Source organism: Streptomyces sediminimaris (assembly GCF_047049295.1).
In the GTDB taxonomy this organism is placed as follows: domain Bacteria; phylum Actinomycetota; class Actinomycetes; order Streptomycetales; family Streptomycetaceae; genus Streptomyces; species Streptomyces sediminimaris.
In genome coordinates this window covers 4,320,801-4,377,242 of sequence record NZ_JBJWOT010000001.1, presented here as the reverse complement: position 1 = coordinate 4,377,242, position 56,442 = coordinate 4,320,801, and the positions used below count along the sequence as shown (strand labels likewise).

The window sequence follows — 56,442 nt, the reverse complement described above, 5'->3', positions numbered from 1 at the left end:
CCGCCCGCTGCACGAAGGTCTTGGCCTCCGTGTTGCCCAGCTTGGTCTTCGTCTGGCCCTCGAACTGCGGCTCGCTCAGCTTGACCGAGATGATCGCGGTCAGACCCTCGCGGATGTCGTCACCGGTGAGGTTGTCGTCCTTCTCGCGCAGCAGCTTCTTGTCGCGCGCGTACTTGTTGATCAGGCTCGTGAGGGCCGCGCGGAAGCCCTCCTCGTGCGTACCGCCCTCGTGCGTGTGGATGATGTTGGCGAAGGAGTACACACCCTCGCTGTAACCGCTGTTCCACTGCATCGCGACCTCGAGGGACAGGCTCTTGTCCTTGTCCTCGGCCTCGAGGTCGATGACGGTGTTGTGCACCACCTCTCCCTTACGGGAGTTGAGGTACCTCACGAAGTCGACGATGCCGCCCTCGTAGTGGTACGTGACGGTCTTGACCTCGTCCTTCTCGTCCGCACCCGCCTCGTCCGCACCGGTCGTGGCCTTCGCCGACTCACGCTCGTCCGTGAGCCTGATCGTCAAACCCTTGTTGAGGAACGCCATCTCCTGGAAGCGCCGCGACAGCGTCTCGAAGGAGTACTCGGTGGTCTCGAAGATGTCCGGGTCCGCCCAGAAGGTGACCGTCGTGCCGGTCTTCTCGATCGCCTCGTGCTTGGCCAGCGGTGCCGTCGGGACGCCCATCTTGTAGTCCTGCGTCCAGCGGTGGCCGTCGGTCCTGACCTCGACGGCGACCTTCGCCGAGAGGGCGTTGACGACGGAGACGCCCACGCCGTGCAGACCGCCGGAGACCGCGTAGCCGCCGCCGCCGAACTTGCCGCCCGCGTGCAGCACGGTCAGCACGACCTCCACGGCCGGCTTGTTCTCGGAGGGCACGATGCCCACCGGGATGCCACGGCCGTTGTCGACGACGCGCACGCCGCCGTCGGCGAGGATCGTCACGTCGATGGTGTCCGCGTAGCCGGCCAGCGCCTCGTCGACGGAGTTGTCGACCACCTCGTACACGAGGTGGTGCAGCCCTCGCTCACCGGTGGAGCCGATGTACATACCGGGGCGCTTGCGAACCGCGTCCAGGCCTTCGAGCACAGTGATGGCGCTGGCGTCGTACGAGGCGGTGACCTCGCCGTTCGACGAGGTCACCGCGCCGTTCTCGCCGGCGTCGGTGGACGGGATGTTCTCGTTGGGGTTGCCGGAATCGGCCACGAAGCGCCCTTTCTGGCACAGCACGAGCCAGGCTCTGGGGTCCCCCTGCGGGGGAGGGTTGCCGGAGCGGCTGCGGCATGTTGCGTTGGTAAGCCTTGTTCAGCGTTGCTCAGCTTTTCCCGGACGGTCCCCACGAGTGGGGCGGGATTGTCTTCCAGTCTACCGGTAGCGCCGACAGTGATGGGGGTTTGCCGGTACCTGAGTCCTCATGTGCCGCCCTCAACCGGCGTCTTCCGGGTCCCCATATACGGAGCGGGGCTCCAAGAGGCTCACAGCGGCACTCAGCGCTTCCGACTGTCAACCCATGGCTACTTGGGAGTCAGGTAGGTGTTCGCACCCGCACGCGGGGGTGCAACGAAGCGGCCGCCGGCGCTTCGGGAGGGGCGCCGACGGCCTGCGGATGTGAGGTCTGTCACCCGTACGTGTCACCGGGTCCGGTGCTGCCGGGAGCGCGCAGGGGGCCGTAGCGACGGGCGGGGCCGCCGGGGCCGTTCACCTTGATCACGCTGACCGCGCCGTGCCCGAGATCCTCGTTGAGGCGGGCGACCAGCGTCGGGGCGAGCAGGCGCAGATTCGTCGCCCAGGCCGTGGAGTCGCAGCGCACGACCAGCACCCGCTCGTCCTCGTCGTACCTCTCGGGCTCACAGTGCTTGGCCACGTCCCCGCCGACGATCTGCGGCCAGCGGCCCATCACTCCGCCCACCGCCGCCGGGGTTTCCCAGCCGCGCTCGGTGATGAGCCGGTTGATCGCGGCGCCGAGCGCCATGGGGTCCCGCCCGTCGGCGCGCGCGCCGGAGCGCAGGCCGCCGCGCCGTGCCTGCTTCTTCTGCCGCGCCGCGTCCCCACGCGCGCGTGCCTGTTCCTTCGCCGCCCTGAGCGCCACGCGCGCGAGGTCGACGCCGGACGGCTCGGTGGCCTTCTCGGCAGCGGGCTCCTCGTTCGTCATCCGCGGTACACCGTCCCCTCCGACACGGTGTACCGCCTCCCGGCCAGCACATGCGGTACGTCGTCGTCGACCGCGGCCGTCACCAGCACCTGCTCACCGGGGGCGACCAGCTCCGCCAGGCGCTCACGGCGGCGGGTGTCCAGCTCGGCGAAGACGTCGTCGAGGACCAGCACCGGCTCGTTGCCCTCGGCGCGCAGCAGATCGTAGGAGGCCAGCCGCAACGCCAGCGCGTACGACCAGGACTCGCCGTGCGACGCGTACCCCTTGGCGGGCAGCTGACCGAGCCTGAGCACCAGATCGTCGCGGTGCGGCCCCACCAGGGTGACGCCTCGCTCGATCTCCTGCTTGCGGGCCTCGGCGAGCGCGGCCGTCACCTGCTGGTACAGGTCCTCGCGCGTGTGCGCCTCACCGGGGGCGGACGGCTTGTACTCCAGGGTCACCGGGCCTCCGCCAGGGGCCAGTTGCTCGTACGCCTTGTCGGCCAGCGGCTGGATCGCGGCGATCAGGTCCAGGCGCTGGGCGAGCAGCTCGGCACCCGCGCGCGCGAGGTGCTGGTCCCAGACGTCGAGCGTGGACAGGTCCATGGAGCGGCCCCCGTGACGGCGGGCCAGCGCGGCCGACTTCAGCAGTGTGTTGCGCTGCTTGAGGACCCGCTCGTAGTCGGAGCGCACACCGGCCATGCGCGGCGAACGAGCGGTGATCAGCTCGTCGAGGAAGCGGCGCCGCTCGCCCGGGTCCCCCTTGACCAGGGCCAGGTCCTCGGGCGCGAACAGCACGGTCCGTACGATGCCCAGCACGTCCCGCGGCCTGACCTGCGAGGACCTGTTGATACGGGCCCGGTTGGCCTTCCCGGGGTTCAGCTCCAGCTCGACGAGCTGCTGCCGGTCGCCCTGTCTGACCTGCGCCCGGATGACGGCACGGTCGGCGCCCATGCGCACCAGCGGGGCGTCGGAGGCCACCCGGTGGCTGCCGAGCGTGGCCAGGTAGCCGACGGCCTCGACGAGGTTGGTCTTGCCCTGGCCGTTGGGGCCGACGAACGCGGTGACGCCCGGGTCGAGCGGGACGTCGACCCGGGCGTACGAGCGGAAGTCGGCCAGCGACAGATGCGTGACGTGCATGGTCGTTCGCCGCCCTCCTCAGGCTCTGGATCCGCGGCCGGGCGGCCGGCGCATCCGTGGACTTCTCGGCGTCCTGTGGACTACTTCTGCTCGACCGCGTGGCCGCCGAACTGGTTGCGCAGCGCCGCGATCATCTTCATCTGCGGCGAGTCCTCCTGCCGCGAGGAGAACCGCGCGAAGAGCGAGGCCGTGATCGCCGGCAGCGGCACGGCGTTGTCGACGGCGGCTTCCACGGTCCAGCGTCCCTCACCGGAGTCCTGTGCAGAACCCTTCAGCCTGTCGAGGTGCTCGTCCTCGTCGAGGGCGTTCACCGCCAGGTCCAGCAGCCACGAGCGGATGACGGTGCCCTCCTGCCAGGAGCGGAAGACCTCGCGCACGTCCGTGACCGAGTCGACCTTCTCCAGCAGCTCCCAGCCCTCGGCGTAGGCCTGCATCATCGCGTACTCGATGCCGTTGTGGACCATCTTCGCGAAGTGGCCCGCGCCCACCTTGCCCGCGTGCACCGCGCCGAACGCCCCCTCGGGCTTCAGCGCGTCGAACACCGGCTGCACCTTGGCGACGTCCTCCGCGTCGCCGCCGTACATCAGCGCATAGCCGTTCTCAAGGCCCCAGACACCGCCCGAGACGCCGCAGTCGACGAAGCCGATGCCCTTGGCCGCCAGCTCCTCCGCGTGCTTCTCGTCGTCCGTCCAGCGCGAGTTGCCGCCGTCCACGACGACGTCGCCGGGCTGAAGGAGCTCGGCCAGCTCGTCGATCGTGGACTGCGTGGGGGCGCCGGCCGGGACCATCACCCAGACGACGCGGGGGCCGCTGAGCTTGCCCACAAGGTCGGCGAGGCTGTGGACATCGGCAAGGTCCGGGTTGCGGTCGTATCCGATCACGGTGTGGCCCGCGCGGCGGATCCGCTCGCGCATGTTGCCGCCCATCTTGCCGAGGCCGACGAGACCGAGCTCCATCAGTTGTTCCTTAGGTTGCTGTGTGGCGTGTGGGGCACGTTCGTACCTGTGTCCGACCCTAAACCCGGACGCTCGCGCACAGCTGTGGGCATACGCGCTCATACGTACAGCCCCACCTGCGGGTTTCCCCAGGGCCGCGGGATTCCTCCACGGCCTGTGGACCGTCCCGCCGCCTCAGCCGCTCAGCCGCACCGGCATGATCAGGTACTTGTAGGCCTCGTCCGCCTCCGCGTCCAGGGCAGGCTTGCCGCTCAGCAGCGCGGGCTTGGTGGACGTCGTGAACGACAGCTGCGCCACCGGGGAGTCGATCGCGCTCAGCCCGTCCAGCAGGAACGTCGGGTTGAAGGCGATGGAGATGTCGTCGCCCTCCAGCTGGGCGTCCACCCTTTCCACAGCCTGTGCGTCGTCACTGGAACCGGCCTCCAGGATGAGCACACCCTGCTCGAAGCTGAGCCGCACCGGAGTGTTGCGCTCGGCGACCAGGGCGACACGCTTGACGGCCTCCACGAAGGGGGCGGTCTCGATCACGGCGACGGAGTTGAACTCCGTGGGGAACAGCGTGCGGTACTTCGGGAGGTCGCCCTCCAGCAGGCGGGTCGTCGTACGGCGGCCCGCGCCCTCGAAGCCGATCAGGCCCTCACCCGCGCCCGAGCCGGACAGCGCCAGGATCACGCTGTCGCCGCTGGTCAGCGCCTTCGCGGTGTCCAGGAGCGTCTTGGCGGGCACCAGGGCGACCGCGGAGGCCTCCGGGTTCTCCGGCTTCCACAGGAACTCACGGACCGCGAAGCGGTAACGGTCGGTGGAGGCCAGGGTGACCGTGTCGCCCTCGATCTCGATGCGCACACCGGTCAGGACGGGAAGCGTGTCGTCACGGCCCGCCGCGATGGCCACCTGGGCCGCCGCGGAGGCGAAGACCTCGCCGGGGACCGTACCGGTCGCGTTCGGCATCTGCGGCAGCGCCGGGTACTCCTCCACAGGCAGGGTGTGGAGTGTGAACCGCGAGGAGCCGCACACCACGGTCGCCCGTACACCGTCTGTGGAAATCTCCACCGGGCGGTTGGGCAGGGCGCGGCAGATGTCGGCGAGCAGCCGGCCGGAGACGAGGACGGTGCCCTCCTCCTCGACCTCCGCCTCCACGGACACCCGCGCGGAGACCTCGTAGTCGAAGCTGGAGAGGCTCAGAGCGCCGTCCTCGGCCTTCAGCAGGAGGCCGGCGAGGACAGGCGCCGGCGGACGGGCCGGGAGGCTGCGCGCCGCCCAGGCCACTGCCTCCGCGAGTACGTCGCGTTCCACCCGGATCTTCACTGTTGCCGCCTCCTGCTGTTGCCGGCGCTGCTCGCCCTGCCTGGCTTCGTCGTCTGTCTCGGTGTCGCCGGTCCCTGTGAAGGGAAGGACTCCGGGGACCAGTCTGACGCACGGCACTGACAGTAGGTGCCTCTCGGGGTCAAGTCGTGACGAGGGGCAGCCGGGAGCCGGACAGCGAGTTGTGCACAGGACCCCCTTCTGAACGAACTTCTCGCTCTCTCTGGTTGGGAGTAGTAGTAGGGGCTGTGGAAACCGTGGATAACTCCGTTTTCGCAGCTCAGAGGCGAGATTTTGTCCACGGGCCCTGTGGGCGGAAGCGGTGGACAACTCCGGGGTTCTGTGGAGAACGGGAAGTTCTGCACACCCCGTGCACAGGCTGAGGCGAGTTCTCCCCAGCGCCGTCCCCAGCTTTACCCGTCTTTCCCACAGCCCAACCCGGCACCTTCATGTGACGCCTTTCACTCGACACGGTGATCAGGCGCGTCGCGTTGCCGAACAGTGGACAGCGATGTGGAGAAACCACTGATCTCTGGGGACAACGGGCCTTTGCCTGTGGGCGGCCGGTGGACAACTCCGTGCACAGCTTGTGGATCACCCGGCTGTCCACAGTCTGTGGAGATCCTTCGTCCACCGATCCACAGCCATGTGACCTCGGATGACGGGTTCCGGACGGGATGTCTGTGGACCGTGATCTGGACAACTTCGCAGTCCCCAGCATGTGGACGGAAAAAAGTACCGTGATCTGTGGAGAGAGGCCGTAACCCGGCAGGTAATCGAACAGCGCGTCCCGCGGACCGTGCGGACACGGCGCGGGCTGCGGACACCGCGGACGCGGCGGACACAGCGGCGGACCGGCGCCGGCACGAAGAAGGGCGCCCTCCGGATGTCCTCCGGAGGGCGCCCTGACGGCGTCCGCGGAACAGGTCCCGGCTGTGCGGAACGGGTCCCGGGGCGCTCTCAGCCGTTCTTGATGCGGTTCGTCAGCTCCGTCACCTGGTTGTAGATGGAGCGCCGCTCGGCCATCAGATTGCGGATCTTGCGGTCCGCGTGCATCACCGTGGTGTGGTCGCGGCCGCCGAACAGCGCGCCGATCTTCGGCAGCGAGAGGTCCGTCAGCTCCCGGCACAGATACATGGCGATCTGGCGGGCCGTGACCAGGGCGCGGCCGCGCGAGGTGCCGCAGAGGTCCTCGACCGTGAGGCCGAAGTAGTCGGCGGTCGCGCTCATGATGGCGGTCGAGGTGATCTCGGGGGCGGAGTCCTCCCCGCCGGGGATCAGGTCCTTGAGGACGATCTCCGTCAGGCCGAGGTCCACCGGCTGCCGGTTGAGGGAGGCGAACGCCGTCACCCGGATCAGCGCGCCCTCCAGCTCGCGGATGTTGCGCGAGATGCGGGAGGCGATGAACTCCAGTACCTCGGGCGGGGCGTTGAGCTGCTCCTGCACCGCCTTCTTGCGCAGGATCGCGATGCGCGTCTCCAGCTCGGGTGGCTGGACGTCGGTGATCAGGCCCCACTCGAAGCGGTTGCGCAGCCGGTCCTCCAGGGTCACCAGCTGCTTGGGCGGCCGGTCGCTGGAGAGCACGATCTGTTTGTTGGCGTTGTGCAGGGTGTTGAAGGTGTGGAAGAACTCCTCCTGCGTCGACTCCTTGTCCGCGAGGAACTGGATGTCGTCGACGAGCAGGATGTCCATCTCGCGGTAGCGCTTGCGGAAGCTGTCGCCCTTGCCGTCGCGGATGGAGTTGATGAACTCGTTGGTGAACTCCTCCGAGCTGACGTACCGCACGCGCGTGCCCGGGTAGAGGCTGCGCGCGTAGTGCCCGATCGCGTGCAGCAGGTGCGTCTTGCCGAGCCCGGACTCCCCGTAGATGAACAGAGGGTTGTACGCCTTCGCCGGTGCCTCGGCGACGGCGACCGCGGCGGCGTGCGCGAAGCGGTTGGAGGCGCCGATGACGAAGGTGTCGAAGAGGTACTTCGGGTTCAGGCGGGCGGTGGGCTCTCCCGGGCCGGGCGCCGGCGCCGGCTGAGCGGCCAGGGGGCCCGGGGCGCCGCTGGCGGGCAGGTTGGGGCCGACCGGCCCGCCCCGGTGCACGTGCCCGGTGCCGGTCCGCTGCTCGGGCAGTTCCCGGCGGGCGTCGCGCTGGTCGTAGTCCTGGTGCGGCTGGTCGTAGTCCGGGCGCTGCGTGTCGTACGGCGGCCGTTCCATCGCGTGCGGGCGGTAGTCCTGGGAGGGGGGGCCGTAGGACTCCTGGGTCGAGGAGCCGTAGGGGTCCTGTGCGGGCGGCCCGTAGGAGTCCTGCGGCGGTGACGCGTAGGGGTCCCGTTCGGGGAAACCCAGGCGTTGCTGCTGCCAGCTGTACTCGTCCTGCGACGGACGGGGCCAGGAGCCGGGCTCGGGGCGCTGGTACTCCGAGGGGTAGGCGGGCCGCGCGGTGGGGAGCTGGTCTCCCCGGGGGGAGGGCAGCTGGTCGCCGGGCAGCTGGTCGGGGCGGCCGGGCCGGTGCTCGTCGGCGCGGTGGCGGCCGTAGCCCTCGTACTGACCCGAGGGGAGCTCGGGTTCCTCGTAGCGCGGCTGGGGGCGGGCCGGCGCCGGCGGGGCGGGGGGGTCGTTCGCGGAGTCGTCGACGGTGATGGCGATGCGGATGGGACGGCCGCACTCACGGCTCAGCGTCTCGCTGACGATCGGGGCGAGGCGGCCCTCGAGCACGCCCTTGGCGAACTCGTTGGGGACGGCGAGCAGTGCGGTGTCGGCGACCAGCGCGAGCGGCTGGCAGCGGCGGATCCAGTGTTCGTCCTTGGTCTCCACACCCTGTCCGCGGCCCTCGCCGAGGAGTTGCTCGAGTACTCGTGGCCACACTGCGGCAAGATCGGCAGGTACGTCAGCCACAGGGCACGCTCTCTCACGGGTCCCACGAACGTGTGGTTCTGGGACGGGTAGGGATTGAAACGGGGTGGAGCCCGAACAGAGGGGTCCAGGGAAACGAATCGGAGTTCAGCCACGGTAGTCAGGGCGACCGGTGCGGTTCAAGTTGTTGTCCCCAGCCTGTGGATAGTGTCTCTCAGTGACCGTTGGTTTGACCGGATGGCGCAGCCCCGCGTACCGTAACCAGGTCGAGTTGTCGATGGCTGCTGCCGCCTGCCTCCGATGGGCACAGATCGCGTCAGGTGATCGGGAAGCGGTGCACTCGGGCGTAACTGCGAGCTACTCGTGGGCGCACGGTGACAGCCAGGACGGCACCCGCCACCACCGAGTTGATTTCTGGAGCCCCCGAGTGAGCAAGCGCACCTTCCAGCCGAACAACCGTCGTCGCGCCAAGACCCACGGCTTCCGGCTGCGTATGCGCACCCGTGCCGGCCGCGCGATTCTCGCGTCCCGCCGCAGCAAGGGTCGCGCCCGCCTGTCCGCCTGATCCCGGTCAGGTCATGCCGTCGTGCTGCCCACCGAGAACCGGCTGAGGCGGCGCGAGGACTTCGCGACCGCGGTACGGCGAGGGCGCCGGGCAGGCCGGCCGTCCCTCGTCGTCCACCTTCGTAGCGGTGCCACGGACCCGCACGCACCTGGGGAGAGTGCTCCCCCGACGCGTGCGGGTTTCGTCGTGAGCAAAGCTGTGGGTGGGGCGGTTGTCCGCAACAAGGTCAAGCGCAGGTTGCGTCATCTGATGCGGGACCGAGTAGCCCTGTTGCCCCCCGGTAGCCTGGTAGTCGTACGAGCGCTGCCCGGTGCGGGCGACGCCGACCATGCACAACTGGCCCGAGACCTGGATGCCGCCATCGAGCGGTTGCTGGGAGGGGGCGCGCGATGAAGTACCCGCTGCTGGCTCTGATCAAGCTGTACCAGTGGACGATCAGCCCATTGCTCGGGCCGGTGTGCAAGTACTACCCGTCGTGTTCCCACTACGGCTACACGGCCATCGACCGGCACGGTGCGATCAAGGGCACGGCACTCACCGCCTGGCGCATCCTTCGGTGCAATCCGTGGTCGCTGGGTGGTGTGGACCATGTCCCGCCGCGCAAGCGTCCGCGGTGGCACGAACTGCTGCGCAACGCCTGGCGTGCACGCAAGGGCGGGTCCTCCGCCGCCGAATCGGCCACCGAAGGCAGCGTTTCTTCGAGCCCGGCCGCAGAGACCTCGTCCCATGTCCAAGGAGCATGATTAGTGGACACGATTGCCAGCCTCTTCAGCTTCATCACGACACCCGTTTCATGGGTCATCGTCCAGTTCCACGCGGTGTACGGGAAGATCTTCGGTCCCGACACGGGCTGGGCCTGGGGCCTGTCCATCGTGTCCCTGGTGATTCTGATCCGCATCTGCCTGATCCCGCTCTTCGTGAAGCAGATCAAGGCGACCCGGGCCATGCAGACGCTGCAGCCCGAGATGAAGAAGATCCAGGAGCGCTACAAGAGCGACAAGCAGCGTCAGTCCGAAGAGATGATGAAGCTGTACAAGGAGACGGGTACCAACCCGCTCTCCTCGTGCCTTCCCATCCTGGCGCAGTCGCCGTTCTTCTTCGCCCTGTACCACGTGCTCAACGGCATCGCGACGGGCAAGACGATCGGCGTCATCGACGACCAGCTGCTCGCCAGCGCCCGTAAGGCACACATCTTCGGTGCCCCGCTCGCCGCGAAGTTCACGGACAGCGCCGACAAGGTCGCCCAGCTGGGCGCCACGCTGACGGACGTCCGGGTCGTCACCGCCATCATGATCGTCCTGATGTCGGCGTCGCAGTTCTACACGCAGCGCCAGCTGATGACGAAGAACGTCGACACCACGGTGAAGACGCCGTTCATGCAGCAGCAGAAGATGCTGATGTACGTCTTCCCGGTCATGTTCGCCGTCTTCGGTATCAACTTCCCGGTCGGTGTCCTCGTCTACTGGCTGACTACCAACGTGTGGACCATGGGCCAGCAGATGTACGTCATCCACAACAACCCGACCCCGGGTTCCAAGGCCCAGGCCGCCTACCTGGAGCGTCTGACCAAGCACATCACGCACCACGGCAAGACCCGGCGGCGCAGCGAGCGCACGATCATCAAGGCGATCGTCATCAAGGGCCGTGACCGCAACGAGTTCGAGCGCAAGTTCATCAACGCCCTGAACAAGGCGGGTCTCGCGGCCCAGGCCGACGGCACCGTGGTCAAGAGCGAGAACGCGGCCGCAGACCAGACCGTGACCGAGGACGGTACGCAGACGACCGGTACCGCCGCCCCCAAGCGCCAGCAGCCCAAGCGTCAGTCGAAGTCCCAGCGTCAGTCCGGCGGGGCGAAGCCGGCCGGCTCCGGCTCGCCCACGTCGCTGAGCAAGTCCGACGAGCCCGAGGACGCCAAGCCGGACTCCGCTGCCAAGAAGGCTTCTTCGCAGCCCGGCAGCGGTGGCCGCAGCAAGGCCCAGTCCGGGCAGCGCAAGGGCCCGCAGCGCCCCAAGTCCCCGTCCAAGAAGTAAGAAGGAGCCCATCCCGTGACGGAAGGCACCACCTCCGCTGCTGCCGAGGGTGCAGACACCCTGACCCGCCTGGAGCAGGAGGGCGAGATCGCGGCGGACTACCTCGAGGGTCTGCTGGACATCGCCGATCTCGACGGCGACATCGACATGGACGTCGAGGCCGACCGCGCCGCTGTCTCGATCATCAGCGACACGGGCAGCCGAGACCTGCAGAAGCTGGTCGGCCGTGACGGTGAGGTGCTGGAGGCACTCCAGGAGCTCACGCGCCTGGCCGTGCACCGGGAGACCGGCGAGCGCAGCCGGCTGATGCTGGACATCGCGGGTTACCGCGCCAAGAAGCGTGCCGAGCTCTCCGAGCTGGGTGCCAAGGCCGCCGCCGAGGTCAGGAACACCGGTGAGTCGGTGAAGCTGAAGCCGATGACGCCGTTCGAGCGCAAGGTCGTGCACGACGCGGTGAAGGCCGCTGGTCTGCGCAGCGAGTCCGAGGGCGAGGAGCCGCAGCGCTTCGTCGTCGTGCTGCCCGCCTGATCGGTTCGTAGGTACTCCGGCCCCGTCTGTAGCGCAGGCGGGGCCGGACTTTGTCAGCCTGATAGTTCTGGTGGCCGGCGTCGAGTGCGCCGATGCGGTACGGAAGGACGGTCCCCGTGACGGAGGCAGCGGAGCTTCCCCCCGCGCCCGAGCAGGCGCGTGAGGTGTTCGGCGAGCGCTTCGCGGATGCGGTCCGCTATGCGGAGCTGCTCGCTGAGGCGGGTGTGCAGCGCGGTCTGATCGGTCCGCGTGAGGTGCCCCGCCTGTGGGAGCGGCACCTGCTGAACTGCGCGGTGCTGTCCGAGGTCGTGCCCGAGGGGGTGACCGTGTGCGACGTCGGCTCGGGCGCCGGTCTGCCCGGCATCCCGCTGGCGCTGGTCCGTGAGGACCTGAAGATCACGCTGCTGGAACCCCTGCTGCGGCGTACGAACTTCCTCACCGAGGTCGTGGAGCTCCTGGGCCTGGACCATGTGACGGTGGTGCGGGGTCGTGCCGAGGAGGTGCTGGGCAAGATTCCGACGGTCCAGGTCGTGACGGCGCGGGCCGTGGCGCCCCTGGACCGACTGGCCACGTGGGGCATTCCGCTGCTGCGGCCGTACGGGGAGATGCTTGCGCTCAAGGGGGACACGGCTGAGGAGGAGCTCAAGAGCGCGGCCACGGCGTTGAGCAAACTCGGGGCCGTGGAGACATCGATCCTCCATGTGGGCGAGGGCATCGTGGAGCCGCTGTCCACGGTGGTGCGAGTCGAAGTCGGAGAGAGCCCGGGTGGTGTGCGCTTCGCGGCGAAGAAGGCGAAGGCCGCTCGCGTTGGACGGGCGCGTCGGCGCCGCTGATCCGGCCTGACGACGAGACGTACTCCACACAAGCTGCCAAACCTACGCACGTCGGAGTGTCGCGACAGTTCGGCCCCTGCTGCTGTGCATCGTGTTTCACGTGAAACGTCGCTCACTGCTGCACGGCATCATCAGTCGCGGTCGCGCCGCGGCCGAACCCCGCGACCGCAAGCCTCTCGGGTCCCTCGAGGAGACGGCAACCCGTGGTCCTCGGGCCCCCGTGAGGGGCACGGAGTTGTCCACAGAGGTGGATTTCTCCACAGAAGAACAGGCCTCACTGGTTCGCGACCCCGAAGGCATGGGAGGCTCTGTTCATTGCGAGCCTGAAGTCGAGGAGAGTGAATCCTTGCGGTCCGACGCCAACATCGCGGGACCGATGACCGATCCGGTCCCTGGTCCCCGTACCGAGTCGATCGGGGAGGATGTTTCACGTGAAACACCGCCCCCGATGGACGACACCCCGATCGGTCGTGCTGCCCAACTGGCAGTGGAGGCTCTGGGCCGTGCCGGCGAGGGCCTGCCACGGCCCGAGCAGACACGCGTCATGGTCGTCGCCAACCAGAAGGGCGGTGTCGGCAAGACGACGACGACTGTCAACCTTGCCGCCTCCCTGGCCCTGCACGGCGGCCGTGTCCTGGTGATCGACCTCGACCCACAGGGCAACGCATCCACTGCGCTGGGGATCGACCACCACGCCGAGGTCCCGTCCATCTACGACGTCCTGGTGGAGAGCAAGCCCCTGGCGGACGTTGTCCAGCCGGTCCCGGATGTCGAGGGCCTGTTCTGTGCCCCCGCCACGATCGATCTGGCCGGTGCGGAGATCGAGCTGGTGTCCCTGGTGGCACGCGAGAGCCGGCTGCAGCGGGCCATCCAGGCGTATGAGCAGCCTCTGGACTACATCCTGATCGACTGCCCTCCGTCGCTCGGTCTGCTGACGGTCAACGCACTGGTGGCGGGCGCGGAGGTGCTCATCCCGATCCAGTGCGAGTACTACGCGCTGGAGGGCCTGGGCCAGCTGCTGCGCAACGTCGATCTGGTACGGGGGCACCTCAACCCCACGCTGCACGTATCGACGATCCTGCTCACCATGTACGACGGCCGGACACGTCTCGCGTCGCAGGTCGCGGACGAGGTGCGCAGCCACTTCGGTGACGAAGTGCTGCGGACGAGCATTCCCCGATCGGTCCGTATCTCCGAGGCACCGAGCTACGGGCAGACCGTGCTCACCTACGATCCGGGTTCGAGCGGTGCGCTGTCCTATCTTGAGGCAGCACGAGAAATCGCGTTGAAGGGTGTCGGCGTGGTGTACGAGGCGGCGCATGCCCACATCGGCGCCCAGAGTGATCCAAGCATGGTGGAGGGGATGCAGTGAGCGAGCGACGGAGGGGTTTGGGCCGTGGTCTCGGCGCACTGATCCCTGCTGCACCGACCGAGAAGACGTTGCCCCCGGCTGCGGCGGGGGGCGCTGGTTCCGCGTCGTCGGTGCCGGTGCTGACGAACGACCGCGGGGTGGCCGCGGCGAAGGTGGCCACCCTGCCGCCTGTTTCACATGAAACCGGGGAGCCGTCGGTCAACGGCCACGCGGAGACGCCCACACCTCCCGTGGGGGCCCACTTCGCGGAGATCCTCCTCGATGCCATCACGCCGAACCCGCGCCAGCCGCGTGAGGTCTTCGACGAGGACGCGCTGCAGGAACTGGTCACCTCCATCAAGGAGGTCGGTCTTCTCCAGCCGGTTGTCGTCCGGCAGCTGAGTTCCAGCCGCTATGAGCTCATCATGGGTGAGCGACGCTGGCGGGCCTGCCGTGAGGCCGGTCTTGAAGCGATCCCGGCGATCGTGCGGGCCACGGACGACGAGAAGCTCCTCCTGGACGCCCTCCTGGAGAACCTGCACCGGGCGCAGCTGAACCCGCTGGAAGAGGCCGCCGCCTACGATCAGCTTCTGAAGGACTTCAACTGCACGCATGACCAGCTGGCCGACCGCATCGGTCGCTCCCGCCCGCAGGTCTCCAACACCTTGCGTCTGCTGAAGCTCTCGCCCGCCGTCCAGCGGCGGGTGGCCGCCGGCGTGCTCTCCGCCGGGCATGCGAGGGCGCTGCTCTCCGTCGACGACTCGGAGGAACAGGACCGGCTGGCCCACCGGATCGTGGCCGAGGGGCTGTCGGTGCGGGCGGTCGAGGAGATCGTGACCCTGATGGGTTCCCGGCCGCAGACGACCCAGCGGTCCAAGGGCCCGCGGGCCGGCGCCCGAGTCTCGCCGGCCCTGACGGATCTGGCCACCCGTCTCTCGGACCGTTTCGAGACGCGGGTGAAGGTCGATCTGGGCCAGAAGAAGGGCAAGATCACGGTCGAGTTCGCCTCCATGGAGGACCTTGAGCGGATCCTCAGCAGCCTCGCTCCCGGCGAGGGGCCCGTTCTGCAGAAGAGTCTCCTGGACGGCGAGTCCGAGGAGAGCGAGGCTTAGAAAGCCTGTGGTCGGCGAGGTGTGCTGTGCTCGACCGACCGACGGAGCGGGCCGTGTCCGGTGTGTACCGGAACACGGCCTGCTCTTTGCTTTCAGGCGGTATCGATGCAATCCCCTGGTGGATACGATGCGTTCGGTATGGCGCATCCACCTGGCAGCACCTCTGAGTGAGAGGCAGGGGCCATGCGAACGATGAGCCGCACCGGACTGGTGAGCGCGGGCCTGGGGCTGGGCGCGGTCGGCGGCTTCGTCGGCAGTCTCCTCAGAGAACGGAGCGCTCTGACAGCCGCCCGCGATGCCGCGGGCGAGGGAAGCGAGGAACAGGCTTCATGGGGCGTCGGCTCGTACCGCTCACGCTGGACAACCTTCAGGACCTTCCCCAGCGCTGCCGGGGGTGTGTCTTCTGGGAGTTGGACCCGGTCAGCGGTGAGGCCGCGGTGAAAGCGGGCACGCCCGCTCTGGAGAAGGAAGCGTGGATCTCGGCGGTCCTGCTGGACTGGGGATCCTGCGGCCGCGTCGTCTACGTCGACGATGTGCCGGTGGGCTTCGTGCTCTATGCTCCTCCGGCCTACGTGCCCCGTTCGACGGCGTTCCCCACGAGCCCCATCTCACCGGACGCGGTCCAGCTCATGACCGCCTTCATCGTGCCGGGCTACCAGGGACAGGGACTCGGAAGAGTCATGGTCCAGACGGTCGCCAAGGATCTGCTGCGACGTGGCTTCAAGGCCATCGAGGCCTTCGGGGATGCCCGGTGGAAAGAACCCGCGTGCATGCTGCCGGCGGACCATCTGCTGGCCGTGGGCTTCAAGACGGTCCGCCCGCACCCGACGCATCCACGGCTGAGACTGGAACTGCGGACGACCCTCTCCTGGAAGGAAGACGTGGAGATGGCACTCGACCGGCTGCTGGGGGCGGTGCAGAAGGAGCCGGTACTGAGACCGCTGTGAAAGACGTCCGGAGAACCGGATGGGCCGACCCCGAGGGGTCGGCCCATCCATGTTTCACGTGAAACATGCGCCGTCTCAAGAACGGCGGCACCCGGCTACTCGGCGATGAACGCCTCGAGGTCGCGGACGATCGCGGCCTTCGGCTTCGCACCGACGATGGTCTTGGCGACCTCACCGCCGTGGTAGACGTTCAGCGTCGGAATGGACATGACGCCGTACTTGGCGGCCGTACCCGGGTTCTCGTCGATGTTGAGCTTGACGATCTCGATCTTGTCGCCGTACTCGGCGGCGATCGCCTCGAGGGACGGCGCGATCTGACGGCACGGGCCGCACCAGGCGGCCCAGAAGTCCACCAGCACGGGCTTGTCGTTCTTCAGGACGTCCTGCTCGAAGGAGTCGTCGGTCACGTTCTTCAGGGTGCCGGCCACGGCGGGCTCCTTAACTGGTTGGTGCGTGGGGCGGATGGCGGGGGTCAGACGGAGGTCTTCTCGGGCTCGGCCTGCTCCTCGTCCGCCAGGGCGGCGAGGAAGCGTTCGGCGTCGAGGGCGGAGGAACAGCCGGTGCCGGCTGCGGTGATCGCCTGGCGGTAGGTGTGGTCGACCACGTCACCGGCGGCGAAGACGCCCGTCAGGTTGGTGCGGGTCGAGGGGGCGGCGACCTTCAGGTAGCCGTCCGCGTCGAGGTCGAGCTGGCCCTTGAAGAGTTCGGTGCGCGGGTCGTGGCCGATCGCGATGAACAGCCCGGTGACCGCCAGGTCCGACAGCTCGCCGGTCTTGATGTTGCGCAGCTTCAGACCGGAGAGCTTCTGCTCGCCCTGGATCTCGGCGACCTCGCTGTCCCACACGAACTTGATCTTCGGGTCGGCGAAGGCGCGCTCCTGCATCGCCTTGGAGGCGCGCAGGGTGTCCCGGCGGTGGACGATGGTCACGGACTTGGCGAAGCGGGAGAGGAAGGTGGCCTCCTCCATCGCGGTGTCACCGCCGCCGATCACGGCGATGTCCTGGTCCTTGAAGAAGAAGCCGTCACAGGTGGCACACCAGGAGACACCGCGACCGGAGAGCGCGTCCTCGTTCGGCAGGCCGAGCTTGCGGTGCTGGGAGCCGGTGGTGACGATGACGGCCTTCGCCCTGTGGACGGTGCCCGCGGTATCGGTGACGGTCTTGATCTCACCGGTCAGGTCCACGGCGACGATGTCGTCCGGGACGAGTTCCGCGCCGAAACGCTCGGCCTGGGCACGCATGTTGTCCATGAGTTCGGGGCCCATGATGCCGTCCCGGAAGCCCGGGAAGTTCTCCACGTCGGTGGTGTTCATCAGGGCGCCACCGGCGGTGACAGCGCCCTCGAACACCAGCGGCTTCAGCGACGCGCGCGCGGTGTAGAGCGCCGCCGTGTAGCCGGCGGGCCCGGAGCCGATGATGATCACGTTACGGACGTCGCTCACGGCTTGGTTCCTCGTCTCTGGACTGCGTCGTCGGACCTGAGGGGAGCTTCTCTCGAAGCTCTCATCCCACCCAACGGATCCTAAGGGGCGCGCATTCCCACCGTGTCCGGGCACACGGGGACGCCACACCGTAGGGGATACCACGCAGGAGTGAGGCCAACCGTGTCCGCTCAGGGACGGCTGTAGGAGTGCTTCAGAAGCACCTTCGCCTTGGCTGAGGACGGATGGGTCACACAGGTCGCGTCGACGACGTACGCGGTCACCCTCGTACCGACGGAGGCGTCGGGCATGACCACGAGAAGCGCGTCGGCCCCCTTGTACGTTCCCTGCTCCGTGGCGAGGGCCGGGTCGTTTCGTCCGATGCCCTTCTGGACGCAGGCCGGGACCGTGGGCTGCTTGAAGACCCTGGGTTGGTTGGTGCCGCCTTCCACACCGAGGCTGTGCGGGGCGCGGGAGCCGATGCTCTCACTCTGGCCCTTGAGGAGACCGGCGACCTGGCTGCCCAGCTTGGCCTCCGAGAAGGTGTCCGCGGCGGCGGACTGCCGGCCATGAGCCTCGGGAGAGGTCGCAGGGCCGTCGTCCAGCGTCGACAGCAGGACGGTGCCGAGGCCCAGTGCGGCGACGGTGAAGACGGTGCCGAGGACGACGATCCTGCGGCGTCCGCTCCTCGAGCGCTCGCCGCGCTTGCGGTTGCGGCCGGGCCCGGTGGTGGAGGCGCGGGGATGTCCCGTGGGACGGTCCGGCGTCGATGTTTCACGTGAAACGGGCCTGCCGTCGCCGTCGTCGGTCGGGGAAGGGGACGCGTCGACGAGTGCTGCCGGAGCGTCCGTGTCATCGGGCGCCGTCGCGTGCAGCAGCGCCTCGGCCGCGAGAGCGGCATCGATCCGCTCGGCGACATCGGTGGGCATGCCCGGCGGGCCCGGCACGGCACCCAGCAGCCCCCGGACCTCCTCCAGCGACGCGTGGACGTCCGCGCACAGCTCGCACTCGTCCAGGTGCTGCCGTATGTCGGCGGTACGGGACGGTTCGAGCAGTCCTTCGGTGAGGTCGGAGATCTCGGTGACGTCCGGGTGCCCGGCCATGTCCGTCGTGGATGTCACGCTCGCCCACCTCCGCCCTTCACTGCGGCTGAATCGCTCGGCCCGGTATCGCGTGGACCGTGGGTCGGCGGTCCCGCTGCCGGTGGGACGGATGTCCCCTGCGTCCGGTTCCGCCCCTCACCCCGTTCCCTCTCCTCGCCGGCGTTCTGCGGACGTAGATGGGTGAGCAGCGGCAGCAGTCTGGCTCTGCCACGGGCGCAGCGGCTCTTCACCGTGCCGGTCGGCACATCGAGCAGGCGCGCGGCCTCGGCGACCGGGTAGCCCTGCATGTCGACGAGGACGAGGGCGGCCCGTTGGTCGGGCGGCAGGGTGCCGAGGGCTTCCAGCAGCTGGCGGTGCAGATCGTTGCGCTCCGCAGGGGCCGACGCCTCCTCGTGCGGCTCCAGCAGCTGCTCCAGCCGCTCGGTGTCGTCGACCGGGGAGGTCTTGCGGGAAGCGACCTTCCGGGCGCGGTCGAGGCAGGCGTTCACCGTGATCCGGTGCAGCCATGTCGTGACCGCCGACTGGCCGCGGAAGGTGTGGGCGGCCCGGTAAGCGGACACGAGGGCGTCCTGGACGGCGTCAGCGGCCTCCTCGCGGTCTCCCAGGGTCCGCAGGGCCACCGCCCAGAGGCGGTCGCGATGACGCCGCACAAGCTCGCCGAAGGCGTCCGGGTCGCCTTTCACATGACGGGCCAGGAGGTCCTGATCGCTTGCGTCGCCGTATGGGCTGTCATCTGCCATCGGACCCCCTCCCCTGGGATGCGGTACCTGGTCAGCCGGTGAACTTCACGTCCGTGATGGCCTGTTTGTAGCCGGCGCCGCTGTAGCCGTCCCGAGGTGCCTTCGGGACGTCCGTGATCCACAGCAGCACGTACTGGGTCTTCAGTTTGTTCGAGGCCTTCACCGTGAGAGAGGTGCTGCTCGTGGTGGCGGTTCCGATCTCCTTCATCCCGTCGATCGACGTCGAGGGGGACAGGGAATCGGTGGCATACAGGTGGACCGTCGTGTGGTCGCCTCCGTACCGGAGCCCTATCGTCGCCGTCGAGATCGTCTGGGCGGAGTTGAGCTGGTAGACGATGCCCACGCCCGGCTTGTACGGCGCGAGCTTGGGACCGGAGTTGTAGCGTTTCGTCCGCCAGTAGGTGGAGCTGCTGCCGTCGTACGTCAGCTTGACGTCCTCGGGCGCCTGGAGGGATCCCTCGACGGCGTACTCCTGCGCGTCGGCGATCTTGAGCGGCCTGACCGGAGCGCTCTTGCCGCCGCCCTTCTCGTTGCCGTCGGTCGTCTGCGTCTTGTTCGTGCCGTCGGACTTGCCGCCGTTGTCCATGAGCGCGTCGGCGAGCTGCCAGCTGCCCAGGCCCAGAGCGGCGATCAGAAGACCCGACACGGCCCACTTCAGTGCCTTGCCGGTACGGCTCTGCAGCGGGGCCGGAGGCGCCGGCACCGGCTGGGTGGCGCCGGGATGCGGCGCGGGACGGCCGTACGTGCCCTGCTGGTAGGTGGTGCGCTGGTACTCCGGTGGCGTGGTGAAGGCGGGCTCGGGCGGGCGGATGCGGGGCATCTCACCGATCGCCTTCACCAGTTCCTCCGGCGTCGTGCACGGCGACTCGTGGCGGGAGGCGGTCGCCCCGTCGTTGGCGAGCGCGCGCATGGAGAGCTCGGACAGACCCCGGTGGACGTTGGCCCGCACCTGATCGGGCGCGATCAGGCCGACGTCCTTGGGCAGCCCCGACAGGCCGTAGGCGTCGTCCTCGTACGGCCAGCGCTGCGTGAGTCCCGCGTACAGCAGCGCGCCGATGGATTCCGTGTCGGTGCGCTGCGGGGTGGCGGAGCTGATGCCCCGGAGGGCGGCGCTGACGGCGAGACCACGGATGCGCCACTGACCGCTGGAGGTGCGCAGCACGGCGTTGGGGTTCAGCCGCAGGTGGGCCAGCCCCTCACGGTGTGCGGCGGCCATCGCGGAACCGATCTGGCTGACCATCTGGTAGGCGTCGTGCGGCTCCATGGGGCCGGTGGCGAGCAGAGTGGTCAGTTCGGCGGCGTCGGGCAGCCACTCGTGGACGACGTAGACGAGTTCGTTCTCCTCGACGGCGTCCAGCACCTGGACGAAGCGAGGATCGCCGAGCAGCGCCGCGGAGCGGGCCGCGGCCAGTACCGAACGCGCCCGCGCATGGTCCGCGGGCAGCACATGGACGCCGACGGCACGGCGGAGTTTCTCGTCCACGGCACGCCAGCTGCTGAATCCGTCCAGACGGGTGACGCACTCCTCGAGCCGGTACCGTCTGGCGAGCTTGTGACCGCTGTGCAGCTCGGGTGGTGAGGCCTTTCCAGGACCCTCGGTCCCGCCGCTCCCCTGTGCCTCGTCGATGTCCGTGTCCCGCTCCCGGTTCTTGGCCACCCCGTCGGCCGTGGACTGGTCCGCAGACTCTGCGGTCAGCGGCTTGTCACCGCTGTTGTCTGCCACGTCGACGGCAGCCGTGCTCCGTTCCGCCACCGTCGTTCCTGCCTCCCCATTCATTGCGCGCCGACCGACTTCCGAGCGCGCCGTCCGACGCCGAAACCAATTGTGCCCACAGTCCGCCGCTATGCACGACACACGGTGGCGGACGATGGTTGTGCGCGTACCCCTGCCTCAGCGCCCCAGGCGTCCGCGCACCATGCCGACCAGTGAGTTCAACTCCTCGATGCGCATCTTGCGGGCGGCGACGAAGAAGATCCCGAGCAGGACCGCCCCACCGGCCAGCAACGCGGCGAAGGATCCGACGACGCCCTGGCCGAGCGTGTGGCCGATCTCGTAGCAGGCCGCGCCGCTGAGCAGCGCCGCCGGCACCGAGGCGATACCGAGCCGTGCGTAGGTCCGCAGGACGCGGGCGCTGTCCAGGTCGCCGCCCAGCCGCTTGCGCAGCCGGTTCCAGGCGACGCCGACGCCGATGGCGTAGGCGAGGCCGTAGGAGGCGGCCATGCCGGCCACGGCCCAGCGCGGCGGCAGCGCCACGTAGCAGAGCACCGAGGCGCCCGCGTTGACGCCGGCCACGATGACCGTGTTGTAGAAGGGCGTCCGGGTGTCCTCGTAGGCGTAGAAGGCGCGCAGGACGACGTACTGCACGGAGTAGGGGATCAGGCCGAGGGCGAAGGCCATCAGCATGTACCCCATGTTGGTGGCCTCGCTGGTGCCCGAGGAGCCGAAGATCAGCGTGCACATCGGGATGCCGAGGGCGAGGAAGCCGAAGGCGACCGGCACGATGGCGACGGCCGTCGTGCGCAGGCCCTGCGAGATGTCGTCGCGTACGGCGCCGCCGTCGTTCTCGGCCGCGGAGCGCGAGATGCGCGGCAGCAGCGCCGCCATCAGGGAGACCGTGATGATGGCCTGCGGCAGCCCCCAGATCAGCTGGGCGTTGGCGTAGGCGGCGAAGCCGGTGCCGTCGACGGGCGACTTCTTGCCCGCCGAGGTGGACAGCTGCGTCACGACGATGGCGCCGGCCTGGTTGGCGAGGACGAACAGGACGGTCCACTTGGCGAGCGTGACGGCCTTGCCCAGGCCGTGGCCCTTCCAGTCGAACCGCAGCCGTAGCCGGAACCCGGTCTCGCGCAGGTAGGGGATCATCGCCAGCGCCTGGACGACCAGGCCGAGCAGCACCCCGATGCCGAGGAGCCGCTGGCCCTCCGGCGGGATGCTGGTGACCTTCATGCCGGAGTCGGCGGCGGTGCCGTACACCCAGATGAACATGCCGAGCGTCACGATGATGACGATGTTGTTCAGGACGGGCGTCCACATCATCGCGCCGAAGTTCCCGCGGGCGTTGAGGACCTGTCCCATCACCACGTGGACGCCCATGAAGAAGATCGAGGGCAGGAAGTAGCGGGCGAAGGTGACGCTCACCGCGTTGGCCGCCGGATCGCTGGCGACCGGTTCGGACAGCAGGCGGACCAGGAGTGGGGCGCCGAGGACCGCCAGCACCGTGAGGGCGCCCAGCGCCACCATGACCAGGGTCAGCAGCCGGTTGGCATAGGCCTCGCCGCCGTCCTCGTCCTCCTTCATCGCCCGCACCAGCTGCGGTACGAAGACGGAGTTGAGGCCGCCGCCGACGGTGAGGATGTAGATCATCGTCGGCAGCTGGTAGGCGACCTGGAAGGTGTCACCGAGCACGCCGACGCCGAGTGCCGAGACGATCAGCGCGGAGCGGATGAAGCCGGTGAGGCGGGAGACCATCGTGCCCGCCGCCATCACAGTGCTCGACTTGAGCAGGCCTCCCCCCTTTCCGCCCTTCTGCGCGGGGGCGGGAGCGGGCGCCTGCGCCGGTGCCGTGGCGGGCATGGCACCGAGGTTCAGGGTCTGGTCGGCAGCGGCGCCGGGTGCGCCCGGCGCGGGGTACTGCGGTGCGCGTGAGGGTCCGCCCGGGGCGGCCGCGGGACCGGGCACGGACGGAGAGCCCGCAGGCGGGTAGCCGCCCTGCTGCTGGTCCCGGAAGAGGTGGGCGAAGGCGTCCGGCTCGTGGCGTTCCTCGCCGGCCTGGGTGACCAGGTCGTCGACGCCCACGAACTGGGTCCTGCGGGGATCGTCGCCGTACGGCAGGTACTGGGTGGGACCGTCCGGCTCCGGCGCGGGCGGCTGGGCCCACACGCGCGGGTCCGGTGCGTACGGGGACTGCTGAGGCTGGGCGTACAGGGGCTGCTGCGGCTGGTAGGTGCCGGGAGGTGGCGGAGGGTGCGCGGCGCGGTCGTAGAGCGCCTCGTCGACCGGGTCCTGTGCGGAGAGGTCCTGCGCCCGGTAGGGGTCCTGGTCGTAGGCGTCCTGGAGGTACATGTCGGCGGGAGGCTGCTGCTGCGCCTGGCCGTGCTCGGGCGGCGGGCCCTCGGGGGGACCCGAGCTGCCCGCGGACCGTCCGCGGTCACCGTCGTACGGCGCGTTCATGGTTACCCCACCTCATCGTCCCGGGCCCACCGGCCACGCATCCTCAACGGTCCACTCTCTCACCCGTGCCGGACGGGTCGGCGCTTTCGGATGCGGTGTCCGCCGTCGGGTCACTCGGCTGCTCAGAGTCGTCTGCCCGGGCGTCGGTGCCGGACTCCTCACTGAGACGGTCCATGGGGTCCTCGGGGTTCTCGGGACCGTCGTGCCCGGGGTTCTCGGGATCGTCGGTGGCCTGGTCCGCCCCGTCGGGGCCGTCCTCCTCGGCTTCACGGGCGGCCGCCCGCTTGCGCTGCGTGTACATGCGGAAGCCGGCGAGGACGAGCAGGAGGAAGCCGCCGCCGATGACCAGCATCACGGTGGCCGTGAACTCGGTGACCTTGACGTCGAAGGTGACGGGCCGGCCGTATGCCTGGCCGTCCTGCGTGTAGAGCTGGGCGATCACCGTCGCCTGGCCGTTGGCCTTGGCCGAGGTCGTGAACTTCACCGTCTGGCTGTGCCCGCCGGAGACCGCCACCGGCTGCTCGTCGTAGGGGTGGCCGCCGATCTGCAGGCGGGTGGGGCTCGTCGAGGTGAGGCGCAGCACCAGATGGTCGACGCCCTGCACCAGGTTGTTCTGGACGGTCACGGGAATCGTCGCGCTGTGCCCGGACAGCTTGGTGTCGGACTTGTCGATCAGCTTGACCTGGTCCGCCAGTACGTTGAGGTGGTCCTCAACGTCGCTGCGGAAACTCTGCGCGGCGTCCGCGTGGCCGCGCCACGAAGTGGACATCCCACGGTTCATCGCCCGTCCGAAGGGGGTCACCACCCGGGACTCGTCGGTGAGGACCACCGTGAAGTTGTCCAGCCTGTCCTGGGTGGCCGCGATCGCCTCGAAGGCCGAGCGCGGCAGTTCCTGCTTGCGCAGCGCGGAGGGGTAGTCGCCGGTCGACGGCACCTTCGTCGTGGCACCCGGGTCCGGTTTGGCCTTGGCGGCGGCCGTGAGCTGCTGGGTGTCGGACCAGGTACCTCCCTCGAGGGCGGCGATCGCGGCGGCCATCGCCTGGGCCTGGGCCGTCGTCGGCATGCGCTGCGGAGCGACGACGACGCTGCGCTGCTTGTTCGACTGGAGGTTGAGCGCGAGGCTCGTGGAGAGGAACCGCTGGACGGCGAGCGTCTCGGCGGACGCCTTCGTCAGGTCGCCCTCGAACGCCGTCGACAGGCGGGCGTTCGCCACCACCGCGGTGGTTCCTCCGCCGATCGGGCGGGCGGCGGAGGGCGTGTAGGGCAGGCCGCCGGTCTCCTGGAGGCTGTCGCTGCGCGCGATCACCTGATCGGCGCCCGCGGAGGTGGCGACCCTGACGATGGACGGGTCGATGGCGCCGTCCACGGGCCAGGCGAAGTCGGTCACCGGCTTCACGTGGAGGATCGGCTCCACCGTGTTGTCGATGACGTCGGTGGCCTCCTTGAGGTGGCTCAGCGAACCGGTGACGCTCGTGCCGTTGTGCGCGAGGGAGGCCAGGTCCGGGTCGGCGAACGGCAGCGCGACGACCTCCTTGTCCGCCACGGCCGCCTGCAGCTCGGCGAGCCAGTGCTTGGCGACGGCCTGGTGCGTGCCCGCCGTGGTGGTGCCGTCGCCGGTGCGGACGCGGTAGCTGCTGGTCATCGCGTCCACGGAGGCCAGCAGGTCCGGGTCGACCACCCAGGTCACGTCGAGGTCCTTGCCCAGGGACAGCATCTCGTCGAGGCGGCCGCCCGGAGAGATCTCCTTGGCGAGGTCGTCATTGAGGAAGACGGGCGTCTGCTGCTCGTTCCCACCCGTCTCCGCGGTCATGTGGACCGTGGAGATGAGCGGCCACAGGAACGTCGTCCGCGTCTTCGTGTCGGCCTCGTCGGGCTTCCACGGCAGGAAGGTCCGCTGGATGCCGAGGAGCTGCTCCCACGGTTCCGCGGACGTCTGGCCGGACAGCGACACGGCGAGTTGGTAGATCCCGTCGCTTCCCAGGTCAAGCTTGTTCACCGGCACGGCGATGCTGAAGTGCTCGGTGACCCCGGGAATGAGTCTGGAGAACTTCTCGACGTACTTCCCGCCGACCTCGGTGCCGGTCGCGCCCCGGAGGCTGTCGACGCCGTTGGCGGCGTCGTCGATGGCCGAGCGCGTGGCCAGCTTGGGGCCCAGACGCAGGCCGACGTGGGCACCGGTGACCGCCTGCTTGCCGTTGTTGGTCACCGTCCCGGACACGGTCAGCGTGTCGCCGTCCGTGGGCAGGTCGGGGGTGAGGGCGTCGACGGCGACGGCGACCGAGCCGGAGTTGGAGGCCTCCTTCACCGACGTCTGTCCGGCCGCGTCCGCGGAAGCCGCGGAGGGCAACTGCAGGAGACCGGCCAGCACAGGCGCCGCCGCGAGCACCGTTCCGGTGCGCCGCAGCCAGCGGCGGGCAGGTGAGGGAGTCGTCCCCTGGAAGTCTGCCGCCTCGGCCACGCGCTCGCCCGTCCCTCGTCGTCGTCAGTGGTCGTCGGAATGTGCGTCCACGCATGGTAACGATGCGGGCTGAGGGGAAGTGCCGCGGACCGCTCCACAAGATCGGGGAACGAGGGCGGGTTGTGCCTTATATGGCCGTATGTAGCGGGGTGACACTGTTCAGGCCCGGGGTAGCGCTTGTGCGTGTGTGCGGAGAGATGTCCTCACTGCTCAATGGGGGCGCTTGCGCCAGCCCGGGCCACGTACCCTCTTCTGTTGTGCCGAACGCCAACGAAGCCCACCTCAGCGTCCCGAATCAGGAGTCGCACCGCGTGCCGAGTGAATCACTGCGGGTTGCCCCTGTCGCCGACGACCTCGCCAGCCGTTTCCAGGAAGCGGGATTTTCACTTGCGCTCGTCGGCGGTTCGGTCCGGGACGCGCTGCTCGGCCGGCTCGGCAACGACCTCGACTTCACGACCGACGCCCGCCCCGAGGACGTCCTCAAGATCGTCCGGCCATGGGCGGACGCCCTGTGGGAGGTCGGCATCGCCTTCGGCACGGTCGGTGCGCAGAAGGACGGCTACCAGATCGAGGTGACGACCTACCGGTCGGAGGCCTACGACCGGACCTCACGCAAACCTGAGGTGTCCTACGGCGACTCCATCGAGGAAGACCTCGTCCGGCGCGACTTCACCGTCAACGCGATGGCGCTCGCGCTCCCGGAGAAGAAGTTCATCGACCCCCACGACGGACAGGCCGACCTCGCGGCGCGGGTGCTGCGCACCCCCGGCACTCCCGAGGCGTCCTTCTCCGACGATCCGCTGCGGATGATGCGCGCGGCACGCTTCGCCGCGCAGCTCGACTTCGAGGTGGCTCCCGAGGTCGTGGCGGCGATGAAGGAGATGGCCGGGCGGATCGAGATCGTCTCGGCGGAACGGGTGCGGGAGGAACTGAACAAGCTGATTCTCTCCGCTCACCCGCGCAAGGGGCTGACGCTGCTGGTCGACACCGGTCTGGCCGATCACGTCCTGCCCGAGCTGCCGGCACTGCGTCTGGAGAGCGATGAACACCACCGTCACAAGGACGTCTACGAGCACACGCTGATCGTCCTGGAGCAGGCGATCGGACTGGAGGAGAACGGCCCCGATCTGACCCTGCGGCTCGCGGCACTGCTGCACGACATCGGCAAGCCGCGTACGCGCCGGTTCGAGAAGGACGGCCGGGTCTCGTTCCACCACCACGAGGTGGTCGGGGCGAAGATGACGAAGAAGCGCATGACAGCGCTCAAGTACTCCAACGAGCTCGTGAAGGACGTCTCACGCCTGGTCGAACTCCACCTGCGCTTCCACGGCTACGGCACCGGTGAGTGGACGGACTCGGCGGTCCGCCGCTACGTCCGTGACGCGGGCCCCCTCCTCGACCGCCTCCACAAGCTGACCCGCTCGGATTGCACGACCCGGAACAAGCGCAAGGCTGCGGCCCTTTCCCGAGCGTACGACGGCCTGGAGGAGCGCATCGCCCAGCTCCAGGAGCAGGAGGAACTGGACGCCATTCGCCCGGACCTTGACGGCAACCAGATCATGGAGATCCTCGGTGTCGGTCCCGGCCCGCTCATCGGCCGCGCCTACAAACAGATGCTGGAACTGCGGCTGGAGAACGGGCCGATGGAACACGATGCGGCGGTGGCGGCACTCAAGGAGTGGTGGGCCGAGCAGAGCCGAGAGGTCTGAAGCGGGGTGGTGTTTCACGTGAAACATGACCCCCTGAGGGACTGAGGGGTGGTGTTTCACGTGAAACACCACCCCTCAACTCGGCCGTTGCCCTACTTGACCGTCTTCAGACAGAGGACCACGTCGTGGTTGTCGCCCGTCTGGTAGTAGGCGATGTCCGCATCCGCGACCGTCTTGCACTTGCTGTCGTCGCTGGTGTCGTCGAACTTCTCGACGACCTTGTACTGGGCGTCACTCGAGGAACAGTCAACCGTCTTGAGCTTCGGGTCGGCCTGAGAGCCCGAGTTGTGCATGCAGCTGCCCTTGGAAGTGGTCTCGGCGTCGGTCTTGCCGAGCTGCCACTTGACCACGCCGATGATTATCGCGAGCACGATGATTCCGACGATGCGGAGCACCTTCTTGTTGAAACGTCGGGCTGGCGGGGCCGGAGGTGCCGGCGTGAAGGGCGCGCCACCCTGAGGCGGGTACGGGGCCGGGGCCTGGGGCTGGCCATACGCCTGCTGGTCCTGCGCGAACGGGTTCTTGCCCTGGGGCGGCGGAGTCGTCACTTGGGGATTCCCCTAGAAGAGCTGGAAGAGTTGGTGAGCGGCGCACATAAGAGGCGCGTAAGACGCACGTAAGGTACCGGGGCTGACCGACACTTCTGTGGCTGAGGGGAACTCTGTGGCTTTGATGTGACACTTACCGGTGTTCAAAGCGGGCCATAGCCGCAGCAACTGTCCCGTAGACGAGAGCGACTGTGACCACCAGTGGCACAGAACGGCCGTCCGGCGGCAGCATCAACGCGGCCGCCGCGGCGGCGCCGACGAAGGCGACGTTGAACAGCACGTCGTAGACGGAGAAGATCCGGCCGCGGAAGCCGTCGTCCACGGAGGACTGGACGATCGTGTCCGTGGCGATCTTCGCGCCCTGGGTCGTCAGCCCCAGGACGAATGCCGCGACGAGCATGGGGCCGACGTCGAACGGAAGACCGAGGGCCGGCTCCAGGACCGAGGCCGCGGCGGCGCACCCGGCGATCCAGCGGCCCGGGCCGAGCCGCCGCGCGGCCCAGGGTGTCACCACGGCCGCCGCGAAGAAGCCCGCCGCGGACGTCCCCAGCGCGAGTCCCAGCAACCGCAGCCCGTCGTCCGTGTCCGAGGTGAAGGAGTACCGGCAGAGCATCAGCAGCATGACCAGCAGGGCGCCGTAACAGAACCGCATCAGGGTCATCGTGAGGAGCGACCAGACGGCCTCCCGGCGGGGTGGCGCGGCGAGGTGCCGTACCGCTGCCGCCAGGTCCCGGGCCGTGCCGGTGAGGGCTGCCGCCAGGTGCGGCCGCACCAGCTCCTGGTCCGGGCCCAGCTGTTCCGGCTTCAGCCGCAGGGACGCCAGCGCCGCACACAGGTACAGGACGGCGCCGAGCAGCACCACGACCGCGTCGGAGTCGGCCACCACCAGCCGCACGGCGAAGGCGAGGCCGCCGCCCGCGGTGGCGGCGAGCGTACCGGCGGTCGGAGACAGGGAGTTGGCCATCACCAGGCGTTCGGTGTCCACGACACGCGGCAGCGCTGCGGACAGCCCCGCGAGGACGAAGCGGTTGACGGCGGTCACACACAGCGCGGAGACGTAGAAGAGCCAGTCCGGGACGTGGCCGAGGATCAGGAGGGCCGTCGCCGACGCCATCACCGCGCGCAGCAGGTTGCCGTGGAGAAAGACCTGGCGGCGGCGCCAGCGGTCGAGGAGGACGCCGGCGAAGGGGCCCACGAGGGAGTACGGGAGCAGCAGGACCGCCATCGCGGAGGCGATCGCGGTGGCCGAGGTCTGTTTCTCCGGTGAGAAGACGACGTAGGCGGCGAGTGCGACCTGGTACACGCCGTCGGCACCCTGGGAGAGCAGGCGGACGGCGAGCAGGCGCCGGAAGTTCGCGAAGCGCAGGAGGACGCGCAGGTCACGGACGACGGCCATGAGGCACAGCTTCACATACGGGGAGGTCCCCGGGTCGGGTGACCCGGGGACCCTCAGCGCCCTGGCAGGAGCGTTTTGAGCGAGTGGAGCGCGTTTTAGCGCTCGACCTCTCCCTTGATGAACTTCTCGACGTTCTCGCGGGCCTCGTCGTCGAAGTACTGGACCGGCGGGGACTTCATGAAGTACGAGGATGCCGACAGGATCGGACCGGCGATGCCGCGGTCCTTGGCGATCTTCGCGGCGCGCAGGGCGTCGATGATGACACCGGCGGAGTTCGGGGAGTCCCAGACCTCGAGCTTGTACTCGAGGTTCAGCGGGACGTCGCCGAAGGCGCGGCCCTCGAGACGGACGTACGCCCACTTGCGGTCGTCGAGCCAGGCGACCCAGTCGGACGGGCCGATGTGGACGTTGCCCTCGCCGAGCTCGCGGTCGCGGATCTGAGAGGTGACGGCCTGCGTCTTGGAGATCTTCTTGGACTCCAGGCGCTCACGCTCGAGCATGTTCTTGAAGTCCATGTTGCCGCCGACGTTCAGCTGCATCGTGCGGTCCAGGACGACACCCCGGTCCTCGAACAGCTTCGCCATGACACGGTGCGTGATGGTGGCACCGACCTGCGACTTGATGTCGTCACCGACGATCGGGACGCCCGCCTCGGTGAACTTGTCCGCCCACTCCTTGGTGCCGGCGATGAAGACCGGAAGGGCGTTGACGAAGGCGACCTTGGCGTCGATGGCGCACTGGGCGTAGAACTTCGCCGCGTCCTCGGAACCCACCGGCAGGTAGCAGACGAGAACGTCGACCTGCCTGTCCTTGAGCACCTGGACGACGTCGACCGGCTCGGCGTCGGACTCCTCGATGGTCTGGCGGTAGTACTTGCCCAGACCGTCGAGGGTGTGGCCGCGCTGCACCGTGACACCGGTGGAAGGCACGTCGCAGATCTTGATGGTGTTGTTCTCGGAAGCGCCGATCGCGTCCGCCAGGTCGAGACCGACCTTCTTCGCGTCGACATCGAACGCGGCGACGAACTCCACGTCACGCACGTGGTAGTCACCGAACTGCACATGCATCAGGCCGGGGACCTTCGACGCCGGGTCGGCGTCCTTGTAGTACTCGACTCCCTGCACCAGCGACGCGGCGCAGTTGCCCACGCCGACGACGGCTACGCGAACCGAACCCATTCCGGCTGCTCCCTGTGTGTACGAGTGAGGCCCTGACGGGGCGCTCACGTGGCGGTGTCGCCGGGCGTATCCGTCCCGGGGGCATCCCCGGGACGGGGCAGGACGCCCGTCGATCCAGTGGTGTTCTCCTGTTGAGCGGACCCCCCGGAGCCGGGACCTTTCAGATCCCGTCCGGCCCGCTCGCTCTCGATGAGCTCGTTCAGCCAGCGCACTTCGCGCTCCACGGACTCCATCCCGTGGCGCTGGAGCTCAAGCGTGTAGTCGTCGAGGCGCTCCCGGGTGCGTGCCAGGGAGGCGCGCATCTTCTCCAGACGCTCCTCCAGCCGGCTGCGACGGCCCTCGAGCACACGCATGCGCACATCGCGCGACGTCTGCCCGAAGAAGGCGAAACGGGCGGCGAAGTGCTCGTCCTCGTACGCGTCCGGACCTGTCTGCGAGAGCAGTTCCTCGAAGTGTTCCTTACCTTCCGCCGTCAACCGGTAGACGATCTTGGCGCGACGTCCTGCGAGTGGTGCGGCGAGGGCGTCCTCAGGCGCGTGCCCCGGCTCCTCGATCAACCAGCCGTTGGCGACCAGCGTCTTGAGGCAGGGGTAGAGCGTCCCGTAACTGAAGGCACGGAACACGCCCAGTGACGTGTTGAGCCGCTTGCGCAGCTCGTAGCCGTGCATCGGGGACTCGCGGAGCAGGCCGAGTACGGCGAACTCGAGGATCCCGGACCTCCGGCTCATCCCCTCGCCTCCTCGCCCTTATCTCGCTCCGATGTATCGACTCGATACATCAAGACGATAGAACGGCCATCCGGATGCGACAAGTGGGGAGACGGTGAACGGGATCACACCACTTATTCATCCGAGGCAAGTTGCCTGGTTTGGGGTGAACTTCGGGGCTCGGTGGGCTTTGACGGTGCGTAGTCTGTGCGCCATGCACATCAGCGGGAACCGAGTGACGCAAGGGGGCGTCCTCGTCCCAGGTGCCGTACGGATGAATGAGCGATCGACCCCATCCGTACTTCGGGGGGACCGGAAACCAGCCGCCGTTTCCAGGCGCGCAAGGGTGCGCCTGCCCGAGGAGTAGTCGTTCGATGAGCGAGCACCGTCGCAAACCGCCGCAGCCGCAGGGAGGCGGACGTGCCGCGGCCCGACGCGGACAGTCCGGCTCGTCCTCCGGCCGCCGCGCGGCACCGCGAGGCGCCACCGGATCTCCCTCCGACGCATACGGGTCGGGAGACGGGGAGCGGCCCTTCGGCGGCCGCGCCGAGGCCCGCCGCGCGGCCCAGAGAAGTGGAGGCGGCCGCCGCAGAGCGGCTGAGCCGGGCCGCGGAGGCCGGCGCGGCGCGCCGGGTGGTCCGACCGGGCCCGGCAGGGGAGGCTCCGCCGCCCCCGCCAAGAAGCGCTTCATCGACTACCCGCGTGCCGGCAAGTACGGCGCGGCACGCTGGGTGCCGTCGTGGAAGCTGGTGACCGGCATGTTCATCGGCTTCATCGGCAGTCTCGTGGCGGTGGCGGGCATCGGGTACGCCATGGTGAGCGTTCCCAACGTGGCACTGGCGGCCAAGGCCCAGAACAACGTCTACTACTGGAGCGACGGCAGCCAGATGGTCGCCACGGGTGGCGAGACCAACCGGCAGATCGTCAACCTCTCGCAGATCCCCAAGGACATGCAGTACGCGGTCGTCTCCCAGGAGAACAAGTCCTTCTACACCGACAGCGGCATCGACCCGAAGGGCATCGCCCGCGCCGTCTTCAACATGGCCAGGGGCGGCGAGACGCAGGGTGGTTCCACCATCACCCAGCAGTACGTGAAGAACGCCCGGCTCGACGACCAGTCGCAGACGCTCACCCGTAAGTTCAAGGAGATCTTCATCTCCATCAAGGTGGGCGCCACGGTCCCCAAGGACCAGATCATGGCGGGGTACCTGAACTCCGCCTACTACGGACGCAACGCCTACGGCATCCAGGCGGCGGCACGGGCGTACTTCAACAAGGACGCCGTCAAGCTGAACCCGGGTGAGTGCGCCTTCCTGGCGGCGATGCTCAAGGGCGCCACGTACTACGACCCCGCCGGCGCCACGTCCATCGATCCGGCCGCCACTCCCGAGGCCAACCAGAAGCGTGCCCTGGGCCAGATGCAGGACACCCTCGACAAGATGGTGAAGTACGGCCACCTGAGTCAGACGGAGCGGGCCAAGTACACCAACCTCCCCGCCGTGAAGAACCCGCGGTCGAACACGGCGCTCAGCGGCCAGACGGGCTACCTCGTCGACCTGGCGAAGGCGTACCTGATCAACAACACCAAGATCACCGCTGACGACCTGCAGCGGGGTGGTTACTCGATCTACACGACCTTCGACAAGAAGAAGGTCAAGGAACTCGAGGCGTCGGTCAAGAACGTCCAGAAGGGCAACATCAAGCCCAAGGAACGCCCCAAGACGGACACCCACGTCCAGTTCGGCGCAGCTTCGGTGGACCCGGCGAGCGGCGCCATCAAGGCCATCTACGGCGGTGAGGACGCGACCAAGCACTTCACGGACAACGCCGATGCGACCGGTGCCCAGGTGGGTTCGACGTTCAAGCCGTTCGTGCTCGCGGCGGCCATGAAGTGGGGTGTGCGCGACCCCGACCTCGGCTCGGAGCAGGCGCAGGACGAGCGCACCCAGGTCTCGCCCAAGAGCCTCTACAGCGGCAAGAACAAGCTCAAGATCAAGGAGTACAACGGGGACGTCTGGAAGGACGACAAGGGCAAAGAGTGGCTGCAGGCGAACGACGGCAACGAGTCGGTGGGCAGTCCGCCGGACTACAAGATCGACCTTCGTGAGGCGATGCAGTTCTCGGTGAACTCCGCGTACGTCCAGCTGGGCATGGACGTGGGCCTGGACAAGGTCGAGGAGTCCGCAGTCGACGCGGGCATCCTGAAGAGCAGCCTGACCGGTACAAATTTCCCGTCGTTCTCCATCGGTATCTCCGACCCGAGCGCGATTCGCATGGCGAGCGCGTACGGCACGTTCGCCTCCAGTGGCGAGCAGCGTGAGCCCTTCTCCGTCACGAAGGTCACCAGCAAGGACGGCACGGTCTTCACCCATGAGGACAAGCCCAGGCAGGCTTTCACCTCGCAGGTGGCCGACAACGTCACCGACGTGCTGAAGACGGTGGTCGACAAGGGCACGGGTACCAACGCCAAGCTGCCCGGCCGCGAGGTGGCCGGCAAGACCGGTACCACCGACGGCAACAAGTCCGCCTGGTTCGTGGGCTACACCCCGCAGCTGTCCACGGCCGTCACGATGTTCCGCCTGGACGACAACGAGAAGAACAAGAAGCGCGAGTTCCTGGAGATGTACGGGACGGGCGGCCAGAAGAAGATCCACGGTGCCTCGTTCCCGTCGGAGATCTGGCACGACTACATGGCGGACGCGCTGAAGAACGAACCGGCGAAGGACTTCCCGAAGCCGGCGCCCATCGGCGAGGTCGTCAACGACGTGCCGTCCCCGACTCCCACTCCGACCGTGACCGACACCCCGGAAGCCAGCCCGACCCCGACACCGACGCCCAGCGAGACGCTCACGAGTCCGCCGCCGTCGCCGACGGAGTCCTGCAGGTTCAGCTGGCAGTGCACGAACACCGGTGGCACGACCACGGGCGGCACGGACGGAGGCGTCACCTCCACACCGACGGCAACGGACACGAGCGGGAACGGCAACACGAGAGGCAACGGCAACGGGGGCCTCTTCGGAGGCTCGACCGGCTAGCGTGGAAAAGCCCGGCACGGGCGTTTCACGTGAAACATGGCCATGTTTCACGTGAAACGAGGGCCGTCACACTCCTGAGCGGGTGCGGCGGCCCTCGGCGTATACCTCGTATACCTAGAGCCTCGGCGTATCCCCAGACACGTACGGCAGGATGTGGCGCATGCCCAGCGCAGAATCGACACAAGCGAGCGTGCACGGACCGGACCCGGTGCGGCCGACCAGGGAGGACGAGGTCGCCGCCACCGGCAGCGAGGTGATCGGTGGCCCCCTCGGGCGGCTTGCCCTCGTCGGGACGTCCTGGTGGACTCCCGTCCGGGTCGTCGCGCTCGTGGCGATCGGCATGTTCGCCCTCGGACTGGTCCAGAAGGCGCCGTGCTACAACGGCGCCTGGTTCTTCGGCGCGAGCTCGCAGTACACGAAGGCGTGCTACTCCGACATCCCGCACCTGTATCAGGGGCGCGGTTTCGCAGACGGTCTGGTGCCGTACTTCGACAAGCTCTCCGGCGACATGCCGTACCTCGAATATCCGGTGCTGACCGGTGTGTTCATGGAGGTGGCCGCCTGGCTCACGCCGGGCAGCGGCAGCATCCAGGACCAGGAGCAGTGGTACTGGATGGTCAACGCCGGACTGCTGATGGTCTGTGCGGCCGTCATCGCGGTCTGCGTGGCCCGGACCCACGCCCGGCGTCCCTGGGACGGTCTCCTGGTCGCTCTCGCACCCGCCTTCGCACTGACCGCCACCATCAACTGGGACCTCCTGGCGGTCGCTCTGACGGCCGCGGCGATGCTGATGTGGTCCCGGGGGCGTTCCCTGGCCTTCGGCGTCCTCCTGGGGCTCGCCACGGCCGCGAAGCTGTATCCCGTCCTGCTGCTCGGCCCGCTGCTCGTGTTGTGCTGGCGGGCCGGCAAGTGGCGGGACTTCGGCAGAGCGCTGGCAGGAGCAGCCGTCGCCTGGCTGGCCGTGAACCTGCCCGTCATGCTCTTCGCCTGGAACGGCTGGTCGCAGTTCTACCGGTTCAGCCACGACCGTGGCGTGGACTTCGGGTCCTTCTGGCTCATCCTGGCCCAGGATTCCGCCGACCCGCTGACCACCGACACCGTCAACAACCTGGCCATCGCCCTGATGGTGCTGTGCTGCGTAGGCATCGCGGTGCTGACGGTGACCGCTCCGCGCCGTCCCCGCTTCGCGCAGCTCGCCTTCTTGATCATCGCGGCGTTCATCCTCACCAACAAGGTCTACTCGCCCCAGTACGTGCTGTGGCTGGTTCCGCTCGCCGCGCTGGCCCGGCCGAAGTGGCGGGACTTCCTGATCTGGCAGGCGTGCGAGGTCGCGTACTTCCTGGGCATCTGGCTGTACCTCGCGTACACGACCAGCGGCGACGCCCACAAGGGGCTGCCCCAGGACGGCTACCACTGGGCCATCGGGGTCCACCTGCTGGGGACGCTGTATCTGTGCGCCGTCGTCGTGCGCGACATCCTCATGCCGGAACGGGACCCGGTGCGCCGGGCCGGCGACGACGACCCCTCAGGGGGTGTGCTGGACGGCGCGGAGGACGTCTTCGTGCTGGGCTCGGCCGCCCACCCGCCACGACACGCCGCCCACCTCGAAGGGCCGCAGGTGGAGTGGGGCGCCGACGGAAGGCCGTCCTCCTCCGAAGGTTCACTCTGAGCGAACAATTCGAGAGGACGGACGACGCCTCAGGAGTCTCTCCGGCGATCACAGCGTAAGGCCGTACACGGGAAAGAAAGGCCGTACACGGGAAAGTCCGTGTACGGCCTTTCGGTTGCCGGTGCCCTGGTCAGCGGTCCATGAGGCGGTCGAACTGCGTGGTGGTGTGCCGCAGGTGGGCCACCAACTCGTCGCCGACCTTCGGTTCGGGCGCGTCCGACGGCACGAACAGGATGGAGACCTGCATGTGCGGCGGCTCCGCGAACCAGCGCTGCTTGCCGCCCCAGACGAACGGAGAAAGGTTCCGGTTCACCGTGGCGAGGCCGGCCCGTGCGACACCCTTGGCACGCGGCATGACGCCGTGCAGCGCCTTCGGGGCCTCCAGCCCCACCCCGTGCGACGTACCGCCCGCCACGACCACCAGGAAGCCGTCGGAGGCCGCCTTCTGCTGGCGGTACCCGAAGCGGTCGCCCTTGGCGACGCGTGTGACGTCCAGGACCGCCCCGCGGTACTCGGTGGCGTCGTGGTCCCCCAGCCACAGCCGCGTGCCGATACGGGCACGGAAGCGGGTCTGCGGGAACTGCTGCTGCAGCCGGTGGAGCTCCTCGGCCTTCAGGTGGCTGACGAACATCGTGTGCAGTGGAAGACGGGCCGCACGCAGATGGTCCATCCAGCCGATGACCTCCTCGACGGCGTCCGAGCCGTCGGTGCGGTCCAGCGGGAGGTGGATGGCGAAGCCTTCGAGACGGACGTTCTCTATGGCGGCGTGCAACTGGGGCAGTTCCTGGGCGGTGATGCCGTGCCGCTTCATCGAGGACATCACCTCGATGACCACGCGGGCCCCCACGAGGCCGTACACGCCGTCCACCGAGGACACGGAACGGATGACGCGGTCGGGCAGCGGTACGGGCTCCTCGCCGCGCCGGTAGGGCGTCAGCACCAGCAGATCCCCGCTGAAGAAGTCCTTGATGCGTGCGGCCTCGTACGTCGTGCCGACGGCGAGGATGTCCGAGCCCAGCCGCGTGGCCTCCTCAGCCAGCCGCTCGTGCCCGAAGCCGTAGCCGTTGCCCTTGCAGACCGGGACGAGCCCCGGGAACTGCTCCTGCACGTGCTTGTGGTGCGCCCGCCAGCGCGCGGTGTCGACGTAGAGCGTGAGCGCCATGGCCGGACCTGGAACCTTTCTGGTGGCTGCGGTGTATCAGAGGTATGGATGCGAACGAAGCTGTCGGGTTCATCGAAGCAAACGTCCGGGACCGATGGGGCTCAGCGGCGCGACATGTAGAGGTCGAGCGCCTTGTGGAGCAGCTTGTTGAGCGGGAAGTCCCACTCGCCGAGGTACTCGGCGGCCTGGCCGCCCGTGCCCACCTTGAACTGGATGAGACCGAAGAGATGGTCGGTCTCGTCCAGCGAGTCGGAGATGCCGCGCAGGTCGTAGACGGTCGCGCCGAGTGCGTAGGCGTCCCGCAGCATCCGCCACTGCATCGCGTTCGAGGGCCGGACCTCACGACCGATGTTGTCGGAGGCGCCGTAGGAGTACCAGACGTGCCCGCCGACGATCAGCATCGTCGCCGCCGACAGGTTCACTCCGTTGTGCCGGGCGAAGTACAGGCGCATCCGGTTGGGGTCCTCGGAGTTGAGGGCCGACCACATGCGCTGGAAGTACGACAGCGGGCGCGGCCGGAAGTGGTCACGCACGGCGGTGATCTCGTACAGCCGCTGCCATTCCTCGAGGTCCTGGTAACCGCCCTGGACGACCTCGACGCCGGCTTTCTCGGCCTTCTTGATGTTGCGGCGCCACAGCTGGTTGAAGTTCTTGTGGACCTCCTCCAGGGAGCGGTTGGCCAGCGGCACCTGGAAGACATAACGCGGCTGGACGTCGCCGAAGCCGGCCCCGCCGTCCTCGCCCTGCTGCCAGCCCATGCGGCGCAGCTTGTCGGCGACCTCGAAGGCACGCGGCTCGATGAAGTCGGCCTCGATGTCGCGCAGCCGCTTCACGTCCGGGTTCTGGATTCCCTGCTTGATGGAGCCGGCCTCCCAGCGCCGGATGATCACCGGTGGGCCCATCTTCACGGAGAAGGCGCCCTGCTGCTTGAGGTGGGCGAGCATCGGTTCCAGCCACTCGGTCAGATTCGGCGCGAACCAGTTGATGACCGGACCCTCGGGCAGATAGGCGAGGTAGCGCTTGATCTTGGGCAGCTGACGGTAGAGGACCAGACCCGCACCGACGAGTTCGCCGGTCCGCTCGTCGAACCAGCCGAGGTTTTCCGAGCGCCACTCCGCCTTGACGTCCGCCCAGGCCGGGACCTGCATGTGGCTCGCCGAGGACAGGCTCTGGATGTACGCCAGATGCTGCTCGCGACTGATCGTCCTCAGGGTCAGGCTCATTCGGGGCGCTCCTCGGGCTGGTGTGTCCCCATGGGTTCAGGGGCTCCGGCTCTCGCGCCGAAGCCTACTGCGCCTTGCGAGCGCCCCGAGTGGGCGTACGAAACCCGCGCCCCGGCATGTGGATCACCGAAGCGTTCCATGGTGCTTTATGGAGGGTTGTCGAGACGGTGTCCCTGGCGTCAGCTGATGACCCCGCCGAAGAGCCCGCCGTGCGCCATGCCGAGGAAGAAGCCGACACCCGAGGCGCCCAGGCCCAGGATCAGGCCGAAGCGTTCGCGGGTCGTCTCCGAGATCCACTGGCCGTACGCGCCGGTGAGGATCCCCACCAGGCCGGCCCAGGAGCTCAGCAGGTGAAGGTTGTCGAAGAAGCCCGTCACGAACGCCACCGCGCCGAGCACCAGGGTCACCGCGAGCAGCGTGTCCTGGAGCGGATGGGGCTTTCCGTCCGTGGCGAAGAGACCGCCGACGGTATTGGGTCGCAATGCTTGTGCCATGGGGCACCTCCTGCGGAAGACGGCGCATCGTAGCGCCATGCACACCCGATGTGTACAGATTGACGGCCCTGGCGGTCGGATTTCAACCGGAAGCCGGTGTGCGGGTACTCTGTACGGTCTGCACCGGTGTCTGCCCAGGCAGAGCCAGGGAAACCGCCCAGGCCAGGCAGGGGAAGCCGCTCGTCGGCCCCCGATTGTCAGAGGCGGCCGATACCGTTGCGTACGCATCACAACCCTCCTGCCACGGAACGACCGTGGCCGCTGAGTCCGAAGGAGGTGGGTTCCACATGCGTCACTACGAGGTGATGGTCATCCTCGACCCCGATCTCGAGGAGCGCGCTGTCTCCCCGCTGATCGAGAACTTCCTCTCCGTCGTCCGTGAGGGCAACGGAAAGGTGGAGAAGGTCGACACCTGGGGCCGTCGTCGTCTCTCGTACGAGATCAAGAAGAAGCCCGAGGGCATCTACTCGGTCATCGACCTGCAGGCCGAGCCTGGGGTCGTCAAGGAGCTCGACCGCCAGATGAACCTGAACGAGTCGGTCCTCCGGACCAAGGTCCTCCGTCCCGAGACCCACTGAGCTCACGCTCGGTCGATCCCAGGACTCGAGTAGCACAAGCAGCCAGCAGCAAACCCGCCGAGAGGTTCCCCCATGGCAGGCGAGACCGTCATCACGGTCGTCGGCAATCTTGTCGACGACCCCGAGCTGCGCTTCACCCCTTCCGGTGCGGCGGTCGCGAAGTTCCGTGTCGCGTCCACCCCCCGCACCTTCGACCGTCAGACGAACGAGTGGAAGGACGGCGAGAGCCTGTTCCTGACCTGCTCGGTCTGGCGTCAGGCGGCGGAGAACGTCGCCGAGTCGCTCCAGCGAGGCATGCGCGTCATCGTGCAGGGCCGGCTGAAGCAGCGGTCCTACGAGGACCGTGAGGGCGTCAAGCGCACGGTCTACGAGCTGGACGTCGACGAGGTCGGCGCCAGTCTGCGCAACGCCACGGCCAAGGTCACCAAGACCAGCGGCCGCGGTGGCCAGGGCGGTTACAGCGGTGGCGGTGGCGGCGGCCAGGGTGGCGGCGGCTGGGGCGGTGGCCCCGGTGGCGGTCAGCAGGGCGGCGGCGCGCCCGCCGACGACCCGTGGGCCACCGGTGCTCCCGCCGGTGGCAACCAGGGCGGCGGCGGTGGCTGGGGCGGTGGCTCCGGCGGCAGCGGCGGCGGCTACTCGGACGAGCCCCCCTTCTAGGCCTCCGGCCGGAGGGCGGGGCGTACCCAAACTTCTTGATCACACAGGAGAAACACCATGGCGAAGCCGCCTGTGCGCAAGCCGAAGAAGAAGGTCTGCGCTTTCTGCAAGGACAAGGTCACGTACGTGGACTACAAGGACACGAACATGCTGCGGAAGTTCATTTCCGACCGCGGCAAGATCCGTGCCCGCCGCGTGACCGGCAACTGCACGCAGCACCAGCGTGACGTCGCCACGGCCGTCAAGAACAGCCGTGAGATGGCGCTGCTGCCGTACACGTCCACCGCGCGTTAAGGGAAGGGTGACCGACTCATGAAGATCATCCTCACCCACGAGGTCTCCGGCCTCGGTGCCGCCGGTGAAGTCGTCGACGTCAAGGACGGCTACGCTCGCAACTACCTGATCCCGCGGAAGTTCGCTATTCGCTGGACCAAGGGTGGCGAGAAGGACGTCGAGCAGATCCGCCGTGCTCGCAAGATCCACGAGATCCAGACCATCGAGCAGGCCAACCAGGTGAAGGCCCAGCTCGAGGGTGTGAAGGTCCGTCTGGCCGTCCGCTCCGGCGACGCCGGTCGTCTTTTCGGTTCCGTCACGCCGGCCGACATCGCTTCGGCGATCAAGGCCTCCGGTGGCCCCGAGGTCGACAAGCGCCGCATCGAGCTCGGCGCGCCGATCAAGACGCTGGGCGCCCACGAGACGTCCGTACGTCTGCACCCCGAGGTTGCCGCCAAGGTCAGCATCGAGGTCGTCGCGGCCTGATGGCTGCGTTTTGCTGAGCATGTGAGAGGGGCCGCGTCCTGAGGCGCGGCCCCTCTTGCGTGCCGTCCCGCTCGTTTCACGTGAAACGTGGCGGCTCGCGGCGTTTCACGTGAAACGGCTCAACGGGTCGCGCCGGTGACGATCCAGCGCCCCGAACGGGCCCGCAGCCAGAGAGTGATCAGGCGGACCGTCATCATCAGCGCCATCGCTCCCCACAGAGCGGTGAGTCCACCGCCGAGGGCGGGGACCAGGAGAGCCACCGGACTGAAGACAGCCAGGGTGATCACCATGGCCCAGGCAAGGTACGGTCCATCGCCGGCGCCCATCAGGACGCCGTCCAGGACGAAGACGATGCCACTGATCGGTTGCGAGAGCGCCACGATCACCAGAGCGGGCAGGGCCGTGTCCTTGACCAGGGAGTCACTGGTGAACAGGGGCAGGAACACGGGGCGGGCCAGCACCACCAGGACGCCCAGCACGACGCCGACCGCGACACCCCACTCCACCATGCGACGGCAGGCGTCCCGGGCACCCTGGGCGTCGTCGGCGCCCAGATACCGCCCGATGATGGCCTGTCCGGCGATGGCGATGGCATCGAGTGCGAAGGCGAGCAGGCTCCACAGGGACAGGATGATCTGGTGGGCCGCGATGTCGGCGTCCCCGAGGCGGGCTGCCACCGCGGTGGCGATCAGCAGAATCGCCCGCAGTGACAACGTGCGGACGAGCAGAGGCACACCGGCTTGGGCCGAGGTCCGGATCCCGGCAGCATCGGGACGCAGCGACGCCCCGTGTCGGCGGGCTCCTCGGACGACCACCGTGAGGTAGACGACGGCCATCCCGCACTGGGCGATGACGGTGCCCCAGGCCGAGCCGGCGATGCCCAGGTCGGCGCCGTAGACCAGGGCTGCGTTGAGGGCGGCATTGGTGACGAAGCCCGCGACGGCCACGTAGAGCGGTGTCTTCGTGTCCTGCAGGCCGCGCAGGACGCCGGTCGCGGCGAGGACGACGAGCATGGCCGGAATGCCGAGGGCCGAGATGCGGAGGTAGATGGTCGCGTAGGGGGCCGCGGTGTCCGAAGCGCCGAACAGGTCCACGAGCAACGGTGCTGTGGGGAGGACCACGGCGATGACGGCTGCGCCGATCAGAAGCGCCAGCCAGATACCGTCCATGCCCTGTCGGATGGCGGCCTGGAGGTCGCCTGCGCCGACTCGCCGGGCGACGGCCGCGGTGGTGGCGTAAGCGAGGAAGACGAAGACACTGACCGCTGTCGTGAGGAGGGCGGAGGCGACACCGAGGCCGGCGAGTTGCGCTGTGCCGAGGTGGCCGACGATCGCGCTGTCGGCCAGGACGAAGAGGGGCTCGGCGACGAGTGCGCCGAAGGCCGGAACGGCCAGTGCGACGATCTCTCGATCGTGCCGCCGCCGGGTGGCCTTGGGGGGCGCTGGGGCCTGTGTCATGAGCACCAATGTAATCGTCCACAGGTAAGAGATGCAAAGGGCCTTCAGCCCTTACTCTCTGAGGGGGCGGCTGTACTTTCGGGCGCCGTTCGATGGGATCTTGAGCCGACTGGGGAAGTTTTTCTTCTGCACAGCCGGTGGACGGGAAAGGCGCAGCTCATAGGTGGTCCGGCGAGTGAGGCTCAGGCTTGTTCACAGGGCTGTCCACCGGGTCGTGCACAGGTTTTGCGGAGTTCTCCACAGCATCGGGGCCGTCGTCCACATGGCCTGTGGATAACCAGATTGGCTGACGCCCCCCGTGGGCCTACCGTGGTCCGGCGCCCGCTCCGTTCGTCGACAGGGAGACCAGCTCAGAACCGAGTCTCCTAACCGGAGCCGGGCCTCTCATTTGTCAGTGCCGTGCCGTAGAAATAGGGCATGGCTAGGTCCGCTCGGGGGCGGACGGGAGGAGGTGGCTCGGTGAGCATTTCCGAGCCCTTGGACGACCCGTGGGCCGACAGCGGCCCCAGTGATCGTCTGCCCGCCTCCCGGCGCCGCGGCGACGGGGGACCCGGCCGCGACGAACAGCACGACCGCGGCAGGGACAGCGGTGAATGGGAGGGCGGGAGCACGTCCTTCGAGCGGGTGCCGCCCCAGGACCTCGATGCCGAGCAGTCCGTCCTCGGCGGCATGCTGCTGTCCAAGGACGCCATCGCCGACGTCGTGGAGATCCTCAAGGGCCACGACTTCTACAAGCCCGCCCACGAGACGATCTTCCTGGCGATCCTCGACGTCTACGCCAAGGGAGAGCCGGCCGACCCCATCACCATCGCCGCCGAACTCACCAAACGCGGCGAGATCAACAAGGTCGGCGGGGCGTCGTACCTGCACACCCTCGTCCAGACCGTGCCGACGGCGGCCAACGCCGAGTACTACGCGGAGATCGTGCACGAGCGCGCGGTCCTGCGCCGTCTGGTCGAGGCCGGCACCCGTATCACGCAGATGGGATACGCGGCCGACGACGACGTCGACGAGATCGTCAACCGCGCGCAGGCGGAGATCTACGCGGTCACCGAGCAGCGCACCAGCGAGGACTATCTGCCGCTCGGCGACATCATGGAGGGCGCGCTCGACGAGATCGAGGCGATCGGCTCCCGCTCCGGGGAGATGACCGGTGTGCCCACGGGTTTCACGGACTTCGACTCGCTGACCAACGGTCTGCACCCGGGCCAGATGATCGTCATCGCGGCCCGTCCCGCGATGGGTAAGTCCACCCTTGCGCTGGACTTCGCCAGGGCGGCGTCGATCAGACACAACCTGCCGAGCGTCATCTTCTCCCTCGAGATGGGGCGCAACGAGATCGCGATGCGTCTGCTGTCCGCCGAGGCCCGTGTGGCGCTGCACCACATGCGCTCCGGCACCATGACCGACGAGGACTGGACGCGCCTGGCCCGCAGGATGCCGGACGTCTCCGCCGCGCCGCTGTTCATCGACGACTCCCCGAATCTGTCGATGATGGAGATCCGCGCCAAGTGCCGCCGCCTCAAGCAGCGCAACGACATCAGAATGGTCGTCATCGACTACCTCCAGCTGATGCAGTCCGGCGGTTCCAAGCGCGCCGAGAACAGGCAGCAGGAGGTCTCGGACATGTCCCGTAACCTCAAGCTCCTCGCCAAGGAACTGGAGATCCCGGTCATCGCGCTGTCTCAGCTGAACCGTGGCCCCGAGCAGCGCACCGACAAGAAGCCGATGGTCTCCGACCTGCGTGAGTCCGGTTCGATCGAGCAAGACGCCGACATGGTCATCCTGCTGCACCGTGAGGACGCCTACGAGAAGGAGTCACCGCGCGCGGGCGAGGCCGACCTGATCGTGGCCAAGCACCGTAACGGCCCGACGGCGACCATCACGGTCGCCTTCCAGGGCCACTACTCGCGCTTCGTGGACATGGCGCAGACCTGATCCGTCCGGGACGGCGCAGGGTCTCAATTTTCGCAGGCCGGCACGGGGCTCCTGGTGTGCCGCACCTGCTGCGGGCGGGTCCCCGCCGCAATCGCTGCAGGGATGCGACCGCGGTAGAAGCTGCTGGGTACGAGGGTGTTCGCCGACACCGGCCGCGAGACGCTGCACGGGACGGAGGAGTTCACGCGCCAGGTCCCCCACCCGCACCGACGCGCTCGACGCTCGAGCGCCTCGCAGGGTGGACTGTGCGTATGACGACACCTCAGGAGACGACACCTCAGGAAGAGCTGCTCCCGGGTACGCGGAGGGCGTTGCTGCACCGGATCGCCGTGGCCCAGGCCGAAGGGCGTGCTCCGTCCCTGGCCGCGGCGGTCGTGCGGGGCGGGCGGGCCGTGTGGAACGGTGCGCGGACCTCGGTGGAGGGACACGCTCCGGACGAGAACGTGCAGTACCGCATCGGCTCGATCACCAAGACCTTCACGGCTGTTCTCGTGCTGCGGCTGCGGGACGAGGGTGCCGTGGACCTTGGTGATCCGCTCGAGAGGCACCTGCCGGGGACCGGCGCGGGGGAGGCGACCATCGCCGATCTCCTTGCCCACACGAGCGGATTGGCGGCGGAGTCGCCGGCACCGTGGTGGGAGCGCACCCCGGGATCCCTGCGTCCCGAACTCGCCGATGTACTGGGCGGGCAACCTCTTCTGCACCCCGTGGGCCGCCGCTTCCACTACTCCAACCCCGGTTACACCGTGCTGGGCGCACTCGTCGAGAAGCTGCGCGCGCAGCCGTGGGAGGAGACACTTCGGCAGGAAGTGCTCGAACCTCTGGGCCTTCGCCGTACAAGCGCTCACCCGCGGGCACCCCATGCCGGTGGCTGGGCCGTGCACCCCTGGGCCGACGTCCTGCTGCCCGAGCCCGCCGAGGACCTGGGGCGGATGGCTCCGGCAGGTCAGCTCTGGTCCACCACGGGTGACCTGGCCCGCTTCGCCGTCTTCCTCGCCGGGGGCGACGACAGGGTGCTGAGCGCCGCGACCCTGAGGGAGATGCGGACCCCCGCGGCTCCGGCCGAAGCAAGCGATGTGGTGGACGGGGCGGCGTACGGGCTGGGGCTGCAGATCCAGCGCCGGGACGGCCGGTTGCTCGTGGGGCACTCCGGGTCACTGCCGGGCTTTCTGGCCAACCTCACCCTCAGCGTCGAGGAAGACGTCGCGGCCGTGGTACTGGCCAACTGCACCTCCGGCCCGTCGCTGTCCGACGTCGGCGCCGACCTCGTACGGATCGTCGCCGAGGCCGAGCCACGCATTCCCGATCCATGGCGACCGCTGCCCGAGGCCGACGCGTCCACCATGGGGTTGGTGGGGCCGTGGTACTGGGGTACGTATGCGTTCGCCCTGCGGCTGTCCGCCGGTGAGGGTGTCTCGCTGGAGCCGCTGTCCGGCAACGGCCGCCGCTCGCGTTTCGAGGCGAACGGCGACGGCACCTGGACCGGAGTGGAGGGCTACTACGCCAGAGAGCTCCTGAAGGCTGTACGGCGCCCGGACGGCACCGTGAGCCATCTGGACCTCGGATCGTTCGTGTTCACACGTCAGCCGTACGACGAGGAGGCTCCTGTGCCCGGTGGAGTGGACCCGGAGGGCTGGCGGGGAATCGGCTGACGTCGGCGTCCGGTGAACCGCCTGTTTCACGTGAAACAGGCGGTTTCGCGTCGAGGCCCACCGATCGACATCCGAGCCCGCGGCCTCACAACGGCAGCTTGAAGCCGACGTGCGAGGCCGTGAAGCCGAGCCGCTCGTAGAAGCGATGAGCGTCGGTACGGGAGGTGTCGGAGGTCAGCTGGATCAACCGGCAGTCCTGACGACGGGATTCGTCGATCGCCCACTCGATGAGCTGGGTGCCCAGGCCGCTGCCGCGCTCGTCGGCGTGGATACGGACGGCCTCGATGATCGACCTGGTGGCACCGCGGCGTGACAGACCGGGAATGATCGTGAGCTGAAGCGTGCCGACGACACGATTCTCGCGCACCGCGACGACCAGGTACTGGTTCGGGTCGGACGCAAGCCGCCGCAATGCGGTCAGGTAGGGAGCCAGATCGTCCGGTGACTCCCGCTCGGCCCCCAGGGGGTCATCGGCGAGCATCGCGACGATCGCGGGCACGTCGTCCGCCGTGGCGGGCCGTATCTCAAGATCTGCCATGTTCGCACCCTACGCACGGCCGAGTCCCTGGGCAGTGCTCAGCCGGCGGCGACCGTCAGGGGAGCGAACCGTTTGGTCCAGTCGCCGGGCAGTTCGGAGATCCCGTACGTCATCACCGAGTTGAAGGCGACGGAGACCAGCCCCTGCTCCTTCATCCACGCCAGCAGTTCTTCATGCCGTACGTCGATGTCCGTGCGCAGGGGACGGTCGGTGTGGGCGGCGAGAGTGCCGATGAGGGCCTTCGCCGTCTCCGTGTCGCGGGCGATCAGCGGGCCCACGACATGGGTGTCCATATTGGGCCAGGCGGCCGCGTAGCCGATGAGTCGACCGTCCTCCTCGGCGACCCGCATGCGGTCGGCGAAGGCCGGCAGCCGTGTGATGAGGGGTGTGCGATCGGCGCCGAACACCTCCTCGTCGAGGCTGAGGATCGCCGTGAGGTCCTCGGCGGTGGCCGCACGCGTGGCGACCTCGGGCGCCGGACCACTGGACGTGAAGTGTCCGCTCAGCATCTCGGCCCTGCCGGTGACCTTGAAACCGAGTTCCTCGTAGAGGGGGCGACCGTACGGGGTCGCGTAGAGCGTCAGCGGAGCGGTGCCCATCGTCGCGACGATGTGCCGCATCAGGTGGCGTCCGACACCTCGGCGGGCATGCCGTTCGGCGACCAGGACCATGCCGATGGCCGCGAGTGAAGGGCGGTCCTGCGGTCCGTACCCGGTGACGACACACGCGCCGACCAGCCCCCCGTCGGGGTCGTCGATGCCATAGCCCTTCCCGGCTGTGAGGAGGAAACCCCACTTGTGCTCCTCACGCGGCCACCCCCGGTTCTCGGACAAGTCGGCGCAGGCGGTGAGATCGCGCAGCGTCAGACGGCGGACGGCAAGAGGGGGGAGGGAGTCAGTCGACACGCAGGTCAGGCTGTCCGACGGTTGGCCTCGCCGTCCACCGTTTTCCGGTGAGAAGCAGGAGCTTTTGGCCATGTCGTGGGCAAGTGCATAGGCGGCGGAGAAGCCTTGGATGTTCCACGTGAAACACAGGCTGACGGCCCCGTCGAGTCGTGCACGGACCCGGAGAACGGCGACCGCAGCTTAACGGCACCAAGAGATCCAAGACCTGCATTCGTGGTTATGGGGACGAGGCGCTTGCGTGTGATGGGACGCTGCAGCGTGGCTGCCGCGGCCGATGGCACTCTCTCTCGCGCGGGTCGGACGGAACACCGATTCGACTTGAAATCGGCCGCATCGGCGGCGACGCACCACGGGGAGAGCAAGCCGTCTGCCGAGGAAGAGGAGCTTCCGACCGGGGAAGTGCGCAGACCGACCGAGGGATGTTCGAGGCGAGGCACACGATGGACGCTCCGACCACCGCGTCGGGCGGCAGCGGTGCGAGGGGCACCGGAAGCACGTCGTCGGATGCACTGCTCATCCGCAGGACCATGGCCGAGGTGACACCGGTCGCGGATCAGGTCACCTCGTACTTCTACGCGATGCTGTTCGTCCGCCGTCCCGATCTGAGATCGCTGTTCCCGGCCGCGATGGACATGCAGCGCGACCGGTTGTTCAGGGCCCTGATCACTGTGGCCGGGCACATCGACGACACCGAGGCCCTCGTCGCCGACATGCAGAACCTGGGCCGTGGCCACCGCAAGTACGGCACCAGGGCCGAGCACTACCCGGTCGTCGGTGAGTGCCTCATCGGCGCGCTGAGCAGATACGCGCCCGGCAGCTGGAACACGCTCACCGAGGCGGCCTGGGTGAGGACGTACACGAGGATCTCGCAGATCATGATCGATGCGGCGGCGGTGGACGAGCTGCACGCGCCGGCCTGGTGGCACGCCGAGATCGTCGCGCACGATCTCAGGACGCCGGACGTGGCGGTCGTGACGGTCCGCCCCGACCAGCCGTACCCCTTCCTCGCCGGCCAGTACACGAGCCTGGAGACGCCGTGGTGGCCCCGGATCTGGCGGCACTACTCCTTCGCCTCGGCGCCCCGTTCCGACGGTCTGCTGACGTTCCATGTGAAGGCCGTTCCCGCCGGCTGGGTGTCGTCCGCCCTGGTGCACCGTGCACGCCGGGGTGACATCGTCCGTCTCGGCCCGCCCACGGGTTCGATGACCGTCGACCACACCACCGACACGGGACTGCTCTGCCTGGGCGGCGGCACCGGGATAGCGCCCATCAAGGCACTCGTCGAGGACGTGGCCGAGCACGGCGAACGGCGGACGGTCGAGGTGTTCTACGGCGCCCGCACCGGCCACGACCTGTATGACATCGAGACGATGCTCAGGCTCCAGCAGTCCCATCCGTGGCTCTCGGTCCGTGCGGTCGTCGACCGGCAGACGCGCCTGCAGCTTCCGGACGCCCTGCGCGAGCACGGGCCGTGGAACGGGTTCGACGCCTATGTCTCGGGCCCACCCGGCATGATCCGCAGCGGGGTGGACGCCCTGAGGTACGCGGGCATCCCCGCGGAACGCATACGGCACGACGCCGTAGAAGACCTCGTCGCCACCCGGGGCTGATCCGGCACCGGTGTCAGCCCAGGTCAGGCGCGTGCATGGCGCGTACGCCCTCGATGTTTCCGTCGAGGTAGTGCCGCAGGGACAGGGGCACGAGATGCACCGAGGCGATCCCTACGCGGGTGAAAGGGATCCTCACGATCTCGTACTCGCCGGCCGGCTCGTCCACTTCGGGGCCGTGCCGCAGGGACGTGTCCATGGACTCCAGGCGGCAGACGAAGAAGTGCTGCACCTTCACGCCGGTTGCGCCGCCGTCCTCGCCGATGTGCTCCACGGTGTCCACGAAACAGGGCACCACGTCGGTGACCTTGGCGCCGAGCTCCTCGTACACCTCGCGGTGCAGGGCGTCGACGACGGTCGAGTCCTCCGGTTCGACCCCGCCACCGGGGGTGACCCAATAGGGATCGACACCGGGCTTGGTGCGCTTGATCAGGATCAGGTCGTCGCCGTCGAGCAGAACAGCACGGGCGGTGCGCTTGACCACGGGTCGGACGGTCATGGGGGAAATGTGGCCCGGCTGGTTCCACGTGAAACATCGTGGGGCGCAACCGACCGACCTGCTCCTGTGGCGGGCGGAAAAACGCAGGTCAGTCCCAGTCGGTCGCTGCCCGCAGCAACCACTCGTGAGCCCGCGCGATGTGCGCCATCGCGAGTGTGCCGGTGCGCACCACCAGGAAGTAGGTCCGCAGCGGAGGCACCGCGGGCTCGTGCAGGGCCACGATCCCGCCGTGCTCCAGGGCGGCGCCGCACAGGTACCGCGGCAGGACCGCGAGCCCCGCGCCCGCGACGGCGCAGGCGAGGACCGCCCGCAGGTCGGGAACGATGACGGCGCCGGGGACACCGGGACGGGAGTCGAAGACAGAGGCCCAGTAGCGGGAGACGAAGGGCAACGACTCGTGCACCTCGATCACCGGCACGCCCTCCAGGGCGGGGGCGCCCTTGAGATCCGGCTTGTCGGAGGCGATCTGCTCGGCCCACTGCGGAGTGGCGACGAGGACGTGCTCCTCGTCGCACAGCGCAGTCGCCGACAGCAGGGCCCCGCGTGGACGGGCCGTGCTGATGGCCAGATCGTGATGCCCGGCGGCCAGCCCCTCCAGGGTTTCGTCGGCGTTCCCGAAGGAGGCACGCAGGGCGAAAGCCTGACCGTCCTCGCCGGTCAGCTCGGTGAGGGCGGGCACCGCCCGCTCGGCGGTGAACTCGGGGGGCCCGGCGAGATGCAGCGTCCGTAAGGAGGACTCGTCGTCCAGACCGGTCTCGGCGATCTCCACCAGGGCGTCCAGATGGGGCGCGGCCTTGTGCGCGAGTTCGTCGCCGATGGTCGTCGGGGTCACACCGCGGGCCTGTCGCAGAAACAGAGGACGGCCCAGCTGCCGCTCCAAGGTGCGGATCTGCGAGGTCACGGCCGGCTGCGACAGGCCCAGCAGGGCGGCGGCGCGGGTGAAGGAGCCGGCCCGGTGCACGGTCACGAAAGTGCGCAGCAAGGCCAGATCCATCGGTCGCCCCTCCCGGTTCCCTGCCTTTCTCCCCGGCCCCCAAGGCAGGGCCCAACTATAAATAAGTCGATAGGCCTCTGTCGCTACCGTGATTGGACACTGACACAGAGTCAACTAGCCTGGTTCGCGCGGTTCTTCGCGCGCAGGACCGAGGACGGTCCGAGCCACGAGGGGGGAGGCTCGGACCGTCCGTTGTACGTAGCCGGGCGCCCCGGAAGGGCCGCCGGGACCGGCTCCGGCACGGTCATCGGGCCGCTTCGTCCAGCGCCCGGAACACATCGGCCACCAGGTCCCCGGGATCCTCGGCGCCGACGGAGAAGCGGATGAAGCCCTCCGGCACCGCGTCCCCGCCCCAGCGTCCGCGCCGCTCGGCCGTGGACCGCACGCCGCCGAAGCTGGTTGCGTCGTCCACGAGCCGCAGCGCGTCGAGGAAACGGTCGGCACGCGCGCGCGTGGGCAGCGTGAAGGACACCACGCACCCGTAGCGGCGCATCTGCTGCGAGGCGATCTTGTGCGAGGGGTCGTCGGGCAGTCCCGGGTAGCGCAGCCCGCTCACCTCGGGCCGCCGGCGCAGCGCCTCCGCGAGGGTGAGCGCCGTCGCACACTGCCGGTCGACGCGCAGCTGGAGCGTGGCGATCGAACGGTGCGCCAGCCAGGCCTCCATGGGCCCCGGGATCGCGCCGGCGATCTTGCGCCAGCGGCGCACGGCGGCCATGGCCCCGGCCTCGCGGCCGACGACGTAGCCGAGCAGGACGTCCCCGTGCCCGGTGAGCTGCTTGGTGCCGCTGGCCACGGCGAAGTCCGCGCCGAGTTCCAGCGGGCGCTGTCCCAGGGGCGTCGCGAGCGTGTTGTCGACGGCCACGAGTGCCCCACGCGCGTGTGCCGCCTCGACCAGCCGGCGGACGTCGCACACGTCGAGCCCGGGATTCGACGGCGTCTCCAGCCACAGCAGCCTCGCTCCGTCGAGGACGTCGAGCTGGGCGTCCTGGCCGGTCGGCGCCGTACGTACCTCGATGCCGTACGCCTCCAGCTGCGCGCGGACCAGGGGCAGGACCTGGTAGCCGTCGCTGGGCAGCACGACGGTGTCCCCGGCGCTCAGCTGGGAGAACAGCACGGACGAGATCGCGGCCATCCCGGAGGCGAAGGCGAGCGTCTGCACGCCGGCCCGGCCGGGCGCCTCCAGTTCGCCGACGGCCCGTTCCAGCAGCGTCCAGGTGGGGTTCTCGTCGCGGCCGTAGGTGTACGGGCCGCCCACCTCACCCGGCAGATGAAAGTGGGCCGCGAACACCGGTCCGGGCAGGGTCGGTTCGTTCTTGACCGCGTCGGGCAGGCCCGCCCGCACCGCGCGGGTTCCGTCACCGTCGCCCGAAGGCCTGCTCGCAGCGGAATCACTCATGCCGCCCGTCCCTCCACGTGCTCGCGTACCGCGGCGAGCAGGCCCTCGCTCGCCGCCTCCACCATCTCAAGGCACTCATCGAACCCGTCCGGGCCCCCGTAGTACGGGTCCGGAACGTCGAGGTCGTCACCGGCCGCGGGGTCGTAGGAGCGCAGCAGCCGCACCTTGGCCGCGTCCTCCCGGCTGGGCGCGAGGCGGCGCAGGGCTCGCAGATGGCCCGAGTCGAGGGCGATGACGAGGTCGAGACGGGAGAACCACGACGGATCGAACCGGCGCGCCGTGTGGCCGGTCCCGTAGCCGCTCTCCCGCAGGACGGAGACGGTGCGCGGATCGGCGCCGTCGCCCTCGTGCCAGCCGCCGGTGCCGGCGCTGTCGACCTCGACCAGGCCGTCGAGCCCGGCCTCCGCGACGCGGGCGCGGAAGACGGACTCGGCCATCGGGGAGCGGCAGATGTTGCCCGTGCAGACGAAGCAGACGCGGTAACTCATGGCGGTCTCAGTCCTCGTCGGGCAGGACGACGTGCAGCGCCCACGAGACGATCGAGATGATCAGGCCGCCCAGCACCGCGGTCCAGAAGCCCTCGACGTGGAAACTCAGGTCGAGCTTGTCGGCCAGCCACGAGGTGAGCAGCAGCATCAGGGCGTTGACGACCAGGGTGAACAGTCCCAGGGTCAGGACCAGCAGCGGCAGGCTCAGGAGCTTCACGACCGGCTTGACCAGGAAGTTCACAAAGCCGAAGATCAACGCGACGATGATGAGGGTGCCGGCCTTCTTCCCCGTGCTGTCACCGGTCAGGGTGATCTTGTCGAGCAGCCATACGGCGACCGCCAGGGCGCCCGCGTTGGCGATCGTCTTGACTACGAAATTCTTCATGTGTCTGATCGTGGCAGAAGAGATCGGTCATGAGCAGTGGGGCGAGGGCGGCAACGGCGATGAAGGCATTCCGGCTGGACGAACTTGAGGCGGAACGAATCGCCAACGACGGCGCCTACCTGCAGTTCCTGCGTGAACGGAACATGTCCGTCGGGCTGTACGCACTCAATGCCGGCGAACATGATCCACAGAAGCCGCACAACCAGGACGAGGTCTACTTCGTCGTCAGCGGCCGGGCCTCGGTCTCCGTCGGCCTGGAGACCACCGAGGTGGCGCGCGGAAGCGTGGTGTACGTACCGGCCGGCGTCGCCCACAAGTTCCACCACATCAGCGAGGACCTGCGGGTACTCGTGGTGTTCTCTCCGCCGGAGAGCTGAGGCGGCATCTCGGGGTTCCCTAGGGGTTCAGTCAGGGGAGGACAAGGGATGCGAACCCCCCGCCGGCACCCCTGCCGGCTCTAGCATCGAGTGCAGGACATCAATGGAGCCCTGCACAGCAGCCGGGCGGAGAGAAGAGGACGAGGGCAATGGGAGAGATGTTCAGCGGTCTGCCGTGGTGGGTGAAGTGGGTCGCGGTGCCGGTCATCGCCCTGGTGGTGTTCGGCGGGCTGATAGCAAGCGTCGTCGGCTTCGTCATCGGACTGCTCTTCAAGCTGCTGGTCTTCGTGGCACTGGTCGGCGGACTGATCTACGTCGTGCGGAAGTTCATGTCGAGCTCGTCGTCACGAAGCGACTGGTGAGGCATCCGGGACATGGGTGACCGGTAACGGGAATCACCGGTTACCTCGCGCGAGGGAAGTTTTCCGGACAGGCCGCCTCAAGGCGGCGACCGGCCATTAGAGTCCGGAAATCGACGCGGGGACGAACCCGCGAGCGGCGTACACCCCCACCCGTGTTCCCGGCACGGGCTGTTCCCTCGCGCTACAGGAGTGATCCTTGGCCACGGTAGACACCGCACTCACCGAGCCCCCCGCACCCCCCGCTCCGTCTCCGCGCCACCGCATCAGGCCTCCCGAACAGCCGGGGCCCTCGACGCAGGAGCGCGGCACGGCGCCGCCTGGCCGGCCGCGTCCGACGGCGCCATCCACGGCATCCCGCGCGACGGCACCGGCCTCGTCGTCGCACCCGACCGCACCGGCCTCGTCGTCCTGCCCGACAGCGGCCCCCGCGCAGCCGTGCGCGGATGCCTCCTCCACCTCGTCGCAGTCCGTCACGCTCATCGGATCCGTCCAGCGCGCGATGCGTCTGCTGGAGTGCGTCGCCGGGCACGAGCGCGGAGTCCCCGCCAAGCAGCTGGCCCGCGAGACCGGGCTGGCGCTCCCGACGGCGTACCACCTGCTGCGCACCCTGGTTCACGAGGGCTATCTGTGCCGGGACGGGGGCCTGTTCTTCCTCGGCGAGGCGGCCGTGCGGCTGAGCGGCAGCGCGGCCCAGCAGAAACGTCGCAGCGCGATCGTCGACGCGCTCGCCCACTGGCGCGACGCGATCGGTGTGCCCGTGTACTACGCCGTGTACCAGGAGGGCGAGATCCAGGTCAGATGCGTCTCCGACACCCCGGGCAATCCCGCGGTCGAGGAGTGGGCCGACTTCCGCGAGACGGCGCACGCGCACGCGATCGGGCAGTGCCTGCTGTCCCAGCTGGACGAGGCCGCCCGCCGCGACCATCTCGACCGCCACCCCGTGCGGTCCATCACCCCGTACACCGTGCGTGACAACCACGCGTTGCTGAAACGGCTCGAACGGGCGAGGCGGACGGATCCGGTGACGGAGTGGCAGGAATACGCGCTGGGGACGGTCTGCGCGGCGATCCCCATCACCGTGGGCACGGCGGTCGCGACGATGGCCATCTCCCTGCCTGCTCACCAGGCCGATCGGCTGGCGTCCGCGGTCGAGCAGCTGCAGCGCGAGATCGGGCAGGGGCTGGGATCCCTGGCGCTCTCTATCAGTATCTGAAAAATCACTCCTTGTGATCTGCCGTGCACGTTCAGCAAGATGCCACCAGTGTCAGGGGAATCGTTCCCGGCCGTTCGGCTTCATATGACGGGGTAGGCGATGCGCGAGTCCGTACAGGCAGAGGTCATGATGAGCTTTCTCGTCTCCGAGGAGCTGACGTTCCGCATCCCGGTGGAACTGCGCTACGAGACCTCTGATCCGTATGCCGTACGGCTGACCTTCCATCTGCCCGGTGATGCACCGGTGACCTGGGCATTCGGCCGCGAACTGCTCATCGACGGGGTGGGCAGGCCGTGCGGGGAGGGGGATGTGCGGGTCTCACCCGCCGAACCGGACTCGTTGGCCGAGGTCCTGATCCGGCTTCAGGTGGGCTGCGACCAGGCGTTGTTCCGCTCGTCCACGGTCCCGCTCATCGCCTTCCTCGACCGCACCGACAAGCTGGTGCCCCTCGGCCAGGAGGGCTCGCTCGCGGACTTCGACGCCCATCTCGACGAGGCGCTCGACCGGATCCTGGCGGAGGAACAGAGCGCGGGCTGACGGAGACTGGCTCCGTGGAGCCCGACGTAACGCTTCTGCGTGTGGCAGGGGGAGTGCAGGAACGCTTCATCTCCGGGCCGCCCCCTGCACAGGCCGCGGCAGCCTCCGCTTCAGCGCTTGCGGCGCCGGCCCCTCCCCGACCACGCGGGCACAGGCCCTGCGGCGCCCGGAACCCCGCCTGCGGCCGGATCTGCTCCTGGGCCCCCGGCCGGATCCGCTCCTGGACGGTCCTTCGCCCTCAGACGGTCCTTCGCCCTCAGACGGTCCTTCGCCCTCAGACGGCCCTTCGCCCTCAGACGGCCCTCCGCCCGCGGATGGTCGGGCGTCTCCGGATGGCCGGGCGCCTCCGGACGGCCCTTCGCCTCCGGACGGTCGGCCGCGACCACCATCGCCGCGAGCAGCGTCGTGACCGGAACCGAGGCGACCAGCCCGATCGAGCCCACCAGCGTGCGCACGATCTCCTCCGCCACCAGCTCGCTGTTGGCGACCGTCCCCACGCCGCTCCGGGCGACGGAGAAGAGCAGCAGCAACGGCAGAGCGGCGCCCGCGTAGGCGAGAACGAGAGTGTTGACGACCGACGCGATGTGGTCCCGGCCGATACGGATACCGGCCCGGTACAGCCCTCGACGGCCCATCGAGGGGTTGGCCTCGTGCAGTTCCCAGACCGCGGACGTCTGGGTGACCGTCACGTCGTCGAGGACGCCGAGCGAGCCGATGATGACGCCCGCGAGCAGCAGACCGCTCATGTCGATCGACGGATACAGTCCGTGGATCAGGCCGGTGCTGTCGTCGGTGTTGCCGGTCAGCGCGGCCCAGCCGATGAGCCCGGAACCGAGCACGCCGATCAGCACGAGCGACAGGAGTGTGCCGAGCACCGCAACGGACGTACGGGCGGACAGGCCATGGCACATGTAGAGGGCGAGCAGCATGATGGCGCTCGACCCGATCACCGCCACGAGCAGCGGATTCGAGCCCTGCAGGATCGCGGGCAGGATGAAGAACGTCAGCACCAGGAAGCTGACGGCCAGCGCCACCAGCGCCATGACACCGCGCATCCGGCCCACCACGACCACGGCGAGCGCGAAGATGCCCGCGAGCAGGGCCATGGGGAACCGGCGGTTCACATCGGTGACCGAGTACTGCAGATCCCTGGGGGCTGCGGGCTCGTAGGCGGCCACGACCTTCTGGCCCCGGTGCAGTTGGCGCGGCTGGTCCGGCCGCACGATCTCGGTGAACGTACGGCCCTTGTCCTTGCCGCTGTCCACCCGGATCGTCGCCTTCCTGCAGCCGCTCTCCTCCTGTCGCGCGGCGGAGGAGGCCCCGGCGGTGGGGCTGTCACCGGTCGGGGCCCGGCCGG

General features: G+C 68.7%; 52 protein-coding genes (2 of these 52 running past the window's edge). 23 read left to right on the top strand and 29 right to left on the bottom strand.

Features of this window, described 5'->3' with window-relative positions; translation table 11 throughout:
• The 6 genes from gyrB to dnaA form a co-directional block, all read right to left on the bottom strand.
• A protein-coding gene (gene gyrB / locus ACJ9NR_RS20330) for a DNA topoisomerase (ATP-hydrolyzing) subunit B (RefSeq protein WP_412493998.1) crosses the window boundary here: on the bottom strand, window positions 1–1,198 show its 5' portion. It extends 863 nt beyond the left edge of the window; 1,198 of the gene's 2,061 nt are visible here — the first part of the coding sequence; its start codon is at window positions 1,196–1,198; the stop codon falls past the left edge of the window.
• A 412-nt stretch (window positions 1,199–1,610) separates the two neighbouring features.
• The gene (locus tag ACJ9NR_RS20325) at window positions 1,611–2,144 is read right to left on the bottom strand and encodes a DciA family protein (RefSeq protein WP_412493997.1); all 534 of its coding nucleotides are present in this window, start codon (window positions 2,142–2,144) and stop codon (window positions 1,611–1,613) included.
• Complete coding sequence (gene recF / locus ACJ9NR_RS20320) at window positions 2,141–3,262, bottom strand: DNA replication/repair protein RecF (protein ID WP_412493996.1); 1,122 nt, start codon at window positions 3,260–3,262, stop codon at window positions 2,141–2,143. The genes ACJ9NR_RS20325 and recF overlap by 4 nt, the downstream gene beginning before the upstream one ends.
• Before the next feature lie 80 nt (window positions 3,263–3,342).
• Entirely contained in the window at window positions 3,343–4,218 is an 876-nt protein-coding gene (gene gnd, locus ACJ9NR_RS20315) for a phosphogluconate dehydrogenase (NAD(+)-dependent, decarboxylating) (RefSeq protein WP_412493995.1), read from the bottom strand.
• Between the two features lie 174 nt (window positions 4,219–4,392).
• Window positions 4,393–5,523, bottom strand: coding sequence for a DNA polymerase III subunit beta (gene dnaN, locus ACJ9NR_RS20310; RefSeq protein WP_412493994.1), 1,131 nt, complete (start codon window positions 5,521–5,523; stop codon window positions 4,393–4,395).
• A 957-nt stretch (window positions 5,524–6,480) separates the two neighbouring features.
• Window positions 6,481–8,406 carry a chromosomal replication initiator protein DnaA gene (dnaA, locus tag ACJ9NR_RS20305; protein WP_412493993.1) on the bottom strand — a complete coding sequence of 642 codons (1,926 nt, stop codon included), beginning with the start codon at window positions 8,404–8,406 and terminating at the stop codon, window positions 6,481–6,483.
• 385 nt (window positions 8,407–8,791) lie between these two features.
• Here dnaA and rpmH point away from each other — a divergent pair, with 385 nt between their 5' ends.
• The 9 genes from rpmH to ACJ9NR_RS20260 all read left to right on the top strand — a co-directional run bounded on the left by rpmH (window position 8,792) and on the right by ACJ9NR_RS20260 (window position 15,730).
• Window positions 8,792–8,929 (top strand): 50S ribosomal protein L34, encoded by a 138-nt coding sequence (gene rpmH, locus ACJ9NR_RS20300; protein ID WP_003956500.1) that lies wholly within the window; start codon window positions 8,792–8,794, stop codon window positions 8,927–8,929.
• Window positions 8,930–8,950: 21 nt separating this feature from the next.
• Window positions 8,951–9,322: a ribonuclease P protein component gene (gene rnpA / locus ACJ9NR_RS20295; protein WP_078912589.1), complete on the top strand. Its 372-nt coding sequence runs from the start codon at window positions 8,951–8,953 to the stop codon at window positions 9,320–9,322.
• Window positions 9,319–9,672, top strand: coding sequence for a membrane protein insertion efficiency factor YidD (gene yidD, locus ACJ9NR_RS20290; protein WP_412493992.1), 354 nt, complete (start codon window positions 9,319–9,321; stop codon window positions 9,670–9,672). Before rnpA ends, yidD begins: the two co-directional genes overlap by 4 nt.
• A gap of 3 nt (window positions 9,673–9,675) precedes the next feature.
• A complete protein-coding gene (gene yidC, locus ACJ9NR_RS20285; RefSeq protein WP_412493991.1) occupies window positions 9,676–10,959 on the top strand; it encodes a membrane protein insertase YidC in 1,284 nt (427 codons plus the stop codon).
• Between the two features lie 15 nt (window positions 10,960–10,974).
• Window positions 10,975–11,487, top strand: coding sequence for a Jag family protein (locus tag ACJ9NR_RS20280; protein WP_412493990.1), 513 nt, complete (start codon window positions 10,975–10,977; stop codon window positions 11,485–11,487).
• A gap of 116 nt (window positions 11,488–11,603) precedes the next feature.
• Entirely contained in the window at window positions 11,604–12,320 is a 717-nt protein-coding gene (gene rsmG / locus ACJ9NR_RS20275; RefSeq protein ID WP_412493989.1) for a 16S rRNA (guanine(527)-N(7))-methyltransferase RsmG, read from the top strand.
• A 298-nt stretch (window positions 12,321–12,618) separates the two neighbouring features.
• Entirely contained in the window at window positions 12,619–13,692 is a 1,074-nt protein-coding gene (locus ACJ9NR_RS20270; protein WP_412494107.1) for an AAA family ATPase, read from the top strand.
• Entirely contained in the window at window positions 13,689–14,783 is a 1,095-nt protein-coding gene (locus tag ACJ9NR_RS20265; RefSeq protein WP_412493988.1) for a ParB/RepB/Spo0J family partition protein, read from the top strand. The genes ACJ9NR_RS20270 and ACJ9NR_RS20265 overlap by 4 nt, the downstream gene beginning before the upstream one ends.
• 329 nt (window positions 14,784–15,112) lie before the next feature.
• On the top strand, window positions 15,113–15,730 hold the full coding sequence (locus ACJ9NR_RS20260) for a GNAT family N-acetyltransferase (RefSeq protein WP_412493987.1): 618 nt from the start codon (window positions 15,113–15,115) through the stop codon (window positions 15,728–15,730).
• Window positions 15,731–15,825: 95 nt separating this feature from the next.
• On the opposite strand, the gene trxA is transcribed toward ACJ9NR_RS20260, so the two are convergent.
• The 7 genes from trxA to ACJ9NR_RS20225 all read right to left on the bottom strand — a co-directional run bounded on the left by trxA (window position 15,826) and on the right by ACJ9NR_RS20225 (window position 25,622).
• Window positions 15,826–16,158, bottom strand: a complete 333-nt coding sequence (trxA, locus tag ACJ9NR_RS20255) for a thioredoxin (RefSeq protein ID WP_412493986.1) — start codon at window positions 16,156–16,158, stop codon at window positions 15,826–15,828.
• Window positions 16,159–16,202: 44 nt separating this feature from the next.
• On the bottom strand, window positions 16,203–17,171 hold the full coding sequence (trxB, locus tag ACJ9NR_RS20250; protein ID WP_412493985.1) for a thioredoxin-disulfide reductase: 969 nt from the start codon (window positions 17,169–17,171) through the stop codon (window positions 16,203–16,205).
• 170 nt (window positions 17,172–17,341) lie between these two features.
• A complete protein-coding gene (locus tag ACJ9NR_RS20245) occupies window positions 17,342–18,271 on the bottom strand; it encodes an anti-sigma factor family protein (protein ID WP_412493984.1) in 930 nt (309 codons plus the stop codon).
• On the bottom strand, window positions 18,268–18,993 hold the full coding sequence (gene sigM, locus ACJ9NR_RS20240; protein ID WP_412493982.1) for an RNA polymerase sigma factor SigM: 726 nt from the start codon (window positions 18,991–18,993) through the stop codon (window positions 18,268–18,270). Before sigM ends, ACJ9NR_RS20245 begins: the two co-directional genes overlap by 4 nt.
• A gap of 31 nt (window positions 18,994–19,024) precedes the next feature.
• Window positions 19,025–20,746, bottom strand: coding sequence for a protein kinase family protein (locus tag ACJ9NR_RS20235; protein ID WP_412493981.1), 1,722 nt, complete (start codon window positions 20,744–20,746; stop codon window positions 19,025–19,027).
• 138 nt (window positions 20,747–20,884) lie between these two features.
• Window positions 20,885–23,164 (bottom strand): murein biosynthesis integral membrane protein MurJ, encoded by a 2,280-nt coding sequence (gene murJ / locus ACJ9NR_RS20230; RefSeq protein ID WP_412493980.1) that lies wholly within the window; start codon window positions 23,162–23,164, stop codon window positions 20,885–20,887.
• A gap of 43 nt (window positions 23,165–23,207) precedes the next feature.
• The gene (locus tag ACJ9NR_RS20225) at window positions 23,208–25,622 is read right to left on the bottom strand and encodes a DUF6049 family protein (protein WP_412493979.1); all 2,415 of its coding nucleotides are present in this window, start codon (window positions 25,620–25,622) and stop codon (window positions 23,208–23,210) included.
• 257 nt (window positions 25,623–25,879) lie between these two features.
• Between ACJ9NR_RS20225 and ACJ9NR_RS20220 the strand changes: the two genes are divergently transcribed.
• Window positions 25,880–27,331 carry a CCA tRNA nucleotidyltransferase gene (locus tag ACJ9NR_RS20220; protein ID WP_412493978.1) on the top strand — a complete coding sequence of 484 codons (1,452 nt, stop codon included), beginning with the start codon at window positions 25,880–25,882 and terminating at the stop codon, window positions 27,329–27,331.
• 92 nt (window positions 27,332–27,423) lie between these two features.
• Here the strand turns inward: ACJ9NR_RS20220 and ACJ9NR_RS20215 are convergent, their stop codons facing one another.
• From ACJ9NR_RS20215 to ACJ9NR_RS20200, 4 genes are all read right to left on the bottom strand, one after another.
• Complete coding sequence (locus ACJ9NR_RS20215; protein WP_412512732.1) at window positions 27,424–27,726, bottom strand: LppU/SCO3897 family protein; 303 nt, start codon at window positions 27,724–27,726, stop codon at window positions 27,424–27,426.
• A gap of 286 nt (window positions 27,727–28,012) precedes the next feature.
• Window positions 28,013–29,275 (bottom strand): MFS transporter, encoded by a 1,263-nt coding sequence (locus tag ACJ9NR_RS20210; protein ID WP_412493976.1) that lies wholly within the window; start codon window positions 29,273–29,275, stop codon window positions 28,013–28,015.
• Between the two features lie 95 nt (window positions 29,276–29,370).
• Window positions 29,371–30,453 carry an inositol-3-phosphate synthase gene (locus ACJ9NR_RS20205; protein WP_412493975.1) on the bottom strand — a complete coding sequence of 361 codons (1,083 nt, stop codon included), beginning with the start codon at window positions 30,451–30,453 and terminating at the stop codon, window positions 29,371–29,373.
• A gap of 44 nt (window positions 30,454–30,497) precedes the next feature.
• Window positions 30,498–31,181 carry a PadR family transcriptional regulator gene (locus tag ACJ9NR_RS20200; RefSeq protein WP_412493974.1) on the bottom strand — a complete coding sequence of 228 codons (684 nt, stop codon included), beginning with the start codon at window positions 31,179–31,181 and terminating at the stop codon, window positions 30,498–30,500.
• 353 nt (window positions 31,182–31,534) lie between these two features.
• Between ACJ9NR_RS20200 and ACJ9NR_RS20195 the strand changes: the two genes are divergently transcribed.
• Both ACJ9NR_RS20195 and ACJ9NR_RS20190 read left to right on the top strand, forming a co-directional pair.
• On the top strand, window positions 31,535–34,195 hold the full coding sequence (locus ACJ9NR_RS20195; RefSeq protein ID WP_412493973.1) for a transglycosylase domain-containing protein: 2,661 nt from the start codon (window positions 31,535–31,537) through the stop codon (window positions 34,193–34,195).
• 160 nt (window positions 34,196–34,355) lie between these two features.
• A complete protein-coding gene (locus ACJ9NR_RS20190; RefSeq protein ID WP_412493972.1) occupies window positions 34,356–35,864 on the top strand; it encodes a glycosyltransferase family 87 protein in 1,509 nt (502 codons plus the stop codon).
• Between the two features lie 130 nt (window positions 35,865–35,994).
• Here ACJ9NR_RS20190 and ACJ9NR_RS20185 read toward each other — a convergent pair whose 3' ends face one another.
• The 3 genes from ACJ9NR_RS20185 to ACJ9NR_RS20175 form a co-directional block, all read right to left on the bottom strand.
• Window positions 35,995–37,026 (bottom strand): alanine racemase, encoded by a 1,032-nt coding sequence (locus ACJ9NR_RS20185; protein WP_412493971.1) that lies wholly within the window; start codon window positions 37,024–37,026, stop codon window positions 35,995–35,997.
• Window positions 37,027–37,127: 101 nt separating this feature from the next.
• A complete protein-coding gene (gene femX, locus ACJ9NR_RS20180) occupies window positions 37,128–38,249 on the bottom strand; it encodes a peptidoglycan bridge formation glycyltransferase FemX (RefSeq protein ID WP_412493970.1) in 1,122 nt (373 codons plus the stop codon).
• A 179-nt stretch (window positions 38,250–38,428) separates the two neighbouring features.
• Window positions 38,429–38,743, bottom strand: coding sequence for a hypothetical protein (locus tag ACJ9NR_RS20175; protein ID WP_412493969.1), 315 nt, complete (start codon window positions 38,741–38,743; stop codon window positions 38,429–38,431).
• 287 nt (window positions 38,744–39,030) lie between these two features.
• Between ACJ9NR_RS20175 and rpsF the strand changes: the two genes are divergently transcribed.
• The 4 genes from rpsF to rplI all read left to right on the top strand — a co-directional run bounded on the left by rpsF (window position 39,031) and on the right by rplI (window position 40,737).
• Window positions 39,031–39,321, top strand: a complete 291-nt coding sequence (gene rpsF, locus ACJ9NR_RS20170; protein ID WP_362927548.1) for a 30S ribosomal protein S6 — start codon at window positions 39,031–39,033, stop codon at window positions 39,319–39,321.
• A gap of 72 nt (window positions 39,322–39,393) precedes the next feature.
• A complete protein-coding gene (locus tag ACJ9NR_RS20165) occupies window positions 39,394–39,978 on the top strand; it encodes a single-stranded DNA-binding protein (RefSeq protein ID WP_412493968.1) in 585 nt (194 codons plus the stop codon).
• A 57-nt stretch (window positions 39,979–40,035) separates the two neighbouring features.
• Window positions 40,036–40,272, top strand: a complete 237-nt coding sequence (gene rpsR, locus ACJ9NR_RS20160; protein WP_003949403.1) for a 30S ribosomal protein S18 — start codon at window positions 40,036–40,038, stop codon at window positions 40,270–40,272.
• Between the two features lie 18 nt (window positions 40,273–40,290).
• A complete protein-coding gene (rplI, locus tag ACJ9NR_RS20155) occupies window positions 40,291–40,737 on the top strand; it encodes a 50S ribosomal protein L9 (protein ID WP_412493967.1) in 447 nt (148 codons plus the stop codon).
• A gap of 119 nt (window positions 40,738–40,856) precedes the next feature.
• On the opposite strand, the gene ACJ9NR_RS20150 is transcribed toward rplI, so the two are convergent.
• Window positions 40,857–42,194 (bottom strand): MATE family efflux transporter, encoded by a 1,338-nt coding sequence (locus ACJ9NR_RS20150; protein WP_412493966.1) that lies wholly within the window; start codon window positions 42,192–42,194, stop codon window positions 40,857–40,859.
• 459 nt (window positions 42,195–42,653) lie between these two features.
• Here ACJ9NR_RS20150 and dnaB point away from each other — a divergent pair, with 459 nt between their 5' ends.
• Window positions 42,654–44,132, top strand: a complete 1,479-nt coding sequence (gene dnaB / locus ACJ9NR_RS20145) for a replicative DNA helicase (RefSeq protein ID WP_412493965.1) — start codon at window positions 42,654–42,656, stop codon at window positions 44,130–44,132.
• Window positions 44,133–44,383: 251 nt separating this feature from the next.
• Entirely contained in the window at window positions 44,384–45,784 is a 1,401-nt protein-coding gene (locus ACJ9NR_RS20140; RefSeq protein WP_412493964.1) for a serine hydrolase domain-containing protein, read from the top strand.
• An 85-nt stretch (window positions 45,785–45,869) separates the two neighbouring features.
• On the opposite strand, the gene ACJ9NR_RS20135 is transcribed toward ACJ9NR_RS20140, so the two are convergent.
• On the bottom strand, window positions 45,870–46,322 hold the full coding sequence (locus ACJ9NR_RS20135; RefSeq protein ID WP_412493963.1) for a GNAT family N-acetyltransferase: 453 nt from the start codon (window positions 46,320–46,322) through the stop codon (window positions 45,870–45,872).
• Window positions 46,323–46,360: 38 nt separating this feature from the next.
• A complete protein-coding gene (locus ACJ9NR_RS20130; protein WP_412493962.1) occupies window positions 46,361–47,227 on the bottom strand; it encodes a GNAT family N-acetyltransferase in 867 nt (288 codons plus the stop codon).
• Window positions 47,228–47,667: 440 nt separating this feature from the next.
• Here ACJ9NR_RS20130 and ACJ9NR_RS20125 point away from each other — a divergent pair, with 440 nt between their 5' ends.
• Complete coding sequence (locus ACJ9NR_RS20125; RefSeq protein ID WP_412493961.1) at window positions 47,668–48,837, top strand: globin domain-containing protein; 1,170 nt, start codon at window positions 47,668–47,670, stop codon at window positions 48,835–48,837.
• A gap of 13 nt (window positions 48,838–48,850) precedes the next feature.
• Here ACJ9NR_RS20125 and ACJ9NR_RS20120 read toward each other — a convergent pair whose 3' ends face one another.
• The 5 genes from ACJ9NR_RS20120 to ACJ9NR_RS20100 form a co-directional block, all read right to left on the bottom strand.
• A complete protein-coding gene (locus ACJ9NR_RS20120) occupies window positions 48,851–49,333 on the bottom strand; it encodes an NUDIX domain-containing protein (RefSeq protein WP_412493960.1) in 483 nt (160 codons plus the stop codon).
• Window positions 49,334–49,421: 88 nt separating this feature from the next.
• The gene (locus tag ACJ9NR_RS20115; RefSeq protein ID WP_412493959.1) at window positions 49,422–50,327 is read right to left on the bottom strand and encodes a LysR family transcriptional regulator; all 906 of its coding nucleotides are present in this window, start codon (window positions 50,325–50,327) and stop codon (window positions 49,422–49,424) included.
• Between the two features lie 244 nt (window positions 50,328–50,571).
• On the bottom strand, window positions 50,572–51,723 hold the full coding sequence (locus ACJ9NR_RS20110; protein WP_412493958.1) for a cystathionine gamma-lyase: 1,152 nt from the start codon (window positions 51,721–51,723) through the stop codon (window positions 50,572–50,574).
• Window positions 51,720–52,211, bottom strand: a complete 492-nt coding sequence (locus tag ACJ9NR_RS20105) for a low molecular weight protein-tyrosine-phosphatase (RefSeq protein ID WP_412493957.1) — start codon at window positions 52,209–52,211, stop codon at window positions 51,720–51,722. Before ACJ9NR_RS20105 ends, ACJ9NR_RS20110 begins: the two co-directional genes overlap by 4 nt.
• A gap of 7 nt (window positions 52,212–52,218) precedes the next feature.
• Window positions 52,219–52,596, bottom strand: coding sequence for a phage holin family protein (locus tag ACJ9NR_RS20100; protein ID WP_412493956.1), 378 nt, complete (start codon window positions 52,594–52,596; stop codon window positions 52,219–52,221).
• A gap of 59 nt (window positions 52,597–52,655) precedes the next feature.
• On the opposite strand from ACJ9NR_RS20100, the gene ACJ9NR_RS20095 reads away from it, so the two are divergent.
• The 4 genes from ACJ9NR_RS20095 to ACJ9NR_RS20080 all read left to right on the top strand — a co-directional run bounded on the left by ACJ9NR_RS20095 (window position 52,656) and on the right by ACJ9NR_RS20080 (window position 55,085).
• On the top strand, window positions 52,656–52,973 hold the full coding sequence (locus ACJ9NR_RS20095) for a cupin domain-containing protein (RefSeq protein ID WP_412494106.1): 318 nt from the start codon (window positions 52,656–52,658) through the stop codon (window positions 52,971–52,973).
• A 149-nt stretch (window positions 52,974–53,122) separates the two neighbouring features.
• The gene (locus ACJ9NR_RS20090) at window positions 53,123–53,335 is read left to right on the top strand and encodes a DUF5326 family protein (protein WP_412493955.1); all 213 of its coding nucleotides are present in this window, start codon (window positions 53,123–53,125) and stop codon (window positions 53,333–53,335) included.
• A 499-nt stretch (window positions 53,336–53,834) separates the two neighbouring features.
• Window positions 53,835–54,548 (top strand): IclR family transcriptional regulator, encoded by a 714-nt coding sequence (locus ACJ9NR_RS20085; RefSeq protein ID WP_412493954.1) that lies wholly within the window; start codon window positions 53,835–53,837, stop codon window positions 54,546–54,548.
• A gap of 99 nt (window positions 54,549–54,647) precedes the next feature.
• Window positions 54,648–55,085 (top strand): SsgA family sporulation/cell division regulator, encoded by a 438-nt coding sequence (locus ACJ9NR_RS20080; RefSeq protein ID WP_412493953.1) that lies wholly within the window; start codon window positions 54,648–54,650, stop codon window positions 55,083–55,085.
• 110 nt (window positions 55,086–55,195) lie between these two features.
• Here ACJ9NR_RS20080 and ACJ9NR_RS20075 read toward each other — a convergent pair whose 3' ends face one another.
• Window positions 55,196–56,442, bottom strand: partial view of a YibE/F family protein gene (locus ACJ9NR_RS20075; protein WP_412493952.1) — the 3' portion only. 406 nt of this gene lie beyond the right edge of the window; the window shows 1,247 of its 1,653 coding nt (coding positions 407–1,653); its start codon lies off the right edge, out of view — the gene reads right to left on this strand; it ends in the stop codon at window positions 55,196–55,198.

Excerpts from the sequence above, each read along its gene's own strand:
- ACJ9NR_RS20325 (WP_412493997.1), bottom strand. The coding sequence starts at position 2,144 with ATGACGAACGAGGAGCCCGCTGCCGAGAAGGCCACCGAGCCGTCCGGC.
- recF (WP_412493996.1), bottom strand. The coding sequence starts at position 3,262 with ATGCACGTCACGCATCTGTCGCTGGCCGACTTCCGCTCGTACGCCCGG.
- gnd (WP_412493995.1), bottom strand. The coding sequence starts at position 4,218 with ATGGAGCTCGGTCTCGTCGGCCTCGGCAAGATGGGCGGCAACATGCGC.
- yidD (WP_412493992.1), top strand. The coding sequence starts at position 9,319 with ATGAAGTACCCGCTGCTGGCTCTGATCAAGCTGTACCAGTGGACGATC.
- ACJ9NR_RS20270 (WP_412494107.1), top strand. The coding sequence starts at position 12,619 with ATGGGAGGCTCTGTTCATTGCGAGCCTGAAGTCGAGGAGAGTGAATCC.
- ACJ9NR_RS20260 (WP_412493987.1), top strand. The coding sequence starts at position 15,113 with ATGGGGCGTCGGCTCGTACCGCTCACGCTGGACAACCTTCAGGACCTT.
- sigM (WP_412493982.1), bottom strand. The coding sequence starts at position 18,993 with ATGGCAGATGACAGCCCATACGGCGACGCAAGCGATCAGGACCTCCTG.
- murJ (WP_412493980.1), bottom strand. The coding sequence starts at position 23,164 with ATGAACGCGCCGTACGACGGTGACCGCGGACGGTCCGCGGGCAGCTCG.
- ACJ9NR_RS20210 (WP_412493976.1), bottom strand. The coding sequence starts at position 29,275 with ATGGCCGTCGTCCGTGACCTGCGCGTCCTCCTGCGCTTCGCGAACTTC.
- ACJ9NR_RS20205 (WP_412493975.1), bottom strand. The coding sequence starts at position 30,453 with ATGGGTTCGGTTCGCGTAGCCGTCGTCGGCGTGGGCAACTGCGCCGCG.
- ACJ9NR_RS20200 (WP_412493974.1), bottom strand. The coding sequence starts at position 31,181 with ATGAGCCGGAGGTCCGGGATCCTCGAGTTCGCCGTACTCGGCCTGCTC.
- ACJ9NR_RS20195 (WP_412493973.1), top strand. The coding sequence starts at position 31,535 with ATGAGCGAGCACCGTCGCAAACCGCCGCAGCCGCAGGGAGGCGGACGT.
- ACJ9NR_RS20190 (WP_412493972.1), top strand. The coding sequence starts at position 34,356 with ATGCCCAGCGCAGAATCGACACAAGCGAGCGTGCACGGACCGGACCCG.
- ACJ9NR_RS20185 (WP_412493971.1), bottom strand. The coding sequence starts at position 37,026 with ATGGCGCTCACGCTCTACGTCGACACCGCGCGCTGGCGGGCGCACCAC.
- femX (WP_412493970.1), bottom strand. The coding sequence starts at position 38,249 with ATGAGCCTGACCCTGAGGACGATCAGTCGCGAGCAGCATCTGGCGTAC.
- ACJ9NR_RS20175 (WP_412493969.1), bottom strand. The coding sequence starts at position 38,743 with ATGGCACAAGCATTGCGACCCAATACCGTCGGCGGTCTCTTCGCCACG.
- rpsF (WP_362927548.1), top strand. The coding sequence starts at position 39,031 with ATGCGTCACTACGAGGTGATGGTCATCCTCGACCCCGATCTCGAGGAG.
- ACJ9NR_RS20165 (WP_412493968.1), top strand. The coding sequence starts at position 39,394 with ATGGCAGGCGAGACCGTCATCACGGTCGTCGGCAATCTTGTCGACGAC.
- rpsR (WP_003949403.1), top strand. The coding sequence starts at position 40,036 with ATGGCGAAGCCGCCTGTGCGCAAGCCGAAGAAGAAGGTCTGCGCTTTC.
- rplI (WP_412493967.1), top strand. The coding sequence starts at position 40,291 with ATGAAGATCATCCTCACCCACGAGGTCTCCGGCCTCGGTGCCGCCGGT.
- ACJ9NR_RS20150 (WP_412493966.1), bottom strand. The coding sequence starts at position 42,194 with ATGACACAGGCCCCAGCGCCCCCCAAGGCCACCCGGCGGCGGCACGAT.
- ACJ9NR_RS20140 (WP_412493964.1), top strand. The coding sequence starts at position 44,384 with ATGACGACACCTCAGGAGACGACACCTCAGGAAGAGCTGCTCCCGGGT.
- ACJ9NR_RS20135 (WP_412493963.1), bottom strand. The coding sequence starts at position 46,322 with ATGGCAGATCTTGAGATACGGCCCGCCACGGCGGACGACGTGCCCGCG.
- ACJ9NR_RS20125 (WP_412493961.1), top strand. The coding sequence starts at position 47,668 with ATGGACGCTCCGACCACCGCGTCGGGCGGCAGCGGTGCGAGGGGCACC.
- ACJ9NR_RS20120 (WP_412493960.1), bottom strand. The coding sequence starts at position 49,333 with ATGACCGTCCGACCCGTGGTCAAGCGCACCGCCCGTGCTGTTCTGCTC.
- ACJ9NR_RS20115 (WP_412493959.1), bottom strand. The coding sequence starts at position 50,327 with ATGGATCTGGCCTTGCTGCGCACTTTCGTGACCGTGCACCGGGCCGGC.
- ACJ9NR_RS20110 (WP_412493958.1), bottom strand. The coding sequence starts at position 51,723 with ATGAGTGATTCCGCTGCGAGCAGGCCTTCGGGCGACGGTGACGGAACC.
- ACJ9NR_RS20105 (WP_412493957.1), bottom strand. The coding sequence starts at position 52,211 with ATGAGTTACCGCGTCTGCTTCGTCTGCACGGGCAACATCTGCCGCTCC.
- ACJ9NR_RS20100 (WP_412493956.1), bottom strand. The coding sequence starts at position 52,596 with ATGAAGAATTTCGTAGTCAAGACGATCGCCAACGCGGGCGCCCTGGCG.
- ACJ9NR_RS20095 (WP_412494106.1), top strand. The coding sequence starts at position 52,656 with ATGAAGGCATTCCGGCTGGACGAACTTGAGGCGGAACGAATCGCCAAC.
- ACJ9NR_RS20090 (WP_412493955.1), top strand. The coding sequence starts at position 53,123 with ATGGGAGAGATGTTCAGCGGTCTGCCGTGGTGGGTGAAGTGGGTCGCG.
- ACJ9NR_RS20085 (WP_412493954.1), top strand. The coding sequence starts at position 53,835 with ATGCGTCTGCTGGAGTGCGTCGCCGGGCACGAGCGCGGAGTCCCCGCC.
- ACJ9NR_RS20080 (WP_412493953.1), top strand. The coding sequence starts at position 54,648 with ATGCGCGAGTCCGTACAGGCAGAGGTCATGATGAGCTTTCTCGTCTCC.